The sequence below is a fragment of the Xanthomonas sp. AC360 genome, from assembly GCF_979258225.1.
Window position 1 is genome coordinate 801,841 of record NZ_OZ409846.1, and the last position, 55,118, is coordinate 856,958.

The window sequence follows — 55,118 nt, forward strand, 5'->3', positions numbered from 1 at the left end:
CGGCAATCACGCGCGCGGTCAGCGAACGCGCATTGACGAAGGCATCGGCATAGTTGCGCAGCACCGGATGCGGCACGATCACGTCGTTCTCGGCTTCGACCAGCAATACATCGCCGGTATACGCAGCGCAGGCCGCCAGCGCGATGTTGTCGTCGGGTGTCAGGGCACGTTGGCGGTATGCGGTCAGATCCGGATCGGCATTGAGGCTGACCTTGGGCTGGTCCCAATGCGCGTCCTTGTACAGCGCGGGCGAGCGCAATGCCAGCCACTCCACCGGGCGCTCGCGCGTCAGCAGCGCCGACAGGTAGCCGCCATAGCTCAAACCGACCACGGCGATCGACTGTTGATCCACATACGGAAGCCCCGCCAGCTGATCGTAGGCAGCGATGATGTCCTGCAGGTTCTGCGCGCGGGTCACGGTCTGCCGCATCGAGGCATGGCCTTCGTGACCGCGTAGATCGAAGGTCAGGCAGATGCAGCCCAGGCCCACCGCCTCGCGCGCGCGCACCAGGCTGTGATGCTGGCTACCGCCCCAGCCATGGACGAACAGCACCGCCGGAATGCCGGTGGGCGTGAGCAAGGTGCCGCTGAGCGCGTCGTGATCGACCGCAATGTCGATGCTGGAAAGTTTGGCTTCCATCAGTCGGTTGAGACCCTTCGGTATTTGTAGCGCGGACCGGCGCCGGGCTGGGTTGCACGGTAATACACCTGCGCATCGGCCGGTGGTTCGCCCTCGTAGAGTTCGTGCGTGGATGCGTGCACCCAGTGCAGGCCGGCCTGCTGCTGGAAACAGGCGATCGCCGCCAACTCGGCCGGCGTCGCACCACCAATCCGCCAGGATTGCTCCAGCACGCCGCACACAGGCATGGCATGCGCATCTTCGCCACTGACCACATCGTAATTGCGCCGCGAAATGTGCAGGCCGGCAATGGCATTCGTGATGCAGCGATCGTAGCGGCATGCCTGTTCCACAACGCGCCGCTGCAACGGCGGCAATGCAGTGGCCAGCAGCGCTTCCAGCGAGCCGCGATGCACGTGCAGCGACGATCCACCGTAGACCTCATCGCCTTGCGCATTGCGCACGCTGCATTGCGTGCCGTAATACGCGATCTGGATTCCGGCCACGCACAGCTCGCCCACGCTATGCGTCAGCGGCTGCAGGATATTGCGCTCGAGCACAGCACCATGGGTGCGCAGGTAATCCGCTGGCAGACTGTCCAGCGCCTGCACCAATTCGGCGGTATCGGCAATCCGCCATTGCCCATTGCCACCCACGCCGGTGGGCAGTTTCAGCCGCACCCCGCCGTCGGCCAGCAACAGGTCCAGCGCATGCAGCGCATCGTCCCGAGAAAACACCGTATAGCCAGGCAAGGTGGCCGGCACCAGCGCGATCGCCAGCGCCTGATTCCAGCCATCGATTCGCGTTGCCGTCTCACTGATCAGTGGATGGCCGATGACCTTGGTGGCGATAAACGCGTGCGGCACAATGCCACCCAGCAAGCCGCCGGCATCGTGAATTCCCAATGCGTGGGCCTGTTCGGTGGTCAAGGTGTCGTCGGGCACGTGCAAGATGCGGTGCCCGATACCCTCATCGATCATCGCAACATCGGCCAGACCGCCATCGTGTGCGCCCAACAGGCGTGCAATTTCTCTGCACACCCAGGCATGCGTGGCGCGCTCGTGTCCATCGGCAGACACCATGCGTGTGGTGTATCCACGCACCCACTCATATGACGGATCTGCCATCACATCCCCTCGCGGCAAGGCCGCATCCCGGCGCCAGCCTCGTTGCAGCCGAGGGGCGCAGTGCGATGTTGCAGGTACGCGTCTGCGCTTATTTCAAGGCCAGATAGAGCCCTACCACGATCAGCACCACCACGATCAAACTGATGGCCATTCGCCCACCGCGCAGTTCCAATAAGGCATGCCACCACACGCGCGCTTCTGGTGTACCACTGGCATGGCGCGGCTTCCCACGACTGCTTTCACTCTCCTGCATCCTGTCTGCTCTCTCCATTACGTCATCGCCTACCTTACGGATCAGACGTTACACAGGTGTGGAGCGGTTCAGAATCTTCCGTAAAATGCGGCACCGCACGCCTGTTTTTGTACCAAAAGCGGCGCATTGAAAGCGCCAATACGGTAGCGACTGACACAGTGCGCATCGCTGCGCTGCCGCCCATCGATTGCGCGTGGCCGATCAGCACGCAACGCTGGCGTCTTGGCAAGCGGCATACATCGCACCGATGCCTGTGCATGCAACGCGTGTAGAGAGGCGAAAACAAGCTGACCAATTAAGCGTCGCCCGCTGAAATCGCAGGCAATGGTTGCGTTCGATGATCATTCGTTGACATACCCGCAGTTACTCTGCACGTCAAGTTTGTTTAATCCCGGAACGCCACAAGTCATGAGCAGAGACCCATCCGTCATCGATGTACAAGCCGAAATCGCGCATTGGCAGGCGCGGCACGCCCAAGGAAATCTGGGCGCAGGCAAGTTCAGCGAATTGTCACCGGTGGTGAAAATGGCCTGCGATATCTATCTGCAGGCACCGCGTTCAAGCGATCAGGAACGTCTGCGTTTGTTTCGCGACCGTCTTGAGCATCACTTCATTTCATCCAGTACGCAGTCCAACTACGAACAGCTGGCAACCGACTGCTGGCAGCGCCTGGGCGCGCGCAACAGTTGAGCACACACGTAATACGCAAGACCCGTTATTCATTGGAGATCGTCATGAAAACCCCGTATCAAGTGCAGCAGGAGCTGGAACGATTGGAGCGGTTGGTACCGCACATCATCAGCGACCAAGGCGACCGCGCGGAGGAAATCCTTGGCTTCCATGTGGCCAGCCTGCTGGGCAGCGCGCCTATCAGCGAACACGCCATGATTCGCGAGCGCACGACGCGGATGGCGCGGCAATGCCGCACCGCGCAGGACGCAATCCGCACACCTATCAGACCCCTGGGCATGACACCGCTCGCCCAGCCGCAGTGGGCCTGAGCAACGCACTACCGGAGCCGCGCAGCGGCTCCTTTACATTTCACCGTCGGCACTGCCGACTCAGCCCGAGACATTCATGAAATCCACTTTTGTTGCTGCATCGTTGCTGGCCATGCTGACCCTTACCGCCTGCGATCGCCCCGGTGGCGATACCTCGCGCACTGCACCAGCAGTGTCGCCGGAACCCACCGCCGCGCCGGTGAGCGGGAGCGGGGCCACCGAACTGGCCAAGGGCGATGGCGGCGCGCTGGGCGTGCTGGCTGCGATCGATGAGAACGAGATTGCGCTGGCCAAGCAGGCCATCGAGCAAGATTTGGGCGGCGCCACCGGCGAATTCGCCCGGCAGATGTTGCACGACCACGAAGCCAACCTCGAGAAAACCAAGGCGCTGGGCGCCAAGGACAGCCCGCGTGCGGACGCGCTGCACGCCAAGGGCAAAGCCGCCGTAGAGGCATTGTCCAAGACGCTGACCCTGCCGGACGGCAAGGATGCGTATCGCAACGCCTTCATGCGCACTATGGTCATCGACCATGGCGACACCATCAAGATCATCGATTCCGAACTGCTGCCCGCCGCAGAGAGCGCACCGGTCAAGCAGCACCTGGAAGAGACCCGTCGTGTCGTGTCGGCGCACTTCGAACGTGCCCACGCGGTATCGTCGTCGAGGTAAGCGCACCACGCGACCTGACGCTTCATCGAACGCAAGCGGCGGAAGGGACGATCACGGAACGGCGGCAGATCGACAGCGAAGATGATTTCCGTCTGTTCCACCAAGCGCAGAGCTTCGCCAAGGCCGAAGAAGTTGCGGCCATCGGCAGGCTCGACCCAGAGCCTAATCTGGTTCGCGGGCCTCGTCCGCAAGTAACGGAGAAGATTTCTCTGGAAAAGGCACGCGATGCGTGGCTGGCGAGCATCAAGCCGCGCACGTTGCCCAAGACTTACACGATCAAAGCGGCCGCAGTGGAGTCGCTCGTTGCGTTTCTCTTGACCCACCCCCTGAAAACTGAGCCACAGTAAAGTAGAGACTTCGGCAGCATGGGCCCCCGTAGCAACGAGGATTCAAGCGATGAAGAAGTCACGATTTACTGAAGAGCAGATGGCCTACGCGCTCAAGCAGGCCGAGCTGGGGATGGCGGTCGGGGAGATCTGCCGGAAGATGGGCATAGCCGAGGCCACGTTCTACGTGTGGCGCAAGAAATACGGTGGGCTGGGCCCGTCCGAGCTCAAGCGCCTGCGGCTGCTGGAAGAGGAGAATCGCAAGCTCAAGCAACTGGTGGCCGACCTGAGCCTGGACAAGGCGATGCTGCAGGAGGTGGTCACAAAAAAGCTCTGAGGCCTGCCCAGCGACGTTCCTGGGTAGGCCAGCTGCGTGAGCGTTTTGGGGTCAGCCTGCGCCGCGCGTTGCAAATGATGTCGATGTCCCAGTCCAGCTACTCCTACAAGGCCAAGGCGCGGGACTGCAGCGCGGTGCGCATGCGAATGCGGGAGATCGCCTTGAGCCGTGTTCATTACGGGTGCGAGCGGGTTTTCGTAATGCTGCGCCGGGAAGGCTGGCGGGACAACCACAAGCGCATCCATCGCATTTACAAGGAGGAAGGCCTGTCTTTAAGGCATTGTCGGCCTCGTCGCAGTCGCAGTGCACGCCGACGGCAACCGATCAAAGTGGCCACTGCGCCCAATACCCTGTGGGGCATGGACTTCGTCAGTGATGCGCTGTTCGATGGCCGTCGCTTCCGGTTGTTGCCGGTACTGGATCACTTCACGCATGAGTGCCTGGCCATCGTCGTAGACCAGTCCTTGCGGGCCGACGATGTGGCCGAGGCAGTGACACGGTTGGCCGCTCAACGCGGCAAGCCGGAGGCGATCAAGGTGGATAACGGCAGCGAGTTTGCCGGCAAGGTGATGGACCGCTGGGCGTATGAAAACGGCGTGGAGCTGGAATTCTCCCGCAGAGGGACACCGACCGACAACGCGCTGGTGGAACGCTTCAACGGGCGCCTGCGGCAGGAGTGCCTGAATGAGCACTGGTTCTTGTCACTGGCCGACGCGCGGAGCAAAATCGAAGCGTGGCGGCGCTTCTATAACGAGGAGCGACCCCACAGTGCACTGGCATGGAAAATCCCTGAGGAATTCGCCCGAAATTGCGGGTCCCAAGCGAATTCCCAGGCGCCGTAGAAGGTCGAATTCTCTACTTTCGAATGGCAAGGTAATCGGGGGTGGGTCAAATCAACCCCGGACTCTAAAGCCGATCGCTACTCAGGGCGGGGGGACGTCGCAGGGGATCTAAGCAGTATGCGAGCAGTCATCGACGTGTTCAACTGCTAGTCGGTTATTGGTTCGAACATTTTTAGGAAGAACTGGAATGGAAGCGACGATGAAGAAGAAGCGCGTTGGGATATGGAATCGATTGGCGATTGTTGGGGCGTTTATCGCTATTTTCGTGTGGCCTGTCTGTCTCAGCTTCAAGCACGATTCGGAGCTGAGCGGCTATCGCTTCTCCGAGCTGCAAGCTTGCAGAAGCCAAGGTCTAGGATGGGACGATAACGAACATACCAAGGCCTGCTTGCAGAAGCAGCGGGTTCGAGCAGACGAAGATGCGTCCTACATTTTTAGCAAATGGCTACCGGAGTTGATGCTCATCTATGCCATCGCATACGGGGTCGTCTACCTGTTGATATTTGTTGTCATGAAGGTGTCGAAGTGGGTTCTGGCTGGACGGCATAAAAGCGAGCCAGAGGCATAGAACGCTCATGTTCGACAAGATCATCGATGAAGTAATGGACGGGAAGTTCCAGCTGATTGCGAAGGGGACTCTGACGCAACGAGCGGTGTCAGACCCCATCGTGTTCACTGGCACCGCCGTGATCGACCAAGGCGATGACAGCAATCTCCGCTTGCAGTTCATCTGTGAAGGGCTCACTGGCCCGTTCGATCCCAAGGCCGGGCTACCCGAGCCAGAGCAAGGGAAGACGATTGAAGAGAGCTTCTACTTTGACTTGTCGGCCGTCGACAAGGAGGGGAACCAGTGGACTGCTCAGCATCTATGGCTTGACTTAGATCGTCCATACGCTTTGCCTGGCTTATCAGCGGTGCCGTCCGGGTTCGACACGCTAGCCGGACGCATCCATGAGCTGGCGTTGAGGGTGCCAACAGAGAACTCTAAGCCAGAGCGTCATCACGTCGAGTGGATTGTTCCTGGAACATTTCAGTTCCCGTTGCGAGGCTTTCCGAAGCCTTGGACGCATGAGGCGACAGGCTTCGCATGGTCTGTGAACGGCATCGATCCTCGCTTCACCCGAGTTCAGTTTCTCGGCGCAGCTACGGATTTCCCTAAGCAAAGCCGAGACTTCCTTCGTGGGTTGTCTATGCTGTGCTCTCAGCACCTTATGCCAAAGTGCGTCACTGACATTGATGCGAACGCTTGGACGCTCAAAATCCGCAGCATGAAGCGGCAGTTCGAGAGCGATCCTCTGCTGTGGATTCATCCAAATTACAAAGAGGGTTGGGAGTCGTTCTTGGAGAAATGGCTGCAGGCCGAGAAGAGTGTCAATGCCAGTCATCATGAAAGGGAAGATCGTTCAGTCCAGGACGTGATCTATCAATACTGGTATCGAGTTCATCGGGGTCACAGTGTGGATTTCGAGAATGGCGCGCACGTGCTTTCAAGCACTATTGAAGGCATGGTTAAGAAATATTTCGACGGTGCCGAGCCGAATACAGAGTCTGACAAAGCTAAGAGCTTGCGGGCAACCATCGAGCATCTGCAAGGCCAGGATAAGATCATGCACGGCCCTGCCTTGTCTCTTTTGACCAGCAAGCTCGACATGACTCGCCGCAAGGATGAGAGCTTTGACGGAAAGTTCGACGCTCTCATCGGCCGTAGCATTGCGACCGAGGAGATGAAGTCAGCATGGGATGCGGTGCGGAATGACGCAGCGCATGGTGACCACCTCATCAAAAGCCCTGATGACATCGACGGCTTGGTCAATCACTTCTATCCAAGCTTTGAGCTCTTTAAGCGCTTGGTCATGGTGACCATTGGCTACCACGGCCCAGCGACCGACCTATCTGCGCCAGGGTGGCCCACGTTGCCGGTCCCTGGTGAAAAGCAAGAACAAGACTGACTCAGATGTCCCTTCAACAGAGACTTTTTTGTTGCCCGAAATTCGCCAAGAGCTTGTCAAAAGTCTTGAATCCCCACCAACACTTCTCAGCTCTATTAGAACAAAACTGTCATCGCTCCTTAGATATTCCGCTAGCCGACGTTGCGTTGCAGTCTAGATAGCCCGTACGCTCCGAAGATACTCACTAGGACACGCTCCGGCCTGGGTTCTATAGGAAGATCAATGACTTAGGCGCGAGCACGTTTAGTCCCACCCTTGCACCCTGCAACGCGCCGGCCTGTCCGGCGCGTTTGCGTTTGGCGATAGCAGTGCGTCGAGCGCATTGCTGCATCACCGTGCTCGACACGCCAACCGCGACTGCAGGCGCCCGCATCGACGCCACCGTCCCGATCCAGCTACATCAAGATATCGTCCACAGCATCGGCAAGACTCCCAGCGCTCCGCGTGCCAGCTTCACTTCGCTTCGGTCGGCCCTAGCCTATGGTGCCGCATCGACTCGGCCCAGGAACCTCCCATGCGCTTGCTCATCACCGGCGGCACCGGCTTCATCGGCCAGGCCTTGTGTCCCGCGCTGCTGCACGCCGGCCATCAGGTCAGCGTGCTGACGCGCGACACCCGTCGCGCCAGCCGTACCCTGCCCGGCGTGACCGCTGTCGACACACTGGACGGGGTGCAGTCCGAGGCCGTCATCAACCTGGCCGGCGAACCGCTGGCCGCCGGCCGCTGGACCGATGCGCGCAAGCAACGCTTTCGCGATTCGCGGCTGGGCATCACCCGCCAACTGCACGACTGGATGGCGCAGCAGGCACCCGAGCAGCGGCCGTCAGTGCTGATCTCCGGTTCGGCGGTGGGCTATTACGGCGAGCGCGGCGACACGGTATTGACCGAAGCAGATGCCGCGGGCGACGACTTTTCGGCGGTGCTGTGCCGCGACTGGGAAGCGGAAGCCGCCCGCATCGGCACGCTCGGCCCTCGCGTGAGCTGGGTGCGTACCGGCATCGTGCTGGACCGCGATGGCGGTGCGCTGGCACGCATGCTGCCGGCGTTTCAGCTGGGCGGCGGCGGGCCGTTTGGCAATGGCCGGCACTGGATGAGCTGGATCCACCGTGCCGACATGGTGGCGCTGCTGGTCTGGCTGCTGCAGCACGGCCAGCCTGGCGCCTACAACGCCACCGCGCCCAACCCGGCCAGCAATGCCGAGTTCGCGCGCACCCTGGCCAAGGTGCTGCACCGCCCGGCGCTGCTGGCGCTGCCGGCCGGGCTGCTGCGGCTGGGCTTCGGCGAAATGGCCGACCTGCTGCTGATCAGCCAGCGCGTGCTGCCGCAGCGCGCGCTCGACGCCGGATTCCGCTTCCAGTACCCGCAACTGGAGCCGGCGCTGCGCGCGATCCTGCAGCGCTGAGCTAACCGCCGGCCCAAGCGCCCCCGGGCGTGCCGGCCGCCCATCGGGTACGCAACCGCGCCAGATGGGGCATGCACTAATATTTCCCTAACGCGCATCTTCGACAGTGCTGCGGATCTCGGATTGCCCGATACCCGGCGGACCCTATATGCACCTGCTCCTTGTCGAAGACGACACCATGTTGGCCAATGCCATCTGCGACGGCGTACGCCAGCAGAGCTGGACCATCGACCATGTCGGCAGTGCCAACGCGGCCAAGACCGCACTGGTGGATCACCGCTACACCGCGGTGCTGCTGGATATCGGCCTGCCCGGCGAATCCGGGCTGACGGTGATTCGCTTCATGCGCAGCCACTACGATGCCACCCCCGTGATTGCCTTGACCGCGCGCGGCCAGCTCACCGACCGCATCCGCGGGCTGGATGCCGGCGCCGACGATTACCTGGTCAAGCCCTTCCAGTTCGACGAGCTGATGGCGCGGCTGCGCGCGATCACCCGCCGCAGCCAGGGCCGCGTAGTGCCGGTGCTCAACCAGGGCGATGTCTGCGTGGATCCGAGCAGCCGCAAGGTCACCCGCGCCGGCACCTGGGTGGCGTTGAGCGCGCATGAATATCGCTTGCTGCTGGCATTGATGGAACGTGCCGGGCGCGTGGTCACCAAGGATCAGCTGGAAGAAGGCGTGTATGGCGGCCCGTCGGAAGGCGGCAGCAACATGATTGCGGTGTATGTGCATCAGTTGCGGCGCAAACTGGGCGACCAGCTGATTTCCACCGTCTACGGCCAGGGCTATATGGTCGGCAAGGCGCCCGAATGAAATCCTTGCAGGCGCGCATGCTGGCGGCGTTGGCGGCCATCGTTCTGCTGAGCTGGTCGACGTCGCTATGGATTCTGATTGCGCTGGTCACCCAGGGTCATCACAGCGTGGTCGAGCAGGAACTCAATCTGCTCGGCGACCGCTTGGTCAGCACCTTGCCCGATGCGCTGCAGCACCACTTCGACACACCCGCAACGGCATCCAACGACGCGGACATCGACGCCCCGCTCGGCAATGCGTCCTCGCGCATAAGCTTCAAGCAGACCCTGATTGCGATGGTGCTCAACACCCTGCAGCTGGGCATTCTTGGCCTGCTGGTGTGGTGGGCGGTGCGTACCTCGCTGCGACCGTTACGCAGCATTTCGTGCGCCATCGCACAGCGCACCGGGCTTGAAACCGAACCGGTGCCGCTGGATCAGGTACCCGATGAAATCCGCCCACTGATCGCTTCCTTCAACACCCTGTTGGCACGTGTCGAAAAAGCGGTGCAGGCCGAGCGCGACTTCGTAGCCGATGCCGCACACGAGTTGCGCACGCCACTGTCGGCGCTGCACGCCTATGCAGAAGTCGCCCTGCGTGCGCCCACACTGGAGGCCAAGGACGCCGCGCTGCGTCAGCTGCTGGAGACCGCGCGCCGCAGCAACCGCCTGGCCGAGCAGTTGCTGGATCTGGCACGACTGGATGCCGGCATCAGTTCGGCTGCCTATCACCAGGTGGAGATGGGCGAATTGATTTCGCATGTGCTGGACGAATTCAGCGTGCAGGCCGACGCGCGCCAGATCAATCTGCATGTGGAGGCATCGCCGTGTCTGGTGCGTTGCGATGTGGATGCGGTGGGCATCCTGATCCGCAATCTGGTCGACAACGCCATCCGCTACGGGCGCAGCCGCGGCACGGTGGAAGTCAGTTGCGGCTACTGCCTGCGTGCCGATGTGCTGCACCCGTTCGTGCAGGTGAGCGACGACGGCCCGGGTGTGCCGGAGTCCGCACATGCGTCCATTTTTGAGCGTTTTTATCGTGTACCGGGCAGCGAAGTGCAGGGCAGCGGGATCGGGCTGTCGTTGGTGGCAGGCATTGCGCGCCTGCATGGCGCGACGATCGAGACCTGCGAGGGCAACGAAGGACGCGGCCTGTGTGTCCGTACGGTGTTTGCCGGCGATGGCGCGCCAGCTGCCAAGAGCAGCTGAAACAACGTAGCAGGCGGCCATCGCGCGAGTGTGGACGGCGTATCGAAAGCGGGATGGACGCTTGGTCCTTGCCGATTCCGTGCGCGAGATGATCGGGATCGAGCCAGCCAAACAACACTGTCGAAGGCAGCACACAACGCCATCGCCGGTTGTAGATCACCGCGCCCATCTGGTGGGCGCGCACTGGTTTTGGTGATCCCGCCAATAGACCAGGCGCGATGTTAGCGGCGTTCTGCTCGCTTCCAATAAGTTTCTAAACCTGCCTACCTAGAGTGCACTCACCGCACGCATCCAGGATGCATGGTGATGATTCGCTCGACCCGCTCCACCCCACGCCCTCCAACCGTGCTGTCGCAATTGGCCATGCAAACCGCGGCCAATGACAGCGTGATCGCGTCTACCACTGCGTTGGTCCCGGCGACGGAATTTCGCTGCGGCCGCACCGGCACGCGCAACCGCGACATCTGGTGCGCGTTGCCGGATATCCGCAGCGCGCGCCAGATACGCCGTCTGCAACGTCGAGCCACACGCAGCGTGTTGTTCACTTCCGCGGGTGCGGCCTTTGCGCTGGCGCTGCTGCGTTGTCTGCTGCATTGAGCATGCGCGCACGTGCTCCTGCCCCATCGTTTAAATTCCTTACAGGCCGTTTTCATGTCCGTTCGTTCCTTCGCCCGTTGCTGCACGCTTGCCGTTGTCGGCATCACCCTGGTCGGCTGCGCCAGCACGCGTCCCATGCCATATAGCCAATTGCCTTCGTCCAGCTATCTACGCCCGCACGACGGCAGCCGCGGCGACCGTATGCCGTATGCGTATCACAGCGACGTGGAGTGGACGCACTACCGCGCAGCCATCGTCGAGCCGGTTGCCGTTTACCGCGGACCGGATGCGCAGTTCGACAACGTGCCAGAGCAGGACAAGCGCATGTTGGCCGACGTCATGCAGCAGGAATTCGGCAACGCCATCGCGCGGCGCTGGCGCCCGACGACGACGGCCGATCGCGACACCTTGCGCGTCCGCATCACCCTGACCGGCGCCAAGCCCAGCAAGCGCGTACTGGGTACCATCATGAAGGTGGATCTGGGCGGCGGTTCGTACAACGCGGTGCAGGCCGCACGCGGCAAGGAGGGCGCGTTCTCCGGCTCGGTCAGCTATGCGGTGGAGATTTTCGATGCGCAAAGCGAGCGCCTGCTCGCCGCGTATGTCGAGAAGCAATATCCCAGCGCAATGAACATCAAGGCCAGCCTGGGCGCGTATGACGCGGCGAAGGCCGGTATTCGCAAGGGCGCCGAGCAGTTGGTTGACGGGATCGAGTAGGTGCGAGACGAAGCCTACGCACGTCCCTTCTCCCACCGGGAGAAGGTGCCCCGAAGGGGCGGATGAGGGTGCGTGCGCAGCCTCGTGTAGTTGGAGCAACACGCAGCCGGAGCAACGCAAGCTGCAGTCGAAACATCTGGAGCGCTTCGCTGCGTCCCCTCACCCCAACCCCTCTCCCGCAGGAGAGGGGCTCAAGCGCACTTCCCTTCTCCCACCGGGAGAAGGTGCCCCGAAGGGGTGGATGAGGGTACGTGCGCAGCCTCGTGCAGTTGGATGCAACACGCAGTTAGAGCAACACGCAGTTGAAGCAATGCAAGCTGCAGCCGAAACACCTGGAGCGCTTCGCTGCGTACCCTCACCCCAACCCCTTAGTTCTTGGGGATCTGCCAGATTAGGTGTCGAGAGCCGGCGTGGTCGACCGATAACCCATGGGTCTGAGCGACCGCGGGAGAGCGAGGTCGCCCCGCCGGAATCTCCTTGCAAACGCCCGAACAGTTGCTCGAGTAGGCGCTCGTAATGCTAAGGCTGGGCCGCACAGGAGAACTCTCGACCCTTCGAGCATAGCGGAGTTGTCCATGAGCGAGAGTGTCGGAATCGATGTCAGCAAGCGGTGGCTGGATGTGCAGGTGCACGGCCAACGCGACGGGCGGCGGTTTGCCAACAGCGTGTCGGGCCTGCAGCAGATGTGCACCTGGCTGGGGCCGGCGCACCTGCATCAAGTGGTGGTGGAGGCGACCGGCGGCTATGAGCAGCTGGCGTTGGAGAGCTTGTATGCGGCTGGGATGCCGGTGGCGCGTGTCAATTCTCGGCAGGCACGGGACTTTGCCAAGGCCACCGGTCAGCTGGCAAAGACGGATCGACTGGATGCACGCGTGCTGGCGCAGATGGCCGCGCTGTTGCCGCTGACGCGCTACCAGCCGGTAGAAGGCTGGCGCGCGCAGCTGCGCGCCTACCAGCAGCGCCGCACGCAGGTGGTGGCGATGGTGCAGCAGGAACGGCAGCGCCAGTCCCACCTGACCGACGCTTGGCTGTGCAGCCAGGCGCAGAGCAGCCTGCGGCACTTGCAGCAGCAGCTTGCCGAGCTGGACAAGCGTATTGCGCAGCAAGTGGGCGCGCGCGCCGAGCTGGCGGTGCTGAGCCAGGTCAAAGGCGTCGGCCCGGTGCTGTTGGCGAGCCTGGCGGCGCAGCTACCGGAACTGGGCAAACTCACCGGCAAGGCGATCGCCAAGCTGGTCGGGGTGGCGCCGCTTGCCCGAGATAGTGGCACGATGCGCGGCGCCCGCTGCATCTGGGGCGGGCGGGCTTGCGTGCGCCAGGTGCTGTACATGGCGACCCTGACGGCAGTGCGTTTCAACGAATCACTGCGCGCGTTTTACCAGCGGCTACGCGCGCAAGGCAAAGCGAGCAAGGTGGCGCTGGTGGCGGCCATGCGCAAACTGCTGGTGATCCTCAACGCAAAGCTACGAGATCAATTAGCGGCTGGCGCCGCCAGTTGATCAAGACAGTTGCTCTCCCGCAGGAGAGGGGCTCAAGCGCACTTCCCTTTTCCCACAGGGAGAAGGTGACCCGCAGGGGCGGATGAGGGTACGTGCGCAGCATCGTGCAGCTGGAGCAACACGCAGCTGGAGCAACGCAAACGCATGAAAAAGGCCGACGCTGTACGGCAGCGCCGGCCTCTCTCGATACGTCTCAACGTCACTTACATCTCAACCTGCAGCGCACATCCGCGCTTCCAGCACGAGCGGCGCCACGCAATGCCGCCCTCAGTCGTTAGCGCGTGACGCGCTTGACGGCCTTCTTGCCGACGGCCTTGCGGGCGGCGGTGGTCTTGGCCACTGCGCGCGTTGCCGGCGTTTTGGTGACCTTGGCCGCCTTCTTCAATGCAGTCTTGGTCACGGCCTTCTTCAACGGGGCCTTTTTCACTGCGGCTTGCTTGGTTGCGGCCGGCTTGGCGAGCGGCGCTTTCTTGGCGATGCCTTTGGCGACCGACTTCTTCAGCGACGCCGATTTGGCCGCGGCCTTCTTCGCGGCCGTGCGCGCGCTCACCGTTGCCACGGCGGTCTTGCGTGCCGCGCTCTTTGCGGCGGTCTTGGCGCTCAGCGCCGCCGCCTCGGCCTTGGCGTTGGCCTTGGCGGTTTCGAGCTTCTGCTTGGTGTTGGCCTTGGTATCGGAGATCTTTTTCTTGGCCGCGGCGCTGGTGCTGCTCAACTTCTGCTTGGCGGCATCTTTGGTCGATGTCAGCTTTTGCTTTGCCGCATCTTTGGTGGAGAGCAGCTTCTGCTTGGCCGCATCCTTGGTCGCCGTCAGCTTGTCTTTTGCAGCGTCCTTGGTCGCGGTCAAGGAGCGCTTGGTTTTGGCCACGCTGCGCTTGACCGCACTCGCCGCCTCACCAGCCTTGCTGACCACGTTCTTTTCGGCCTTGACCACCGCCTTGCGGGCCTTGGCGACGCGCGTCTTGACCTCCGCCACTGCCACCCCAGCCGCTTCCTGCACGTTGGTCACCGCCTCGCTGGTGGTGCTGGCGATGGTGTCGGTCAGCTCAGTTGCGGTGCTCTTGACGCTGTCGACGGCGTCGGACAGGGTTGCGGTTACACCATTGCCGTTGCTCATAGACCCTCCTTAAGGGCATCAGTTCGATAAATGCGGGCGATGCGCGATGGCATGCGTATGCTGAACAGGCATCGGAACAAGCGGACGCTACGCCCGGCTCGACGGGCTGTCAACGCAGTGGCGACAAGGCATGCGCAGCGCTTTCACCGGCAGTTAAATTGCTGGCTGGCACTCTCGTTCAGCTTGATTTACGTAGCCAGACACCTTATTCCCTTTCCACCGCGTAACCCGGAATCCGTTTCATGCGACCGCTTCCCACCTTGCTGACGCTTTCCCTGGCCGCCGCCTTCGGCGGTTTTGCCGCCACCGGTATCAACGCGTGGCTGGACAACCGCGCCGACGCCGCGCCGGCCGGCGCTACCAACTTCACCCTGCCGGCCGCTGCTGCGCTACCGGCCGCGGTTGCCGGGCAACCGGTGCCTTCGCTGGCACCGATGCTGCAACAGGCGATGCCGGCGGTGGTCAGCGTCAACACCAAGCAGGTGGTGCGCGTGCGCAACCCCTTCTTCAACGACCCGATCCTGCGCCGGTTGTTCCCGCAGGTTCCGCAGGACCGCATCAACGAATCGCTGGGCTCCGGCGTGATCATCGATGCGCAAAAAGGGTATGTGCTGACCAACCATCACGTCATCGAAAATGCCGACGACGTGCAGGTGACGCTCGGCGACGGGCGCACGGTCAAGGCCGACTTCATCGGCTCCGATGCCGACACCGACATCGCGCTGATCCGCATCAAGGCCGACAACCTCACCGACATCAAGCTGGCCGACAGCAATCAGCTGCGCGTGGGCGATTTTGTGGTCGCGATCGGCAACCCGTTCGGCTTCACCCAGACCGTCACCTCCGGCATCGTGTCGGCTGTGGGACGTAGCGGTATTCGCGGGCTCGGCTATCAGAACTTCATCCAGACCGATGCCTCGATCAATCCCGGTAATTCCGGCGGTGCGCTGGTCAATCTGCAAGGCCAGTTGGTCGGCATCAACACCGCCAGCTTCAATCCGCAGGGCAGCATGGCCGGCAATATTGGCCTGGGTCTGGCGATCCCCTCCAACCTCGCGCGCAACGTGGTCGAGCAACTGGTGACCAAGGGCGTGGTGGTGCGCGGCACGCTCGGCCTGGAAACCCAGAACCTCACCCAGCAGATGCTGCAGGGCCTGGGCGTGGATTCGCTGCGTGGTGCGCTGGTGACACGCGTGTTGCCAGGCGCTGCGGCGGCCGCAGCCGGCGTGCAGCCGGGCGACGTGGTCGTGGCTGCCAACGATCAACGCGTGGACAGCGCCGAGGCGCTGCACAACTACGAAGGTCTGCAGGCGGTTGGCAGTGCGGTGACGTTGGACATCCGTCGCGACGGCAAGCCGCTCAAGCTCAAGGCCACCTTGAAGGAGCAGGACCGCGCAGTCACCGGCGACATGCTGGACCCACGGTTGAGCGGCGCCACCTTTGTGGACCTGCCCGAGTCGCTGCGTCAGTCCGGCATTACCGGGGTCATGGTCAGCGAGGTCAAACGTGGCGGGCGCGCCGCGGCCAACGGCCTGGTTTCCGGCGATGTGATCGTGGCCAGCAGTGTGGGCGAGTTTGCGGATCTGGCCAGCTGGCGTGCCAATTTCCAGCGCAAACCGCAGCAACTGGTGGTGCGCATCCTGCGTGGCAACGCGCAGTACGACGCGCTCATGCGTTGACGCACTGTGCACTGCACGCGACTCCCACTAACGCCTCCTACACCCCCCCGATGCTATTGCTACTGCACGACCGCACGTGAGTGGCGGCTGCCATCAATGACCGAAGGAGATATCGCATGAGCCCCACCAATACCGATCAGCTGAAGGAAAACCTGAGCGACGCCGGCACCCACCTGAAGTCGGCCGCCAGCGCCGCCGGTGAAGCCGTCAAGGGCGCCACCAGCGCTGCGGGCGACGAGCTCAAGCTCGGCCGTGCCAACGTCAAGGCCGAGTTGTCCGACACCGCGCTGTCCGGCATGGCGGCTGCGGAATTTGGCGGCGCCGCTGCCAAGGAGCAGATGGACGTGCTGGTTGCCAAGGGCAACGACCTGCTCGACAGCGCCACCGACCTGATCCGCGAGCGTCCGCTGGCCGCATTCGGCGTTGCGTTTGCCGCTGGCTGGGTCATCGCCAAGCTTGCGCGTAGCAACGATAACTAAGTCGTGGTCGATCAGGCTTCTACAGCTGCCGGTTCCGGCGCGCCAGACGCGCGTCCGGAGACGCCGGGACTGGACGAAAGCGTACGCGCGGTCGGCGCTGCCGGCCGCGCAACGCTGGGCTCGGCCCACGAGACCAGTCGCGCCTTGCGCCGGCTGGTCTCGGCCGACCTGAAACTGGCACGCAGTGCATTCGGGCGTGGCCTAGCATGGGCATGTGTGGCCGTTGTGTTCGGCGCGTCGTCATGGTTGTTGCTGGCCGGCGCCATCATCGCCTTGCTGCAGCGCGCCGGGTTGTCGTGGTTTCAGGCGATGTTCTTTACGGCGTTGGCGAGTTTGCTGGTGACCGGAATCGCGGCATGGCGGGTGTTCTTCTACTTCGATCACACCGGCATGAATGCAACGCGGCGTCAGTTGGTCAAGCTAGGCATCTTCGACGATTCCAGCGATGACGATACGGCCGCAGCGCCTGCCAGTGGAGGCAAGTCATGAAGTTCGGCACCTTGTGTCAGCGCGTGGAACGCGCCGAAGTTTTAGTGGAAGGGCGCGCGCAGGAAACGCGCACGCACTGGGGCGAACTGCGCCAGACCTGGCGTGCGGGCTGGTCGCCGGCACGCATCATGATGATCGGCTTCGGGCTGGGCTTTGTGACCGGTCGCAACGAACCGCAGGCCGCGCTGGGCAGCATCGCCGGCAAGCTGGGCGGCATTCCCAAGATTCTGCAGATGGTCAGCACGATCTCTGCCTTGTTCACGGCCCACCGCGCCCAGGAAGCCTCCGAACAGGCCGAACGTGCCGCCGACAATGCCGAAGAAGTGGCGGCCGAACCGACCGTCACCGTGGTACAGGTGCCCCCCGAGCGCGCCGCCTGATTTTTGAGGTTGTCTGCGGCGCTCAGGCGCCGTCACCGCGCATGGTCGAGACCGGCAGTCGCCTGCGAGGGGACTGACACCGCACGCACAGGTCCTGTGCGCGCCGTTGACGCGTTGTGCCGATAATGGCCCATCGCTGGCAGCACGCCAGTCTGCTGCCAGGGCGCGCATGTCTATCTCCGTTGAGTCTTTGGATGCTGCCATTCCGGCAGATCCGCTTCCGCCGCCTCCGGCACCGCGTCCGCGCGCACCGGCTTCGTTGGTGGTGCTGGCAACACTTGCCGTCGGTTACACCTTATGGGCGGCGCAGACGATCATCCTGCCGGTGATGCTGGCGGCATTCTTCGCACTGATCGGCAACCCCATCCTGCGCGGACTGCGCAAGCTGTATATCCCACGCTTTCTCGGCGCCTTGCTGGTGCTCTGCCTGGGCCTGGCCGGCACCGTCACGCTGGCGGCGCAATTGGCTGGGCCTGCCGCCGAATGGGTGCAACAGGCACCGCGCCAGATGCGCCAGATCGCACGCGATGTGCGCGATTTCACCAAGCCGGTGATGCAGGCCAACCAGGCTGCGGAAAACTTTGCACGCGCCGCCGGTGGCGAAGGCCAGCGCGGTGTGCAGATCGTGCGCACGCAGATGGACGACCCGTATAAGGCGCTGGTGCGCACACCCAAGCTGGCCGCCTCGGTGCTGGCCGTGGTGCTGCTGACGTTCTTTTTCATGGTCTATGGCGAAAGCCTGCAACGGCACGCGATTGCGTTGTTGCCCAATCGACAGCAACAGCGCTTTACCACCGAGATCATGCTGGACATCGAGCGCGAGGTCTCGCGGTATGTGCTCACCATCAGCGTGATCAATACGCTGGTCGGGCTGGTTTTTGCAGGCATTTTGTACGTACTGCAGATTCCGCTGCCCGAGGCCCTGCTCTGGGGCACGGTGGTGGCGCTGCTGAATTTCGCGCCTTACGTCGGCCCGCTGATCGGCGTCATGCTGATGCTGTTGATGGGCTTTGTGGAATTCCGCACCCCCTTGTCGGCGATGCTGCCGGCGATCCTGTATCTGGCGCTGCATACCATCGAAGGCCAGGTGGTCACCCCGATCGTGCTGGGCCGGCGCATGGCGATCTCGCCGCTGATGCTGATCCTGGCGCTGATGCTGTTCGGCTGGCTGTGGGGCATGGTGGGCCTGCTGCTCGCGGTGCCGCTGCTGGTGTGCATCAAGATGGTGTTGAGCCGGGTGGAAGGGATGCAGCGCTGGGCACGGCTGCTTGAGTAGCCGGGAATCGAGAATCGGGAGTGGGGAATGGGTAGAGCGCAGCTCCTGCCCTTGCCATTCCCCATTCCCCATTCCCCACTCCCGATTCCCCAATCCCGACGCAAGACCGTAAAATCTTGCGATGAGCTTCCAGATCAGCGCCATCACTCTCGACCTCGACGACACGTTGTGGCCCTTCGCACCGATCGGTGCGCGCATCGATCAAGTGCTGTACGACTGGATGCGCGAGCACAGCCCGGTCACCGCCGAGCGGTTTCCGGTGGAGGCGATGCGCGAGCTGCGTGAGCGCAGCTTTGCCGACAACCCGCAGCTGCATCACGACCTCAGTGCGCTGCGTAGGTTGACGCTGGAAATGGCCTTGCGCGAGAGCGGCGGCGATCTGGCGCTGGTGGAACCGGCCTACGAAGTGTTCTACGCCGCGCGCAACCAGGTGGAATGCTATCCGGATGCGCTGGACGCACTGGCACGCATCGCCGCGCATGTGCCGGTGGCCGCGCTCAGCAACGGCAATGCCGATCTGCAGCGCATCGGCCTGATGCACCACTTCGCGTTTCAGCTGGGCTCGCGTGAACACGGCAGCGCCAAGCCGGAGGCCAGCATCTTTCTGGCTGCATGCGCGCGTCTGGACGTGCCGCCCGCACAGGTGTTGCATGTAGGCGACCACGTGCGAATGGACGTGCTGGGCGCGCTGGATGCCGGCTTGCGTGCATGCTGGATCAATCGCGACGGCGCAGAGTGGTCGCATCCGACCCAGCAGCCAGACCTGGAGTTCGACAGCATGACTGGGCTGGCCGACTGGCTGGACGCGCAGCAACCGCACCCGGGCGCCGCGCGCGACGGCATCTGCATTCCCGCCTGAGTTCAACCCGACGGCGCACACCGCCATTGAAGGATGTCCATGTCGCACCTCACCGGTTTTACCGATCCCGCCGCCGCCGCGTTGCCGCTGTATGTGCTCGACCGCGAGGGCTTTGCGCGCTGGTGCGCCGAGCAGCCCACGCGAGTGTTGTCCTGGGCACAGGCGCAGCGTTTCGATGCCGCACCGGGTAGCGTGTTGTTGTTGCCCGGCGAGCAAGGGCTGGCCGGCGCGATCGTGGGTGTCGGCGACCGCGCCGATGCGTATGCCTACGCGCACGCACCGATGGCGCTGCCGCCGGCCAGCCGCTGGACGCTGGCCAACAGCCTGAGCGATGCCGAACTGGCACTGCTGCACCTGGGGTGGGGGCTGGGCGCCTATCGCTTTACGCGGTATCGCAAGGTGCCGCGTGCGCCGGCCGAGTTGGCGGCCACGCCTTCGGCAGCCACGCACGCACTGATCGCGGCGTGCCTGCAGGTGCGCGACTGGGTCAATACGCCGACCGAAGACATGGGCCCGCAGCAGCTGGAAGATGCCACGCGCGCAGTGGCGCAGGCGCATGGCGCGCAGGTCGAGGCGATCGTGGGCGATGCGTTGCTGGCGCAGAACTTCCCCACCATCCATGCGGTCGGCCGCGCCTCGCATCGCGCGCCACGGCTGATCCAGCTGCAATGGGGCGATGCCACGCACCCACATCTGGTGCTGGTCGGCAAAGGCGTGTGCTTCGACACCGGTGGGCTGGATCTCAAGCCTGCCGATGGCATGCGCAATATGAAAAAGGACATGGGCGGCGCGGCGCATGCGCTGGCGCTGGCCGGGCTGGTCATGGCGCAGCAGTTGCCGGTGCGGCTGACGCTGCTGATCGCCGCGGTGGAAAACGCGGTCGGCCCGGATGCGTTCCGCCCGGGCGAGGTCATCACCACGCGCGCCGGGGTCACGGTGGAAGTGGACAACACCGATGCCGAAGGCCGCCTGGTGCTGTGCGATGCGCTCAGTTATGCCACCGAACAACGTCCGGACCTAATCCTGGATTTCGCCACCCTCACCGGTGCCGCGCGCATCGCGCTGGGCCCGGATCTGCCGGCCTTGTTCGCCAACAACGATGCGCTGGCGCAGGCCTGGATCAGCGCCGGCGAGCAGACCCGCGACCCGGTCTGGCGCATGCCGCTGTGGCGCCCGTACCTGCGCTATCTCAACAGCCACGTGGCCGACATGGCCAACGCCGGCTCGCGCATGGCCGGTGCGGTCACCGCCGCGCTGTATCTGGAGCGCTTCGTGGCCCCGGGGCAGCAGTGGGCGCACCTGGACGTCTACGCCTGGAACGACAGCGACCGCCCCGGCCGCCCCGCCGGTGGCGAAGCCCTGGCGCTGCGCTCGGCGTTTGCGATGCTGCAGGGGCGTTACGGCGGCTAGGAGCCGTCGATAGAGCCTGGCGCTTACCGCCAGGCGCGGCGTACCGGAAGTCGGAAGTCGGAAGTCGCAAGTCGCAAGTGATGTAGCGCGCTACCTGCGGTTGCTGCACGCCCGACTGCGCGGCACCGGCCATGGACCGCTCCAGCACCAAGCGCGGTGCAGAACCGTTGCTCGACTGGCTGGCAGCGACACCGCCATGCAGTGCCGGCATCGCCGCTGCGCATGGGCGATTAGAGGATTGCCGCCAGCCGGTGCGGCAACGAGATATCACGCGCCGGAGGCAGCCCATTGCGGATGATGTTGTGCAGACGTGCTCGGCCGCAGCGATGAGGCTTGGCCATGCAACCGTCGACACGCCGTCCATCGCATCACATCGGAGCCAGCCATGACGTTGCCACCTCCCTCGCCCCAGCGCACGCGCAGCCCCGTGCTGCCGTTGCTGGGCATTGCCGCGATTGCCGGTGGCATCGCCATCGCGTTTGCCTGGACCGCCGGCTGGATCGGTGGCGACCGGCTCACCGCTGCGCGCATGACCGACACCATCGAATCCAGCGGGCCGCCGCATCCGGGCTTTCGCCGCGCGCATAGCAAGGGCGTGTGCGTGAGCGGGCAGTTCCAGTCCAGCGGCAAGGCGGCCTGGGTGTCGTCGGCGCGCATCTTCAGCCAGGCCAGCACGCCGGTGCTGGGGCGCATGTCGATCGGCGGTGGCGACCCGCACGGTGCCGATGGAGCGGCGCGCGTGCGCAGCATGGCGCTGCTGTTGCGCAGCGACGACGGGCAGGAATGGCGCACCGCCATGAACAGCTTTCCGTTCTTCGTGGTGGCCACGCCTGCCGGCTTCCAGGCCTTGAATGTGGCCTCCAAGCCGGACCCGGCCACCGGCAAACCGGACCCGGAAAAACTGTCTGCCTTCGGCAAGCAGTATCCGGAGGCCGCCAAGTTTCAGGCCTGGACCAAGACCGCGCCGTGGTCGGATAGCTGGGCCAATACCCAATACAACGGCGTCAACGCATTCCGCGCGATCGCCAGCGATGGTCGCGAGCGCTATATCCGTTGGTCGATGCGCCCGCATACGCCGTTCAAGGAATTGAGCGCCGAACAGCGCAAACAGGCCGATGGCGATTTTTTAGCCACCGACCTGGACGCGCGCCTGGCGCAGGGATCGCTGCGCTGGGATCTGGTACTGACCGTGGCCGAGCCGGGCGACCCGGTGGATGACCCCTCGCAACCCTGGCCGGCCAGTCGCAAACAGATCGTGGCCGGCACCCTGTCGCTGGAGCATGCGCAGCCGCAAGCCACCGGCCCCTGCCGCGACCTGAATTACGACCCGTTGATTCTGCCCAAGGGTCTTGCTGCCTCCAACGACCCGATTCTGGCCGCACGCTCGTCGGTGTATTCGCAGTCGTTCAACCGCCGCGAGCATGAGATCGCCAACGGCAAGGGCAGCGACGCTACCGGCCAGGGAGCCCATCAATGAGCCGCCACACCCACTTCAATTTGCCCGCGCGCGTGCTGCACTGGCTGATGGCCGCGATGATCCTGACCATGTTGTTTGTCGGCGTGGGCATGGTGGCCTCGGTGACGCAGCGGCCGTGGTTGATCGACCTGCATCGCCCGCTGGGCATCGCGATCCTGATCCTGGCGGTGCTGCGCTTGATCAACCGTCTGCGCCACCGGCCACCGGCCTTGCCCGCGGATTTGCCTACCTGGCAGAAGGCCGCCGCCATCGCCTCGCATTGGCTGTTGTATGCGTTGATGCTGGGCATGCCGCTGATCGGCTGGGCGATGCTGTCGGCCGGCGGGTACCCGATCGTGCTGTGGCCCGGCGCGAATTTGCCGGCGATCGTCCCGCACGACCCAGCGCTGTACGCGTGGTTACGGAGTGCGCATGGCTGGTTGGCGTACCTGCTGTTCGCCACCGTCGTTGGTCATCTGAGCGCGGCGCTGTTCCATGCATGGGTACGCCGCGATGGCGTGTTTTCCAGCATGGCGCGCGGGGAGCGCTCTGCGCGTTGATGGGTTTGGTTGGGTGTTGGCAGACCTCTTGCAGGGAGTGATTTGACTGCGCGGACGTACCCTCACCCCGACCCCTCTCCCGCCGGGAGAGGGGCTTGATCTCCCTTCTCCCGCCGAGAGAGGCTGCCCCGCAGGGGCGCATGAAGGTACGGACGAAGCTTCTGGTCCCCGCCATTTGCAGTGATTTTGCCCCTACTCTCACTCCTCTCCCGCAGGAAGAGGAGTGAGTGCTTAACGCTGGCGTTTTGTTTTGGCCGCTGGCTCTGAGGCTTGGATGCCCTTGCCGGTCGCCGCCCAATAAATGCCGCCGTACAGATGCTCCAGATAGCGCGGGTCGTTGTAGGCCTCGGCCAGATGGCCTAAGGCGGTGGCGAAGACGCGGCCGCCTTCGAAGTGGTGATACCACGCCACCGGGTGCTGTTTGCCCATGCCCTTGGCGACCTGGCCCGGCCAGATCAGCGTGGGGTCGTAGCTGGTTTCATCCACCGTGAGTAGCGTGACCAGATCGTCGCTGTAGGGCGGGTCGTATTCGTACCACTCGTCGCTCCACACCCAGCGCTTGGGCAGGCCCGCAGTGGCGGGGAAATTGGCGTCCACCACATCCACCATCGCGGTTTGCATGTACGGGTGGGTGCGGAACGAGCGGCCGATCAGATGGTCGTACCACTCCCACTCGCCGCGCTTGATCGCAAACGCCTTGTGCACCGCGACCACACCGCCGCCATTGCGCACGTATTTTTGGAAGTTGGCGCGCTGGGCAGGATCCAGCTCCGTGGCCGGGGTGTTGAGCAGCACGATGGCGGCGTATTGCGAGAGGTCGCCATCGAAGGCCTTGGCATTCCACGCCCACACCAGCTCGACATACTGCTTGCGTGCCATCGCTTCGAACTGCGGCTTGGCCACCGGGATGTAATCGTGGTGATACTGGTTGGGAATGGCCGCCACCAGAATCTTGAATTGCTCGGCCGATGCGTTGAATGCGCAGATCAGCAGCAAACCCAACAGCCACACAGATTTCATGCATTTACTCGCGATGATGACGATCGCCCGGCAGTGTACCTGCGCGGCGACGGCATGCCTTCGCACGCAGTTGAAATAGCTGTTGATCTCTCCGCAGCGCATGACCGATGCAAACCGTCGCGTATCGAAGCGATTGCAAAGCACGCACGACGTGCAACGTCGCAGTGCGCTTGCTTACAAGATGCCGCACGCGTGCGCACGCCATACATGGCTGCAGTAAAAACACCAACCGTTCGCATGAGCTCTGACGATTGAACGCCCTGGCCGTGTCCGCTTTGCGATCAGCAGCGTTCGATTGGCGCAAGCTGAAACGCGTCAGTAGCGATCACACACCGCACCGCCTGCAGGCACTTAGAGCGGCTAACAAAACGTAGCGAGCAGTCGTCAGGCGGGTGTGGACGGCGCGGAGGAACCGGAGTGTACGGGTGGTACATGAGGATTCCGAGCACCGGCCGCGCCCGCCTGGCGGCTGCACAGTAGTTTTGTTAGCTGCTCTTACAACCAGCCTTTCTGCCGCGCCAGTCGATACGCTTCGATGCGATTGGCCACGCCCAACTTGCCGATGCATTCGGACAGGTAATTGCGCACGGTGCCGTGCGAGAGCTGCAACTGTTGCGCGATCTCGCTGGCCGAGCGGCCTTCGCCGGCCAGCCGCAGCACAGTGCGTTCGCGCTCGCTCAACGGATCGGCTTCCACCCAGGCATCCATCGCCAGTTGCGGGTCGATCACCCGGCCGCCGCAATGCACCTGTCGCAGCGCGCTGACCAATTGTTCGGCCGGCGCATCCTTGAGCAGATACCCCGCCACGCCGGCATCCAGCGCGCGCCGCAAAAAGCCCGGGCGCGCAAACGTGGTGACGATCATTACCCGCACCGGCAGCGCCTGGCGCTGGATGCGTTGCGCCAGTTCCAGGCCGCTCAACCCGGGCATCTCGATATCGGTAACCAGCACATCCGGCTGCAGCCGCTGCAGCTCGCGCCAGGCGGCTTCGCCATCGCCGGCGCTGCCAACCACCTCGATGTCGTCTTCCAGTCCCAGCAGGGCCACCAAGGCGCCGCGCAGCAGTGCCTGGTCTTCCGCCAACAACACCCGGATCATCGCTCGCGCTCGCATCTGTGCAACGGCTGGGCACCATAGCAGTGCTGACGCACCGCGTGCCACGGCAGCGCTGTGGCAACCAGGGGCGCGCTCAGCGCGATTGCGGCATCAGCGGCACCGGCAATGGCGGACTCGCCGGCTCCAGCATGGGCTGCGGCAACGGCATGTTGGCGCGCAAGCGCATGCCGCGTGGCAACGCCTCTACCTCCAACGTACCGCCCAGGCTCTGCAAGCGTGCGCGCATGCCGTCCAGGCCGTTACCCGGCACGATCACCCCGCCGCGGCCGTCGTCGGTGATTTCCAGCAGCGCCTGTTGCCCGTGTGCACGCAGGCTCACCCGCACCCGCCGTGCCTGCGCGTGACGTTGCACGTTGGTGGCCGCCTCGCGCACCACCAGCGCCAACGCGGTTTCGTGTTCGGGCGGCAGCGGCAGCGCCTCCAACGTGTGCTCCAGCGCGATGCCGTCCATGTCCAGCAACACCTTGGCCGATGCCAGCTCGGCCACCAGCCCGGCGGCGCGGATGCCGGTGACCGCGCGCCGCACCTGCGCCAGTGCGTCGCGCGAGATCTGCGCCACCGCATCGATCTCGCTCCGTGCGGCCTGCGGGTCGCGCTCGATCAGGCGTGCGGCCAGATCGGATTTGAGCGCCACCAGCGACAAGGTATGGCCCAGCAAGTCGTGCAGATCGCGGCCGATGCGTTCGCGTTCGGCGGTGGCGGCCAGGCGGCGGACTTCGTCTTGCGATAACCGCAGCAGCGCGTCCTTGCGCTCGTTGATGCTGTACACCGCGCCGACCGCTGCCATGCCCAGCACCGACACCGGCAACCACACCAGCGACTGCCAGCCCAGCCCAAGCCAACGCGCCCAGCCCAGGTACAGCGCGTTCATCAGCAACAGCATGGCGAAGTGCCGCCACAACGCGTACCGCGTGGACGGGCGCAGACTCAGGCAGGCAAATACGAAGTAGCTGATACCCGAGGCGTATATCGGCAGCAGCGCGGCACTGAGCACGCCCATCGCCCAGGCATAGCGGTACAGGGTGCCGCGCGGTGCCAGCAACATGCGTGCGTACAACAACAGGAAGACCGGATACGACAACAGCGTGCACAGCCACCACGTGCTGTCGTACCCGCGCGAAGAAAACACCGGCACCACAAACACCCAGGCCGACCACAGCAGATGCACGGCATCCATCCAGGGCGATTGGCCCTGCGCCAGGCGCGCGGCCACTTGCGAATTGGCGGCCGGACGAAGCCAGGCCGGGAGACTCAGGTGCATCGGGATGGATCCGTAGGAGTGAGCGGATTCTGCCACTGCCGGGTTCGCCTGGGCGCGCCACGTGGCAGGTCGCTGCGGACGAACGGTCTCATGCATGGGGGTCACCGCCGCTGGTGGATGGCGTGCGATGTGATGATGCAGCAGCAGGGACGTCGACGTCGGACTGGCGGAGACAGCGCATGGGGATTTCGGCACTCGGGCGGTGGCGCAAGCGTGGTCGCTTGCAGCCGATGCGCACAGTCGCGCCTGTCATGGCGTGCAGGTGACACCTGTCACTGGTCGATACGGCGGCCTTGGTCGCATGCTGCGCAGCACCTTGCAGTTGCGCCGGACCGGCTTACCGTTGGTCGCCTCGCTGCAGTTGGTGACTTCCGGCAGCTTGCGGCGAGCCCTGCAGGCAGTCACATTCTGCGCAGCCTTCTGTCCTGGTTATCGATGAACACATCCGCCGATCTGCTCAAGCAACTCCGCATCGACCGCCAGCGTCCTGCCACGCCGCCGCCCGTGCGCCGCACCGGCTGGATCATCGCCGCCATCGTCATTGTCATTGTGCTGGCTGCGGCCGCGTGGTGGTTCACCCGCACACCGGTGATCAAGGTGCAGACCGCGCCGGTAGTGGCGATCAGCGCCGGCAGTAGCAGCGCCTCGGTGCTGGATGCTTCGGGTTACGTGGTGGCGCGGCGTATGGCTACGGTGTCGGCGCAGGTCACCGGCAAGGTACGCGAAGTGATGATCGAAGAAGGCATGCGCGTCGAACAGGGCCAGGTGATGGCCACGCTGGACCCGTTGGATGCCGATGCGCAGCGCACGCTGTCTGCATCGCAGGTGTCGGCCGCGCGCAGCCAGGTCGACAACATACAGGCGCAACTGGCCGTGGCAAACACCGATGCCACGCGCCTGCAATCGCTGGTGGGTGCACAACTGGTATCGCGCTCGCAGTACGAACAAGCCACCGCGCAACGCGACGCATTGCGCGCTCAGTTGCAGAACGCACAGCGCAACGTGCAGGTGGCCTCCGATCAACTGGCCATTGCCGGCATCCGCTCGGACTTCAACGTGGTGCGCGCACCGTTTGCCGGTGTGGTCACCGCCAAGGCGGCGCAGCCAGGCGAAATCGTCTCGCCACTGTCTGCCGGTGGTGGCTTCACCCGTACCGGCATCGGCACCATCGTCGATATGGAATCGCTGGAAATCGAAGTGGAAGTCGGCGAGTCCTACATCGGCCGGGTGCAGCCGCAGATGCCGGTGGAAGCGGTACTCAACGCCTACCCGGAATGGAAGATTCCCGGCGAAGTGATCGCCATCATCCCCACCGCCGACCGCGGCAAGGCGACGGTGAAGGTGCGCGTGGCGCTCAAGGTCAAGGACCCGCGCATCGTGCCGGAAATGGGCGTGCGGGTGAGTTTTCTGGAACAGGCCAAGCCGCAGGAAGCGGCCAAGCCGCAAGGCGTGCGCGTGCCGGCAGCGGCGTTGGTGGAACGCGACACGCGCACCGTGGCCTTCGTGGTCGGCGAGCGCAATGCGGTCAGCGAGCGCGCTGTCACCACCGGCATGACGATGGGTGAGGATCGCCAGGTGGTCTCGGGGTTGAGTGCCGGCGACAGCGTAGTGGTGAATCCGCCAGCGACCTTGAAGGATGGTGACACCGTGGCCGAAGCGGATACCGACGCTGCGCAATAACGGCTGGCCCGGCACTCACAACGCCGTTCCGCGGTATCGCTTGTAGTGCGCGGCATCGGTGTTGCCAGCATCACGCTGCATCGGGATGGGCTTGTTGCAATGAAACATCGTCGTTAGAGAGCGGAAGGCGATCCAGCCCATCCGCTTACAGCAGGTGTTATGTGCTGTTTGAGGGGGCCTCAAACGGCATCAAACATGGGGAGTCGCGCGAGTGCGGCACACGGCGATCCGGCTGGCTCGCCTCGCGCATACCGCACAGCACCACGCTGTTGCTTGATCGCTTGATCGCTTCACCGTCGTCGTGCATCGCATCGCCGCTCACGCAGTCGCAGTCGCTGTGCCGCATCGCTTCCTTATCCCATTGCATCGCCAGGAGTCGCCATGACCGCTCTCGTCAGCTTGCGCAACATCACCAAGACCTATCAACGCGGCCCGGAGCAGGTGCAGGTGCTGCACGGCATCGATCTGGAAATTGCCGCAGGCGATTTCGTCGCGTTGATGGGCCCGTCCGGCTCGGGCAAGACCACCTTGCTCAATCTGATCGGCGGGCTGGACAGCCCCAGCGGTGGCGAGATCGAAATCGAGGGCGAGCGCATCGACCGCATGAGCGGTGGGCAGCTCGCTACCTGGCGCAGTCACCACGTCGGCTTCGTGTTTCAGTTCTACAACCTGATGCCGATGCTCACTGCGCAAAAGAATGTGGAATTACCGCTGCTGCTGACCTCGCTCAACGCCGCGCAGCGCAAGCGCAATGCGGAGATCGCCTTGACCCTGGTGGGCCTGCAGGAGCGACGCAGCCACAAGCCCAGCGAATTGTCCGGCGGCCAGCAGCAGCGCGTGGCGATTGCGCGCGCCATCGTGTCCGACCCCACGTTTCTTATCTGCGACGAACCCACCGGCGATCTTGACCGCCACAACGCCGAAGAAATCCTGCGCCTGCTGCAGGAACTCAATCGCGAACACGGCAAGACCATCGTGATGGTCACCCACGACCCCAAGGCCGCCGAGTACGCCACGCACACCATCCATCTGGACAAGGGCGAGCTGGCCGACGCGCCACTCGCGCTCTAAAGGAGCGCTGCCATGAAGTATTTCTCGCTGGTGTGGGCGCAATTGTTTCGCAGCAAGACACGGACTTTGCTGACGCTGTTGTCGGTGGTGGCTGCGTTTTTATTGTTCGGCATGCTGGATTCGGTGCGTGTGGCGTTTACCTCCGGCGGCAGCGTCAGTGGGGTGAATCGTCTGGTGGTGGCCTCGCGCTTGTCGATCACCCAATCGCTGCCGATCCGCCTGGAAGCGCAGGTGCGCAGCGTGCCGGGCGTGCGCGATGTGACCTCGGCCATGTGGTTCGGCGGCATCTATCGCGACCCGAAGAATTTCTTTCCCAACTTTTCAGTGGCGCCGAACTTTTTCGACGTCTACAGCGAATACGCGTTACCCAAGGACCAACTCAAGGCCTTCCAGACCACGCGCACAGGCGCGGTGGTCGGCGAAACCCTGGCCAAGCAATTCGGCTGGAAGATCGGCGACACCATCCCGCTGCAAGCCACCATCTTTCCGCGTGGCGGCAGTAACGATTGGCCGTTGCAACTGGTCGGCATCTATCGGATGAAGGATCGCACCGTGGCGGCCAATCAGGAACGCCAGTTGATGATGAACTGGAAATACTTCGACGAATCCAACGACTACATCAAGAATCAAGTGAGCTGGTTGACGGTGACCCTGAGCAACCCCGACCAGGCATCGCGCGTGGCGCAGGCCATCGATGCGCTGTCGGCCAACTCCGATCACGAAACCAAGTCGCAAACCGAATCGGCGTTTCAGCAGGCCTTCGTCAAGCAGTTCGCCGATATCGGGCTGATCGTCACCTCGATCATGGCCGCGGTGTTTTTCACCCTGTTGCTGCTCACCGGCAACACCATGGCGCAGGCGGTGCGCGAGCGCATTCCGGAGTTGGCCACGCTCAAGACGCTGGGCTTTCAGGACCGCACGGTGCTGAGCCTGGTGATGATCGAATCGGTGTTGTTGATCGGCCTGGGCGGGCTGATCGGCATGGGCCTGGCAGCGTTGGTCATCCCGGCGGTATCCGCGCGCAGCGGCGGGCTGATGCCGACCCAGACCGTGCCGTTGCAGACCTGGCTGGTGGCGTTCGGCCTGATGGCTGGCATCGGCATCGTGGTGGGTGTGCTGCCGGCGTTACGCGCGCAGCGCTTGAAGATCGTCGATGCCCTCGCCGGCCGCTGACAGGAGCATGCACATGCAACACAAATGGAAAGATCGTGGCGTCACCTTGTTGTCCGTCGTGCTGCTGGCAGTCGGCCTGGGGCTGTGGATCGCGCTGCCGTGGATGTGGTTGCTGCCGATCGCGCTGCTGCTGGCGGTGTGGTTGGTGGTCACGCGCAGCGGCCGCCTGTCGCTGGCCGCCGCGCGCATCGGCATCGCCAGCCTGCCGCAACGCTGGGGCTCCACCTCGGTGATCGTGGTCGGCATTGCCGGCGTGGTCGGCGTGCTGGTGGCGATGCTGGCGATGGGCCAGGGTTTCCAGGCCACGCTCAACAGCACCGGCGACGACACCACCGCCATTGTCTTGCGTGGCGGCTCGCAGGCGGAGACCAACTCGGTGATCACCCGCGATCTGGTGCCGCTGATCGGCAGCCTGCCGGGGATCGCCACCGATGCCAACGGGCGCCCGATGGTGTCGCCGGAGTTGTCGCAAGTGGTCAACATCGCTTCGCGCTCCGATGGCACCGACGTCAATGCGCAATTGCGTGGCGTGGGCGAGCAGGCCTGGGGCGTGCATGACAAGGTCAAGATCGTGCAGGGCCGCCGCTTCACCACCGGCCTGCGCGAAATGGTGGTCGGCAAAGGTGCGTTGAATCAGTTCCGCGGCCTGGAGCTGGGCAAGACGCTCACCCTGGGCAGCCAGCAATGGACGGTGGTGGGCGTGTTCGCCTCCGGCGATGCGCACGATTCGGAGATGTGGACCGATGCGCAGACGCTGGCCACCACCTACAACCGCCGCGCGTACCAGTCGATCACCGTGCGCACCGCTGGCAAGGCCGGCTTCGATCAGTTCAAGACGGCCATGGCGGCCGACCCGCGGCTCAAGCTGGATGTGGAAACCACCCGCGCGTATTACGGCAAGCAAGGCGGCGGGTTGAACCGCCTGATCAGCATCCTGGGCACGGTGATCGGCGCGATCATGGCGGTGGGCGCGGTGTTCGGTGCGCTCAACACCATGTATGCGGCGGTGGCCAGCGCGTGCGCGTGAGATCGCCACGATGCGGGCGATCGGGTTTCGCGGCACGCCGGTGATCATGGCGCTGATGCTGGAAACCATGCTGCTGGCGCTGCTGGGCGGGCTGCTCGGCGGGTTGATCGCCTGGGCGGTGTTCAACGGCTACACCGTCTCCACACTGGGCAACAACTTCAGCCAGGTGGTGTTCCAGTTCAAGGTGTCGCCGGAACTGCTGTGGAGCGGGTTGAAGTGGGCGCTGGGCATTGGACTGGTCGGCGGGCTGTTCCCGGCATTGCGCGCGGCGCGCTTGCCGATCACCACCGCATTGCGCGAGGTGTAGGCACTCCGTTGGAGTGCCGGGATTTGGGAGTGGGGAGTGGGGATTGGTCACGGCGAAGGCGCGATGCCGGTGGCGGCGGCATCGTGGCGTCTCCGGTTTCAGGCGGTTGTTAAACCGCCTGGGGCTGGGCGTCGGGATTTGAAGTCGCCGCCTCCATCGCCGCAGCGCTGCCTGCAGTAACTGAATGCATTGCAGGCTGTCATCGTTTTGTCACCGCAGTGCGGTAGATGCGCGAGCCGGGCAGGCCGTAGCCTGCTCGGCCGTTTGATCCAACGATGTGCCGCTATGACGCGCCTGTTTCTGCTGGCCTGCGCCTGCCTGTGGCTGGCCGGCTGTTCTTCGTCCTCCACCTCGCTCAGCGAGCGCCTGGTCGCGCCCGGTGGTGTGTCGCCGTTGCTGGACGAAGAACGCATCGCCGCAACCATCGCCACGGTGCCCAACCGCAGCGGCCATGTGGTCACGCGCGATACGGTGCCGATCTTCTGGCGTGCGATCGATCCGGGCCAATACGCCATGCACTACCGCTACCTGGGTCAGCGCAACGACCCGGCACATGCGCTGGATGTGGACTTCAGCTTCAGCGTGCCCCGCGTGCCGCCACCGACGCCACGCGGCACCGTGGTGTTGCTGCACGGCTGGATGATGGATGGCGATTCGCTGCTGCCGTGGTCGCTGGAATTGGCACAGGCCGGCTATCGGGTGATCACCATCGATCTGCGCAACCACGGCCATTCCGGCGGTGGGCCGTCGGGCTACGGCACGCGCGAGTCCGACGACGTGATCGAGGTCATCAACGCACTGCAGCCGCGCGGCGAAATCCACGGGCCGCTGTATCTGTTCGGCATTTCCTATGGCGCGGCCACCGCGCTGTTCACCGCCGACAAACTCGGCCCGCGCGTGGCCGGCGTGGTGGCGATGGAATCCTTCGCCAATGCCGGGCGCGGCATCCGCGACATGGTGCCGCACCTGCTCACCAGCCAGCCCAGCGGCTGGCGCGGGCACGCGGTGGCGGCGTACGCACGCTGGCGCTATGCCGACCAGAATCTCGATGCGGTGATCGCCGCCGCCGACAGCCAGCTCAAGCTGGATCTGGACCATGTCGATGTGGCGCAGGCGCTGGCCGACACGCGCAGCTGCGTGTTGCTGCTGCATGGCGATGCCGATCAGCACATTCCGGTGGCGCATGGCCGCGCCCTGGCGCTTGCCAGCACGCGCGCGCATTACGTCGAGTTGCGCGGCGAAAATCATCTGAGCCTGCCGCTGCGGCTGGACCTGCTGGGCGCACCGATCGACCACTGGCTGGCGCAGGTTCAACAGAGCCCCGGCCACTGCCCCGCTCCACAGGCACTGCCGGCCTCCACGCTGGCGGTTGCGTTGCCGGTGCCGGTGCCGAGTAGCTGATCGAGCACTCGCTGCGTCCTTCGCACAGGACGCAGCCGGCGGCACGCGCTCAGCGCACCGCCACCGGCTGCCGCGCGCGCAGCACGCTGTCGCCGACAAACAGCAGCAAGCCAACCCAGATCGCAGCGAATCCGATCGCACGCCCCTGATCGAACGGCTCATGGAAGAACCACACGCCCAGCAACAGCTGCAGGCTCGGCCCGATGTACTGCAGGATGCCCACCAGCGACAGCGGGATCCGCCGCACGCCATAGGCAAACCCGATCAGCGGCACCGCCGTGACCACGCCGCCGAAGATCAGCAGCAGATCGGTGCGCAACTCCCAGCCGCTCAGGAACGCGCCGCCGTGGCCCTGCTCGCCCCATCCCGCCAGCAGCAGCGCCGGCACGAACAGATACACGCTTTCCACGCCCAGGCCGGCGACCGCATCCACCGCCACCAGCTTGCGTAGCAGCCCATACATACCGAACGACACCGCCAGCCCCAGCGCAATCCACGGCGGCGCACCGGCATCGATGGTCAACCACAGCACACCGATTGCGGCGCAAACCACCGCCAGCCACTGGATGCCGCGCAGGCGCTCTTTCAGCACCAGCACGCCCAGCAACACGCTCAGCAATGGGTTGATGAAGTAGCCCAGGCTGGCTTCGATCACATGCCCGGCGTTGATCGCCCAGATATACAGGCCCCAATTGAACGCGATCGCCACGCTGCTGCCAGCCAGCATCCATAACGCGCGCGGCTGCGCGGCAATCGTGCGCCACCAACGCAGGCCCGAGGTCGCCACCAGCCACGCCACCACCAGCACCGTGCTCCACACGATACGGTGCGCAATGATCTGCACCGATGGCACCGCCTTGAGCAGATGCCAATACAGCGGCACCAGACCCCAGATCACGAAGGCCGAGGCGGTGATCAACAGACCGCGCCGCGCGTCCTCCGCCGGCACCGGCACGGGCGTGCTCATCGCCGTGCCCTGGCCAGGGTGACCACCAGCACGCCACCCAGAATCACCGCCATCGCGCCGATATCGTGCGCGGTGAATTGCTCATGCCCCAGCCACGCCCCCAGTGCCACCGCAATCACCGGATTGACGTAGGCATAGCTGCCGGCCAGCGCCGGGCGGACGTGATGCAGCAGCCACACGTACGCAGTGAACGCCACGATCGAGCCGAACACGCACAGGTACGCCACCGCCAATAGTCCCTGCGACGTCGGCCAGGCCTGCGGGCGCTCGCCGATCAGCAGGCCGGTGCTCACCAGCAGCACACCGCCGCACAGCATCTGCCCGGCGGCGGTCATGAAGGGCGATGGCAGATCGCGTCCACGCGACCACACCGAGCCGAATGCCCAGCCGATCGGCGCGATCAGCAACAACACCAATCCCCCCGGCGTTGCGGTGAGACTGCTGCCGGCGTTGAGCCACACCACGCCCAGAAATCCGATCACGATGCCCAGCCATTCGCCGCCGCTGGCATGCTGCCCGCGCAACGCGCCGAACAACGCCATCCACAGCGGCACCGACGCCACCGACGTGGCCGCCAAGCCCGAAGACACGCTGCGCTCTGCCAGCACCACCATGCCGTTACCCAGCAGCAACAAGGCCGCGCCCATCAGGGCTACGTTCTTCCATTGCGCACGCGTCGGTGCCGCCACGCCACGCCAACGCAGCACGCTGTAGAGCACGCTGCCGGCAATGATGAAGCGCGCGCCGGACACCATCGTCAGCGGCTGCGCGCCGCCTTCCAGTGCAAACCGGATCGCCAGATAGGTCGAGCCCCAGACCACATAGACCAGCAGCAACGCGAGAGCGACCAACCCGCTGCGCGCAGGCGCGGCAGCGTCGTGAGAGGAAGACATCGGAACAGGGCCAAGTGCAGCGGAAGCGGTCATTCTAGAGCACCTGCCCAGGCCCAAAAACGGCTGACGACCGCTGGCAGGCAGGCATCAGGCGCGTGGACGGCGTGCACCAACACCACTGCACGCGTGGCATGTTGCTGATACGCCACGGCTGCGTCTGCCTGGCCGCAACCTAAGAACGGCTGCATGCGGGTATGGACGGCGCACAGGAACTGGCGCCTATCTGACACATGCCGATGCCGAGCACCAGCCGCGCGTGTCTGCTGGTCGCGCAGTCGCGGCGCGGGGGCGCTCCAAGGCGTTACATGCATGCCCTTCGCCGCCTTGCGCGCTATGGTGCAACTCACCCCTCATTGCGGAGCGCAGATGCTACGTCGCCTTCCCTGGCTGGCCATGGCCGCCCTGACCGTTCTCTCCACCACCGCAGCGGCACGCACACTCGAGCCGTGGGAACTCAGCGGACGCAAATTGATCGAGGCGGGGCTGGATGGCTCGCTGGCGCCAGAGATCAACGCACCCAACCAGCCCGAACTCAAGGTCATGGTCTCGGCCAGCCGCGCCGGCGCCTACGTGCTCGGCGTGCGCCAGCACCAGCTATCGCACGCAATGGTGCATGCCGGCGGGCAAGGCCGGCCCGCCGGATCTGCTGCCGATCATCGCCGATATCACCGCGCTACCCGATGCGCGCCTGGACGAAGCGGCTCCCGGCCTGATCATCGAAGCGCTGCGCAAGCGCTATCCCTGTGGCAAAGCCAAAAAATAAAACTACAGCCGACGCTCCGCGCTTTAGAGCGGCTAACAAAACGTAGCGAGCAGTCGTCAGGTGGGTGTGGACGGCGCGGAGGAACCGGAGTGTACGGGTGGTACATGAGGATTCCGAGCACCGGCCGCGCCGGCCTGGCGGCTGCACAGTAGTTTTGTTAGCTGCTCTTAGCGGTTGGATGCGCTGCGCACGGCCATCGCCAGCGATGCAACGCCCGGCCCGGTCACACCGCAGCGGGCGTTTGACCCGTCAGGCCTTACTTGCGCGCGGCATCGCTCTTGGCGCGGATGGCCTTGAACTCCGAGCCATCCTGCCAACTCGGCCACTGCCGGCCATTGACCAGCGCTACGCCTACGTCGTAGACCAGCGTGGTATCGGCGGCATGTCCGGTGGCATCCCATTGCGGAGTCCAGCGGTCGCAGGGCTGGTGATAGCAGTCGGCGAAGTATGTATCGCGCAATGCCTTGCCCGCCTTGACGCCGCCGTTGAGCATGTCCAGACCCGGGCCTGCGGTGATCGCCGGCACGCCCATGCGCGCGAAGGCGAAATGATCGGCGCGGTAAAAGAAGCCCGCTTCCAGATTCGGGTCCGGCGAATACGTGCGATCGCGCGCTTTGGCGGCCTGTTCCAGATCGCCTTCCAGCGACACGCGGCCACGGCCCCACGAGGCGATATCGCGCGTCGGGCCGTCGGGGCTGAACATCTCCATGTTGAGCACCGCCACGGTCTTGTCCAACGGCGCCAGCGGATGCGCCGCGTAATAGTTGGCGCCCAGCAAGCCCTTTTCTTCGGCGGTCAATGCAATGAAGTACAGCGTGCGCTGCGGCTTGGGGCCGGCGGCAAACACGCGCGCCAGTTCCAGCACGCTGGCCACGCCGGTGGCGTTGTCCACTGCACCGCGTCGCACCGTATCGCCGCTGGCATCGGCCTTGCCGATCCCGAATGCATCCCAGTGCGCGGAGAAAATCACCGTCTCGTCCGGATGTTGGGTGCCGGTGAGCTTGGCCACCACGTTATGCGTGACCACGCGTTCGCGCTTGAGCTTGAAGTCCACCGACAACGTGGCATCGCCCAGCGCCATCGGTGCGAAGTCGCGCTGCTGCGCACGCTGCTTGGCCTGTTCGAAATCCAGCCCGGCCTGCGTGAACAACGACGCTGCCAAGCTGCGCTGCATCCAGCCACGCACCGGCACGTGCTGCGCACGCGCATCGGCATCGCTGCGTTCGATATCGAACAGCGGCGACAGGCCCGAGCTCTGCACCGTGGCCCAGCCATACGCGGCCGGCGCGGTTTCGTGCACGATCAACACACCGGCGGCGCCGCGGCGCGCGGCTTCTTCGTACTTGTAGGTCCAGCGGCCGTAGTAGGTGACCGCCTTGCCGTCGAACGCGCCTGGCTGTGCGGTGTCGAAGTCGGCATCGTTGATCAGCACCACCGCGATCTTGCCGCGCAGGTCCACGCCTTTGTAATCGTCCCACTGCCGCTCCGGCGCGCTGATGCCGTAGCCGACGAATACCAGCGGCGCATTCTTCAACGCCACCTTGTCGATCGGCCGCAGGCTCTGCAAGGTCACATCGGTGCCGTTGACCAAGGTCTGCGTTTTGCCGCCCACACGCAGCGTGGCGCTGACCGGGCCCTCCACCTGCGCGCGCACCAGCGGCACAGCCTGTGTCCAACCGCCCTGCTCGCCACCCGGCTGCACGCCGGCAGCCTTGAACTGTTCGACCAGGTAATCGACGGTGCGCTGCTCGCCCGCGCTCGCCGGCGCACGGCCTTCGAATTCATCCGATGCCAGCACGCGCACGTGCCGCGACAACGCCTCCGCATCGATGCCGCCACCGGGCAGATCGTTGGCGGCCTGCGCCACACCTCCCACAAACAGGCAGGCGGACAACAACAGGATGCGCATCGGGTTCACGGCGTGGCCTTGCAACAGATAGATGACACATAGTTTACAAGCGTGGGCCAACACCGGAGCGCAACAACACGAGAATGCATTCAATCGCATGGACTGCATGCCTAACTAAGAGCGACTACCAACACGTCGCGAGCAGTCGTCAGGTGGGTGTGGACGGCGCGGAGGAACCGGGGTGTACGCGTGGTACATGCCGCACTGAGCACCGGCTGCGCCCGCCTGGCGGTGAGCACAGTCCTCCGACTTACTTTCTCAAGGCGTAGGTCAGCGTGAGAGCTAATCGAATTGTTGACGGCATGCACGCGGCAATTGATGCAGCGTTCTAGAGATTTTTTTTGCCGCTTCAGGCGAGCTAACTGGTCCGCGTTGGGCGATCCAGCCAACACCCCAGGCCCTGCGCGTTGAGTTCGATATCGGTGGCCAGCAGCTGCGCCACCGCCGCGTCGTCCAGGCGGCAGCCGTGCAGGCGGGCGCGCTCCAGATACAGTTCGGTCAACCCCGCCACCATGCAGCAATGGCGGTCCGTATGCTGTGCGCAGCTCAGTGCGATGGCGGTCATCGCATGGATCTGCTCGATCAGCGCCTGCGCCAATGGCTCCGGCGAAGTGACCCGCCCGTAATGGGTCAGATACATCGCCTCCGGCGCGGTCTCCATCAGCCGCGCGATCGACTGCAGCATCGCCTCCGGCTCGAATTGCACCGGCGAAGAGGTCGGCAGGATGAAAGCGCCCTGCGCGCTATCGAGCTGGCGATACGACAGCCCGAAGGTGTCGCCGGTGAACCAGCTGCGACTGCGCGCATCCCACACGCATAGATGATGGCGCGCGTGTCCCGGTGTATCGATCGTGCACAGCGCGCGTTCGCCCAGCAGCACCGCTTGGCCATCGACCGCTTGCACCACGCGCTCGGCCGGCACCGGCACGATCTCGCCGTAACTGCGTGCCATTTCCGCCTCGCCATACACCGCGGTAGCACCGGCAATCAGCCGTGCCGGGTCGATCAGATGCGGCGCACCGCGCGGATGCACCAGTACGCGCGCATTGGGCAGATGCTGCAACAAGGCACCGGCACCGCCGGCGTGATCCAGGTGCACATGGGTCAGGATCAACCACTCCACCTGCGCAGGCGTCAGCCCGGCGGCTTGCACTGCCGCCAGCATGTGCGGCACCGACAGGGAGGTCCCGCAATCGACAAACGCCCCGCGTTGCCCCTCGACAATCAGATACGCCGCGTCGAACTGCACGCCGCCAAAGCCGGTATCGATGGTGTGGATGCTGGGATCGTCCAATGCGGTCATTCCTATTCCGTGGCGATAAGAGCAACTGACAAGACGACTGTGCGGCCGTTGTTCGGTGCGGCATGTACCACGCGTACGCTCCGATCACTGCGCGGCGTCCACACCCACCTGACAACCGCTCGCTACGTCTCGCTAGCTGCTTTAAAAGAAGACTGCCGCAGTGTAGGCGCAGGCAGTGCGTGCGCGGTGTGCCGGTGGTTTCAGGCAACGATGCATTAGCACGATGGCTTCAAGCACTACGCAAGCATCTTGTTGAATCTCGGCCTTGCACCTGCGATGCAATCCCCCACGCGCGCAAGGCGGTTGCCGCAGCTTGCGCACCCGCATCGATCACGCGTCGCGCAGCACCCGCATCGCCGCAAGGATCGCATCGGCTTGGACCTGTGCATGCACGCCCGGCAGCTGCAGATCGCTGGCCTGCTCGGCCTGTTTCAGCCGTGCGATCAACTGGCCTGCATCGCGCGGCGAGGCAAAGCCGTCGCTCTGCAGCAGCAGTGCACCGGCACTATCGGTTAGCTTGAAATAGAACTGGCCATCGTTCTCGCGGTACTGCTTGAACACCGGCAAGGCGATTTTTTCACCCGCCTGCGCGGCCGCAGGACCCGCCTGATCGGATAGATCGCGCAGACCCACCGCAGTGCGCAGCTCGGCCAGCAGCGGCGTGGCGTAGCGCGCACGCAGGCGTGCACCGCCGGCGCGCAGAATCGCTTCGATCTTTGCCGGATCGGCCATCAGCGTCTCGTAACGCGTGCGCAGCGGTGCGATCTCCTGATCGATCCGCTCGAATAACTGCTGTTTGGCGTCGCCCCAGCCGATGCCATCGGCAAATGCCTGCGCAAAAGCGGCCGTTTCCTGCGGCGTGGCAAACGCCTGATACAGCTGGAACAACGCCGAGCCCTGCGTGTCCTTGGCTTCGCCCGGCGCACGCGAATCGGTCAGGATCGAGAACACCAGCTTGCGCAGTTCCTCGCGCGGGGCGAACAACGGAATCGTATTGCCGTAGCTCTTGCTCATCTTGCGGCCGTCCAGGCCCGGCAAGGTGGACACCTGCTCGTCGATCACCGCATCGGGCAAGGTAAAAAAGTCGCGTCCATACACATGATTGAAGCGCTGCGCAAAATCGCGCGCCATTTCGATGTGCTGGATCTGATCGCGCCCCACCGGCACCTTGTGCGCGTTGAAGATCAAAATGTCCGCCGCCATCAGCACCGGGTACATGAACAACCCGGCGCTCACGCCGGCATCGTCGTCCTCACCGTCGGCGCGATTCTTGTCCACCGCCGCCTTGTAGGCATGCGCGCGATTGAGGATGCCCTTGCCGGCGACACAGGTGAGCAACCACATCAACTCGGTGGTCTCGGGCACATCCGATTGGCGATAGAACCAGACCTTGTCCGGATCCAGGCCGCAGGCCAGCCAGCTGGCGGCGATTTCCAGCGTGGAGCGCTGCGTGCGCGCCGGGTCCTGCGCCTTGATCAGACTGTGCAGGTCGGCCAGGAAATAGAAGCTCTCCGCATCGTCGCCGGCGCTGGCCTGGATGGCCGGACGGATCGCGCCGACATAGTTGCCAAGGTGCGGGGTGCCGGAGGTGGTGATGCCGGTGAGAACGCGAGTGGTCATCTGCGTAATGCCAGGGAGTCAGCGCGCAAGTTTAACGGTTCCGCGTGCTGCTCATCGCCTCATCCCCGGCTGCGCGCCTGCCAGACGCAGAACGGGCCGCACACGGCGGCCCGAGAGAATGCAGCGTCGCCCGCCATCGAGGGAGCGACGCGGGGTGCAGATCAGGTGTCGTCGCGCACGGACTTTTCGAACGCGCGCACTTCAGTCTGGGCGCGATCGCGATCCCAGCCATAGCGTTCCTGCAGCTTGCCCTGCAGGTATTCGGCGTTACCTTCGGCAACCTTGAAATCGTCGTCGGTCAGATCGCCCCACTTCGCCTGCATCTTGCCTTTGAGCTGGGTCCACTTGCCGGAAATGATGTCAGTATTCATTGCGTTGACTCCGCTTGATGCGGCCGCGATTGACCGTGCTGGCAGGTTGCCGAGCGATGCGTTTGTTGCGCATCAAGAGGTGTCAACCCGGCAATCACGGCACTGAACGGGCCACCAAATGCGCTGACGTGTAGCTGCGCGTGCGCGCGCAGCACTGCAGCCGCACGATCCGCGTGCGCTGAAGCGCAGGCAATTCGGCACAAAAAAACGGGCCTTGCGGCCCGTTTTTTTTGCATGCGGCGTCAGATTACTTACGCGCTGCGTCTTCCACTTTCTCGCCAGCGCCCTGCACGTCCTTACCGGCACCTGCGACGGTGTTGCAACCCGACAACATCGCGACCGAGAACATCGACAGCACCAGCAGCACAATTGCACGCTTCATAACAGACTCCTTCGTGGGTAAAGCGGCGCGTTGCCGCAGATCAATCAAATCAAACAAACGCCACCCAGCGGTGACGGATCAGCACTTACCGTCGCTGCATTTCTCGGCGGTCTTTTCGACCTTGCCGCCCGCGCCCTGCATATCTTTGCCGGCGCCGGCCATGGTGTTGCAGCCAGTCATCACGCCGGCCGAGAACAGGCCCAGCACCATCAGTGTCAGCAGTCGCTTCATTGCTCTTCCTCGGTCTGCGCCCGGTGCCAACGCACCTCGCTTGGCGCCAAATCTGACTGCGCGGACGTGGATTTGATGTGAACGAGGGCCAGCCTCGTTCAGCGCTGGATCAATCTCGCATCAGCGTCGACTTGCCGAACAGGCTTTCGACCAGATCCACCGCCAGTTCGGCGGTGGCATTGCGGTTGTCCAGCACCGGATTGAGCTCGACGATATCCAGCGACCCCATGCGCCCGGTGTCGGCAATCATCTCCATCACCAGCTGCGCCTCGCGGTAGTTGGGGCCACCCGGCACCGTGGTGCCCACGCCCGGCGCGATGCTGGGGTCGAGAAAGTCCACATCGAAGCTCACATGCAGGTGGGTATCGGCGCTCATGCCCTGCAGCGCGGCTTCCATGGTGCGCTTCATCCCGGCTTCGTCGATGTAACGCATGTCGTAGACGTCGATGCGGTGCTGCTTGATCAGGCGCTTCTCCTCCGGGTCCACCGAGCGGATGCCGATCTGCCGTACCTGCTCGGGGAGCAGCGCCGGCGCGCTGCCGCCCAGATGCGTCAGCGCCTGCGGGCCCAACCCGCACAGGCAGGCCACCGGCATGCCATGCACGTTGCCCGATGGGGTCACTTCGCTGGTGTTGAAGTCCGAATGCGCATCCAGCCATAGCACCCGCAACGGGCGCCCCTGTTCGCGGCAGTACCTGGCCACTGCGGTGATCGAACCGATGCCCAGGCAGTGGTCGCCGCCCAGCATGATCGGCATGCGTCCGGCCTGCAGCTCGGCGTAGCTGGCATCCATCAGCGCCTGGTTCCAGGCGACGACTTCGTCCAGATGCCGGTAACCGGCCTGCGGCAGCTGCCACGGATTGCGCGGGCCATCCAGATTGCCCAGATCGCGCACCTCCACGCCACGGCCGACCAGGGCCTCCTGCAACCCGGCGATGCGCAGCGCCTCCGGCCCCATCCGTGCGCCGCGGTGGCCGGCACCGATATCGGTGGGAACGCCAATCAGGGAAACCGGCACGTACTGCGTTGCCATGTATTGCTCCAGCATCGATAAAGCCGTGCAGTCTAGTGGCGCGCCCGCGCAGTGACGCGCGGCAGCGCAGCACGGCATGCCGTTTGCATCTGTCTGCGAGCAGAACGAACGGGTTTAGATCTGCCTTGTCGCGCCGCTACAGTGACGTGCCACGACACTTTGTGGCCCGCTGGACTTTGCAGATTCTGCTTGTCTGACCGCCCAGTTAAGCGCCTGAGGCTGGTGTGACTGTGCACTAATACCTCGGTGGTATGGTGCGCCGGCCAGCGCAGGACACGCATCACGTACGCGCTCGGGCCATCAGCAACAGGGGAGTTTCATGCCGCATAACGCCGTCAACCAGGTCGTCAAGGCTGCCGTGGGCGAAGTCGCGCGGGCGTCGCATCAGTACGACCTGCACCGGATCGGGCGCGAATTCGCGCAGACCATCGAACGCGAGCCGGGGATTCGGCTGTTGATGCTGTCCACCGCCGATGGCCGCGCCATTACCGAACAATCCAGCCTGGATGTGGACGGGCGCCGCTTGGCCGCGATGGCCAATTCGTTCCTGACCCTGGGCGAGACGCTGGCACGCGAGTCGAGCCTGAGCGAGGCCGATTACGCGACCATCAGCACGCGTGGCGGGCAACTGGTGCTGATCCGCATCCGCGCCGACAAGCCGCTGACGCTGACCGCCGTGGGCGGCTCCGATATCAATGCCGCCGCGCTGCTGTTCAATGCGCGCGACTGCGCCGGGCGCCTGGCCACAGCCCTGGCGCAAGCGGCCGGCTGATGCCGTTGGCACTGTTCGTGCTTGCATGAGCGCACCGATTTTTCTCACCGTTTGGAAGGGGACCACCGATGTCAAAACTCAATCTGGAACAATTGCATTCGCTCGCCGGTTTCGTCGGCGCCGCGCTGGTCGACAGCGATAGCGGCATGGCCCTGGGCATGACCGGCGGCACCGAGCTCAACCTGGAACTGGCCGCGGCCGGCAATACCGAAGTAGTGCGTGCCAAGCGCCGTATCGCCGAGCAGCTCGGCCTGCAAGACACCATCGAAGACATCCTGATCACGCTGTCGCGCCAGTACCACCTGCTGCGTCCGCTCGAGAGCAACGGCACGCTGTTTCTGTATGTCGTGCTGGACCGCGCCAAGGCCAATCTGGCGATGGCCCGCCACGAGCTCAAGGCGTTCGAAAAGACCCTGGATTTCAGTTGATGCCTGTCCGGCGGCGCACCCGCGTCGCCGACCCTGCCTGCCGGTGCGTACCGGCAGGTGTTGTCGTTCTTCTGCGCCAAAACGGCGCCATCTCATGACCACACCCATTCACGCCATGCGGGTCGCCACGGCCGGCCTGGATCTGCTGCACACCACGCGCCTGAAACTGGCGTGCTCGCTGCTGCTCGCCGAGCGTATCGACGTGCAGTTGGGCGAATGGCCGCAGCATGCGGCCGACGTGGTGGTGCTGGGCCTGGAAACGGCCGACGGCCTGGCCGCATGGCAGGCATTGCAAGGCCAGCCGGTGCGCGTCCTGGTCGTCTCGCGCACGCCTGTCGCTGGCGCCTGGCTCAAGCACGGCGCCACCGTGCGCGAACTCAACGAGCAGATGCGTCTGCTGTTGTCTTCGCCACATACCGCCCAGGTGGCCGAACCGGCGCTGCTGTTGCGCCATTGCCGCGGCGAACTCGGCGCAAGCCCGGTGCTGCTGCGCACTGCGCACCTGCTGGTGCGCGTGGACCCCTCCAGTCGCTGCCTGCACCTGCCAGCTGGCCTGTCGCTATCGGAGCTCGTTGCCGCATTGGATCGCCCCGGTTGGCAGCGCGTGACCGGCGATGCCGATGCCGCACTGACGCAGCGCCTCTCCTTCGAAGCGCTGTATTTCGCCCTGCCCGAGCACCTGCGCCCCGCGCTGCCGGCGGTGGAAGCCAGCCGTGCGTTGCAGCTACGGCAGTGGCCGGAGCTGAGTGCCGACACCAGTTCGCCTGCGCAGCTGCTCGCCATTGCCCACCTGCATGCGCGCCCCTGGCGCCCGCAGGCGCTGGCCAATGCTTGCAAGCTGCCGCTGCAGACGGTGGAATGCCTGTTCGCCGCCGCACTTGCCAGCGGCCTTGCCCAGACTGCGGAGATCCCCGTGCCTTCAACGCCGCGTCGTCCGGACAGCAGTAACTCCCGGTTCTTCTCCTGGGTCGCACGTCGGTTTGGCCTCTCTCTTTCTCAGGCGCAGTCATGAGTCTTCCAGCCAACAAACTGGTGTTCGTTGGCGGCATGGGCGCCGGCAAGACCACCGCGGTGCGCGCCATCTCCGACGTGGAGCCGGTCAGCACCGAAATGCCGCTAAGCCAGGATGCCTACGGCGACAAGACCTACACCACGGTCGCGCTGGACTACAGCTCCATCGAGCTGGAAGACGGCGAATTGCTGCACGTCTACGGCGTGCCCGGCCAGAAATATCTGGATTTCATGTGGCCGCTGGTCTGCGACGGCGCGCTCGGCGTGATCGTGCTGAGCAATGCGCGCGACCCGCAGATGCTGGAGGCGACCCTGGCATTGCTGCGTGAGTTTTCGCAGATCGCACCTGACGCCAGCCTGGCAGTGGGCATCACCATGACCGACGAGGTCGAAGACTTTCTGCTGCCGCCATTTCGCGATGCGCTGGTGGCCGAAGGCTTCCGCATTCCGGTCATGCGCGTGGATGCGCGCTCGGCCACCCAGATCACCTTTTTGGTGAAATCGCTGCTGTCCTATCGCTATACCTCGGCGAGCTGATCGCCCGGGCGCGGTACGTGTACGGCGGCGGGCAAAACGCCAAGAAAATAAACAAGGAATCCGGTCACGACGGGCCTAAAAGGGCGTCACGCGGGGGATGCCGCCTCTAGGGTGGCGGCGACGCGTCCTTCTTCCTTGAAGCCAGAAACGCGACTCAGTCGTACTACAAATGAGCGCTGTGTCTGACTTATTCAGTATGCCCAGCGGACAGAAGCGGTGACATCAGGACATTCCTGACATCGCGCAAGACATACCCGTGATACTGAATCGGCAATAGCGGCAGCGTAAGGGAACGCGGCGACCGGGGAACCTGTGAACAAACCGCGGTATCACGCGTAAACCGCACTGTGGGCGCAGACGCAGTGATCGCCGCTGCACACAGCCAAAGACTGACGTCTTGCGGCGATTGCCGCGCGTGGCGGCGCGCGGGAGAGCTGTCCAGACCCTCGCTGATACGTCCGCTCGGCATCGGATGCACCATCGATCTATTCGACGGCTGGTTGTGTTCGAATGCTTGGTGCTTGTGCATGGCAGATGGCGGGACGCGAATGCACTGCCCAACTTGCCCAGCAAGCGTGGCGCGATGACGTGCCAGCGCGGCGCCGCCATCGTCGCCGTCCTGCGCAACCTGCTCATGTGGGATGAAGGTCGTCTGGGATGAAGATCGTCGCCTGCGTGCACGCCATGCCATTGCGTGACCCAGCGCCCCGCAGCAATGCAGGGCGCACGCCCTGCAAGATCGCCAGCGACGGATCCATTGCCACGATCGGATAAAGTAGCGCGATGACAATCGAACTGAAGCCCGGTGGCTTGCTGATCGCGATCGAAGGTATCGACGGCGCCGGCAAGACCACCCTCGCCCGCAGCCTGACCAACGCACTGGAAGCGGCCGGCGCCCGCGTCGTGCTGAGCAAGGAGCCGACCAATGGCCCCTGGGGCACCCAGCTGCGTCAGTCCGCCGCCACCGGCCGCCTGAGCGCGGACGAAGAAGCCGAGCTGCTGATCCGCGACCGCCACGAACATGTGGACACCCTCATCGCCCCCGCATTGGCGCGCGGCGACATCGTGATCCTGGACCGCTACTTTCCGTCGATGGTCGCCTACCAGGGCGCCGCCGGCCTGCCGCTGGACGATCTGCTGGAACGCAATGCCTTCGCACCGCGCCCGGACGTGCTGCTGCTGCTCGACCTGCCGCCACCCACCGGTCTGGCCCGCATCCGCGCCCGCGGCGACGCACCCAACCACTTCGAAACCCAGGACAACCTGGAACGCTGCCGTGCCATCTTCGCCGCGCTGCAATTGCCGGGTAAACACGTCGTGGACGCCAGCGCCGATGCAGACAGCGTGTTGCGGCACACCCATGCCATTGTCGTGGCAGCCCTGGCCGAACGCTTGAGCGGCGACGCCGCACAGTCCGACGCCGGCAAGGCCATGCTGGAACTGCTCTCGGCTGGTCGCCCGGCCTGACCTGCAAAGCGTCCTACCGCGCCCGCGCAGCCAGCAACACCGCTGCGCGATGTCGGTTTTCGAGCTGCGAGCTACACGTGACTTACCCGCACACGGGAGCTCGGCCCGCTTGCCGAGGAGCGCGGTTGCGCTGAAGGCACGGCCAGCCAGGTGTCCCGACGAAGCCGCTGCCGCATCAGACGCGTCGCGCCATCACGTCCCGATGGCGGAGATGGCGGCGGGCCACCGCTCTTTGCGCAGTCGCATGCAGGCGGTCGCTATCGCTCGGCAACCCGATACCGCCGCCGAAATTCCGACGGCGTGCAACTCACTTCCCGCCTGAAAAACTTGTTGAAGTTGGTCGCTTCGTCGAAGCCCAGTTCCTCGGCGATTGCGGCAACCGGCAGGGATGTGTGCACCAGCAGGCGCTTGGCTTCCAGATTGATCCGTGCGGCAATGAAGGTCTTTGCGGTGGTGCCCATCGCCGCTTGCACTGCGCGCGCCAGGCTTTTTTCCGTGCACCCAAGTCGATCGGCGTAGTCGGCAACCTGATGCCACTGGGCAAAATAGTCTTCGACAAGCTGCTGGAACCGGTGGAAGCGGCGCAGCGCCGCAGACACCGCAACATCGCGCACGTGGGTACGGCCATGCAGAATGCTGAGCCGCGTCAGCAACGCATGCAGCTGATGACGCAACAGGGCGTGCACGTCTTCTTGCGGCGCCTCCATCTGCGTGTCCTGGCGCATCTGCACGATCACATCGGTCAGCCGCTTCAAGTCATCGCGACCGAGGTGCACATGATCCGGCAGTTTGCCCAGATCGAAGGCGAGCTTCAGATCGCCCGGCGTTGTTGCTGCCGGCAGCACGAACTCCTGGCGGAAAATCACGTTCCAACCATCCCAGTCGTCTTTGATGCCATAGCTGTGCGCCTGGCCGGGCCGCACGATCACTAGCGAACCTGGCTCGCAGGCGATCGCCTTGAAGTCGATCAGCTGGGTGCACACGCCCTGGGTCACGCACAACAAGGTGTGGAATCCGTAACGGTGCGTCGCCTGCACTTCTTCCGGGGTTGCACGGGTTCGTAGATCGGCAACCGTGAAGACTTCTAGGTCGAGACCATAGGGGCCCTGCGGGTGATAGGCCAGCGGCAGGATCTGCGACCTCGCCTGCGCCTTCGCAAAACGGGTGCGCCCGGGACTGGTCATCTGCCCACACCAGTTGAAAGATGTCCGGAAATGATCATTAGCCGTCCACTTTGGACCGCTCGCGTCGGCGAATCAAGTCCAATAATCACTCCCACAGCACGCCCCCCACTTTCCTGAGAAGACAGACGATGCAAGCCGATATCGAACAGATCACCCAGGCCATTCTGGCCGTGGACAACGGCATCAACGAACGCTGGAACAAGGGCGACGTCGATGGCGCACTGGAGGTCTACAGCGACGACGTGTCGTATTTCGATCCCCTGACCGCGCTGCGTCTGGACGGTCATGCGGCAGTGGAGGCCTACTTTCGCAAAGTGTTCGAGGGCAAGCTCAAGATCCTGCGCAACGACTACATCCAGCCGGTGGTAATGGTCAGCGATAACCGCGACATGGCTGTGTTGCACTACAACCTGCAGAACATCCTCGGCGACGGCCAGGGCGGTGAGAAGCCGGGTACTCCCTGGAATTCGACACAGGTCTTCCGCTACATCGAAGGACGCTGGCGCGTCGTGCACGTCAATTGGTCGATCACGTTACATCCCGGCGCCCAGCAAAGCCTGATGTCCTGACCTATCGCCGCTGACCGCACCGCGCTTTACTCCCACTAAAGATCGGCCAACCAGGCACACACGCCTGCAGGCCTTGCACGCTGACATTTCAACCAACCAAGGAAACCACCATGAACAACATCGACATTGCCAAGTCCTACATCACCTCGGTCCAGACCGGCGACCACGCAACGCTGGGCAGCCTCATTTCGCCCGACGTGATCTGGCACCAGCCCGGCAACCATCAGTTCTCCGGCACCCACCGCGGCATGGCAGTCGTCGGGCCGATGCTGGGCAAGATGATGGAGGTCTCCAACGGCACCTTCGCCATCAGCCGTGCCGATGACTACATGGCCAGTGGCGACTGGGTGGCCATCACGCTGGAATTTTCCGGCCAGGCCAATGGCGTGACGCTCAAGCAGGCCGGCGTGGATCTGCTGCGCATCGAAGACGGCAAGATCGTCGAAGTCCGGTTGTTCTCGGCCGATCAAGTTCAGGAAGACGCATTCTGGGGAAGCTGATCGCCAAGCCCGGCAGCGGGCGGGCCTTTCCGGGATACAGCGGAAAGGCCTTCATGGTGCCGGCACCCGGATTCGAACTGGGGACCTACCGCTTACAAGGCGGTTGCTCTACCAACTGAGCTATGCCGGCAAAGGCAGGCGCGTTGCGCGCCGGTGCGCATTCTAGCGCAGCGCGGAGCAATCTAGCGATCGTTGCCGCGTTGCGCTTGCGGCGCTCTGCAACGCAGCGGCCGTCGCCGTACTGCGTGTATCGACCCACCAGCGCGATTGGCCGCTGCCGCTGGGCACCAACTGCGCGGGAAAGCCCGCGCTCACCAGACTGGCCTGACGCCGCTCGGCGCGCTCGCGGCTCTGGTACTGCCCCAGCGCAACGGTGTTGTCTTCGCCCTGGGCAATCACGTAATAGTCGCCGATGCCGGCGGCAGCAATGCGTTTGACCAGGGCCTGCGCCGTGGCGCGGTCGCCCACGTTGGGCAACATTACCCGGAACGTGCTGATCCCGGCATCGGCGTCCTCGCGCACGCTGGCGCGGCTGGCCTGGCCGCGAACGCGCGCCAGCGCAGCATCGGCATCGCTGCGTGCCGCATACGGCCCGACGCTGACACAGCGCTCCGGGGCGGCCGGCGGCGCCGGCACTGCTGCAGGCTTTGCGGCAGCGGTGGCTTCATCAACCGATATGGAAGCGGCCTTCGCTGCCGCTGCAGGCTCGGCCGGACGGGATGCTGTCTCGACCACCGCTGGCACTGGCTTCGGCACAGGCGTCGTCGCTGCAGTCGGCGCAGGGGCCGGCGCATTGGATGCAACCGTTGCACCCGCATCCGGCGTTGCAGCGGTTGTCACTTCGGGACGCGGCACCGCTGCTGTCGCCTTGGTCGGCAACATCGGCAGCACATCCAATCGGGCAACACCGGGCGGTTGCGGTGGTGCGGCCGGCGGCGCCGGCGGTGGCTGCAACGCCCACCACAGTGCCACCCCGGCATTGAGGATGATCAGGACAACGATGAGGGCGCGTACGTACATGCGCCGATTTTAGAGCGTGTCATGGGGCTTGGGGTGAGTGCGAAGCGTCCGGTGCCGCGACGGGACAAGGCGCGCAACGCAGTCTCGGCGCCCCCGATGGTCGTTTCCGTGCGTTGGCCCTCGGCAGCGCGTGCACCAGGCAGCCCTGCCTGGGCCCCACACACCGGTGTGCCGAGCACACCGCTGCCGAATGTCGGAGCCAGCCAAGCCGGCACCACAGCGTATCCGCTCCACACCGCCGGCGGCCAATGCCTCTCGTCCAATCCGCACAAGACGCTCTACGGCGAGGACGAATGCATCGCCCAGGTCGCCAGTCCATCCAGCACCAAGGCCGCGCGAAAGCTGGCATCGGGCAACAACGGCAGCAGCGGTGGCGCGCCGCCGCCGTGCACCAGCAGCCGCACCGGCAAGCCCAGGCTGCGCTGCGCGTGGTGCAGGCTGCGCTCGATCAGCGCCACCGCCGCGCCGTCGCAGCCGGAGGTCAAGGCATCGTCGGTGTCGTTGGCCAGCTCGACATACTCTCCACCGCTGGCCGGCAACTGCACCGCACGCGCATGCAGCGCTTCGCGCATGGTGGTGGGCGAGGCGGCGATCCGCCCGCCGTGGTGCTGCCCATCAGCACCGAGTACATCGATGGTCAGCGCAGTGCCCACCCCGGCCACCAGCACCGGTGCGTCGCCACGCGCACCCAGCAAGGCCAGAAAACGATCCACCCCAAAGCGGCTCGGGTCGGCATAGGCGATGCGGATGCCAGCGCATTCGGCTGCGGTCCGCACGATGCGGACCTGCTCGAAACGCTCCTGCAGGCAAGCGATCATCCGCTGCGTCAATGCGGGCGCCGCCACGCTGGCCACGTGCGCAATGCGCCCGGACGGCAACGCCGATAACGCCGTCGCATCCATCGCCTCGGCACCGTGCGCCCACGCCTGCACGTCGCCGGCACGGTTGCCGTGCAGCGGGGCGTACTTGAAGCGCGAATTTCCCAGGTCGAACAACCACTCGCTCATGCAGGTCTCACGCTGACTTCTCCGGAGTGGAACAGGCGCACCGTTTCGCCCAGTTGCACGCGCAATGCACCATCGGCGGCCAGGCCAAGCGCCACACCACGATGCAGGGTGCCGCTTTCTTCAACCTGCACGGTGCGCCCGCTCAGCACATCCAGCGCCGCGTAGCGCGCTAGAAACGGCGCCAACCCCTGCGCTTCGAACAGATCCAGTGCCGGCAGCAGGCTGGACAGCACCGCTGCCGCCACGCTGTCGCGCGACACCGCGCGCCCGGCCAGGGTGTCCAGATCCACCCATGGTTGATCGATCCCCGCGGCGGCGGCCGGCGGCATGTGCACGTTCAAGCCCAGCCCGATCACCGCACGCGCATTGCCGGCCATTTCGCCGCCGCCTTCGATTAGCAGACCGCCCAGTTTGCGCTCGCGCGCCAGCAGGTCGTTGGGCCACTTCAGACCGACATCGGCAAACCCGCACCCGCGCAGGGCTTCGGCCACGGCCACCCCGACCGCCAGGCTCAGCCCGGCCAGCTGGCCCAGCCCGCCGCTGAAACGGCGCGATGCCGACAGATAGATATGTGCGGCCAGCGGCGAGGTCCACTGACGGCCGCGGCGACCGCGCCCGCCGGTTTGACGCTCGGCCAGCAACACAGACACGCCGTGCTCCGGTGCCGGGCGCGCCAGCAGCGTGGTGTTGGTGGATTCCAGTGCCCAGGCCACCTCAAGCGCGGCCAGGCCCGCCACCGCGTCGGTTGCCATGGCCGCACGGATCCGCGCGGCATCCAGCAGGTCCAGCGGCGCGGCCAGACGGTAGCCATCGCCTGCCCGTCCGTCGATATCGACACCGGCAGCGCGCAAATTCTGGATGCGCTTCCACACGGCGGCACGGGTCAACCCGGCATCGCGCGCCAACGCATCGCCGGACAGCCGGCCGCTCGCAAGTTTGGCCAGCAACGCGCGGTCATCCACGGCAACGGTTCCCAAATCGATCCGCGAAAGTATGCGCCAAGCCTTCGCGGCCGCCCAGCGCGGCTTGCGTGAGGGAGTGAAAACCGCGTTATGATCGGCGACTCACGCCGCTTGCCCTGGATGTGGACGATGCGCCGACTCACTGTTTGCCTGCTGTTCTTGTTGGCTCCGCTTGCCGCACTGGCATCGGACCAGTTGGTCGACGGCGATCATGAGAGCTGCGTCAGCACCAACTCGGCCGCACGCGGCAGAACCCCAAATGGCGACGCGGCAGCACCGGCGCGCGCGCCGCAACACAAGCCTGCACCGGCAACCGGCGGTGGTGGCAGCGATGGCGACAGCTTGTTCCCCCGCATGCGCATGATGCCGCGCTGGCACAGTTTTCTGCCGGGCATGTTCCGCTGATCCAGTGGTTGACGCGCTGGCTGCGCCGGCCGCCGCTTGAGATTCCTGATGCGCTTTGGCAGCCGGTGTGTGACCGCTGCGCCTGGGTTGCTGCGCTCGATGCGCAACGCCGGCAACGTCTACGTGCGCTGACCGCGCAGTTCCTGGACCAAAAAACCATTTCGCCGGTCGATGGATTACAGCTGCAGCCGCACGACCACGTGTTGCTGGCTGCCACCTGCTGCCTGCCGCTGCTGGAAATCGGCGCAGCGGGATGGCGCGGCTGGTCGCAATTGATCGTGTACCCGGACGCCTTCCGCGTGCAGCGCACCCAGATGGATGCGGCCGGCGTAATGCATGCCTGGGACGACACCTTGATCGGCGAGGCCTGGGAACAAGGTCCGTTGATCGTCAGCTGGGCAGATGTGCAAGCCGATCTGGACGACCCACAGGCCGGCTGCAACGTGATCGTGCACGAGATGGCGCACAAGCTCGATGCACTGGACGGTGCGCTCGACGGCACGCCACCATTGCCGCGCGATCGGCAACGCCGCTGGGCGCGCGATTTTCAGCACGCCTTCGCTGCGTTCTGCCAACGCGTGGATGCCGGCCAGGACACCGAGATCGACCCGTACGCAGCCGAGGCTCCGGAAGAATTTTTCGCGGTGGTCAGCGAATATCACTTCTCGGCGCCGCAGGTGCTGCAGCGGGTGATGCCGGAGGTCGCCGCGCATCTGGTCAGCGTGTACGGGCCGTCGCCGTTCGCGTCGCAGACGGCACGTTGATGGCGCTGCGCGATCATTGCGTCATGGTTTGAATGCATGCGCGACGCGGCTTGCATCGCGTCGGCCGCATGAATCTGATCGCATTTGGGCGTGTGCGCACGGTTAAGCGTCGGCGCCACGATGCGGTGAGTGCTTGCCTCTCACCGTCGTCGCCACGTGCACATGGCAATGCAGGAAGATGCAGCGCGCGGATGGGTAGGTGCAGATACCGCGCACTACGCTGAGTGGCCCGACACCAACACAACAGGCCGCTTACACCAATCCAAGATCACGCGGTGTCGCGCCTGGAAACACGCGCTCCAGCTGCGTCGGCGACAAACCCCACAAGCGCTGCAACACGCCACCAAATAAACTGCGGTAATTGCTGAGCACCGGGTAATCGCGATTTTGCAGCAGATGCGCTTGGTCCACCGCAACCTGCTCGCCGACGATGCGACCGCCGCGCACGCCGCCGCCCAGCACCCAGTACGTGGTGCCATGCCCGTGATCGGTCCCCTTGCTGCCGTTCTCGCGGAAGGTGCGGCCGAATTCGGAAATCACCACCACCACGGTGTCGTCCCAGGCCGGGCCCAACGCATCGGCATAAGCGGCCAGCCCTTCGCCGAGATTGCGCAAGTTGTTGGCCAGCCCGCCTGCCACGCTGCCCTGATTGGCATGCGTGTCCCAACCGCCAACATCCACAAATCCCAGCCGATACCGCTCGCGCATCAAGCTCGCCATGCGCCGGGTTTCATCGGCAAACGTACGTGCGCTGGCGGCGCCACGGCCGGCCTGCTCCATCTCCTCGCGCAACTGCGCGGTAACCTGCTGGCGCAACGCGAGTCCTTCGCGCGCCGCCGCCGCCAATGGCGTGGCGTCGTACATCTGCGACAGGATCTGCGACTGACGCGCATCCAACCCGCCCTTGCCGATGCCCCGCAGCGAGACGTTGGGCAGATCGCCGCTGCCTTGGAAGGTCAGCGGCAACGAATCGGTGAAGGCAATCGCCGGCACGCCACTGAGAACACCCGACAGCCGCGCCATGAACCCGGAACGATAGTCGCGGTGCTTACCGGCTTGCCCGGATTCGATATCGTCCTGGGTTTCGAAGTGGCTGCGCGACACATCATCGGTGCCGGCAAACGGTACGAACGCCAGTTGATTGCGTTGCCACAACGGCAGCAAGGCATCGCGCATCACCGGGTTGAGACCCCATTGCGCGTCCAGCGCAATGGCGCTGTCGGGATTGGCCGGATCCGGCCGCGCAATCGCCAGCGTGGGCCGCGACTGGTAATAAAAATCGCTGCCATGCGGCACCAATAGATTGTTGCTGTCGTAGCCGCCGCGCAAGAACACCACCAGCAGGCGCGCACTGTCGCGCGGGGCGGCAAACAGGCGACCAGCCCAAGGCAGACTCGCGGCGGCGGCAGAAGCAAGCAGAAATTGACGTCGTTGCATGGTGTACTCCCACGGCGATGCCTGCATCGCACTCGGTGATCAGCGTCGGTGAATCAGTGATATGAATCAGCGGTAGTTAAAGTCCGGCGACGCCAACAGAAACCCGTTCCATTCCGCCGGCGAGCGCGCCTGCTCCAGCGCCTGCTGCGTGCCTGTCGCCAGCGACGGCGCAATCCAGCGATAGGACGCGCGCGTGTCGATGCGCGTCAGCGGCGGAATCGGCGTGTCGTTGTCGCCATCGCGCCGGAACAATTGCTTGGGCCCGCTGCCCAGCGCGCGCGCCACCTCGAACCTGCGCGCCAGTTGCCCGGAGCTGGTCCAGGCCTGCGATTGCAGCGACCACCCGTCCGGGGTGATGCGCCCGAACAGCGGCTCGCCAAGTTGCTGTACCCAACTGGCCATCGGGCCGGCATTGATCACGCGCTGGTCTTCATAGGCCAGCCGCATCGCCGAGACCACAAAGCGATTGGGGTCCTTGAACTTGCGCG

The 55,118-nt window shown here is 64.6% G+C and carries 56 protein-coding genes, 1 tRNA gene, 4 other RNA genes and 2 pseudogenes (2 of these 63 only partly in view); 37 read left to right on the forward strand and 26 right to left on the reverse strand.

Annotated features, from left to right (window positions below; genetic code table 11):
• The 3 genes from ACZZ0O_RS03535 to ACZZ0O_RS03545 form a co-directional block, all read right to left on the reverse strand.
• A protein-coding gene (locus ACZZ0O_RS03535) for an alpha/beta hydrolase family protein (RefSeq protein ID WP_055847320.1) crosses the window boundary here: on the reverse strand, positions 1-640 show its 5' portion. It extends 224 nt beyond the left edge of the window; only the first 640 of its 864 coding nucleotides appear in the window; the start codon lies at positions 638-640; the stop codon falls past the left edge of the window.
• Complete coding sequence (locus tag ACZZ0O_RS03540; RefSeq protein WP_463592241.1) at positions 640-1,746, reverse strand: DUF3182 family protein; 1,107 nt, start codon at positions 1,744-1,746, stop codon at positions 640-642. Before ACZZ0O_RS03540 ends, ACZZ0O_RS03535 begins: the two co-directional genes overlap by 1 nt.
• A gap of 88 nt (positions 1,747-1,834) precedes the next feature.
• Positions 1,835-1,999, reverse strand: a complete 165-nt coding sequence (locus ACZZ0O_RS03545; RefSeq protein ID WP_164497025.1) for a hypothetical protein — start codon at positions 1,997-1,999, stop codon at positions 1,835-1,837.
• 408 nt (positions 2,000-2,407) lie between these two features.
• Between ACZZ0O_RS03545 and ACZZ0O_RS03550 the strand changes: the two genes are divergently transcribed.
• The 12 genes from ACZZ0O_RS03550 to ACZZ0O_RS03605 all read left to right on the forward strand — a co-directional run bounded on the left by ACZZ0O_RS03550 (position 2,408) and on the right by ACZZ0O_RS03605 (position 13,337).
• On the forward strand, positions 2,408-2,689 hold the full coding sequence (locus tag ACZZ0O_RS03550) for a hypothetical protein (protein WP_003486531.1): 282 nt from the start codon (positions 2,408-2,410) through the stop codon (positions 2,687-2,689).
• A 44-nt stretch (positions 2,690-2,733) separates the two neighbouring features.
• Complete coding sequence (locus ACZZ0O_RS03555; RefSeq protein WP_055847314.1) at positions 2,734-3,000, forward strand: hypothetical protein; 267 nt, start codon at positions 2,734-2,736, stop codon at positions 2,998-3,000.
• Between the two features lie 76 nt (positions 3,001-3,076).
• Positions 3,077-3,670, forward strand: a complete 594-nt coding sequence (locus tag ACZZ0O_RS03560; protein WP_463592242.1) for a DUF4142 domain-containing protein — start codon at positions 3,077-3,079, stop codon at positions 3,668-3,670.
• Between the two features lie 396 nt (positions 3,671-4,066).
• Positions 4,067-5,175 (forward strand): IS3 family transposase gene (locus ACZZ0O_RS03565; protein ID WP_463592243.1). Its coding sequence is split into 2 segments (ribosomal slippage): positions 4,067-4,319 and positions 4,319-5,175, totalling 1,110 coding nucleotides; the frame shifts between segments, so codons are not numbered across the junction.
• Between the two features lie 199 nt (positions 5,176-5,374).
• Entirely contained in the window at positions 5,375-5,743 is a 369-nt protein-coding gene (locus tag ACZZ0O_RS03570) for a hypothetical protein (protein WP_463592244.1), read from the forward strand.
• A gap of 7 nt (positions 5,744-5,750) precedes the next feature.
• A complete protein-coding gene (locus ACZZ0O_RS03575; RefSeq protein WP_463592245.1) occupies positions 5,751-7,124 on the forward strand; it encodes a hypothetical protein in 1,374 nt (457 codons plus the stop codon).
• A gap of 514 nt (positions 7,125-7,638) precedes the next feature.
• Positions 7,639-8,526 carry a TIGR01777 family oxidoreductase gene (locus tag ACZZ0O_RS03580; RefSeq protein WP_463592246.1) on the forward strand — a complete coding sequence of 296 codons (888 nt, stop codon included), beginning with the start codon at positions 7,639-7,641 and terminating at the stop codon, positions 8,524-8,526.
• Positions 8,527-8,674: 148 nt separating this feature from the next.
• On the forward strand, positions 8,675-9,340 hold the full coding sequence (locus ACZZ0O_RS03585; protein WP_055847304.1) for a response regulator transcription factor: 666 nt from the start codon (positions 8,675-8,677) through the stop codon (positions 9,338-9,340).
• The gene (locus tag ACZZ0O_RS03590) at positions 9,337-10,527 is read left to right on the forward strand and encodes an ATP-binding protein (RefSeq protein ID WP_463592247.1); all 1,191 of its coding nucleotides are present in this window, start codon (positions 9,337-9,339) and stop codon (positions 10,525-10,527) included. The genes ACZZ0O_RS03585 and ACZZ0O_RS03590 overlap by 4 nt, the downstream gene beginning before the upstream one ends.
• 306 nt (positions 10,528-10,833) lie before the next feature.
• Positions 10,834-11,124: a hypothetical protein gene (locus ACZZ0O_RS03595; RefSeq protein WP_463592248.1), complete on the forward strand. Its 291-nt coding sequence runs from the start codon at positions 10,834-10,836 to the stop codon at positions 11,122-11,124.
• A 54-nt stretch (positions 11,125-11,178) separates the two neighbouring features.
• Positions 11,179-11,841, forward strand: coding sequence for a DUF3313 domain-containing protein (locus ACZZ0O_RS03600; protein ID WP_463592249.1), 663 nt, complete (start codon positions 11,179-11,181; stop codon positions 11,839-11,841).
• 575 nt (positions 11,842-12,416) lie between these two features.
• Positions 12,417-13,337: an IS110 family RNA-guided transposase gene (locus tag ACZZ0O_RS03605; protein WP_463590158.1), complete on the forward strand. Its 921-nt coding sequence runs from the start codon at positions 12,417-12,419 to the stop codon at positions 13,335-13,337.
• Between the two features lie 274 nt (positions 13,338-13,611).
• Here the strand turns inward: ACZZ0O_RS03605 and ACZZ0O_RS03610 are convergent, their stop codons facing one another.
• Positions 13,612-14,451: a histidine biosynthesis protein HisIE gene (locus ACZZ0O_RS03610; protein ID WP_463592250.1), complete on the reverse strand. Its 840-nt coding sequence runs from the start codon at positions 14,449-14,451 to the stop codon at positions 13,612-13,614.
• Between the two features lie 242 nt (positions 14,452-14,693).
• Here ACZZ0O_RS03610 and ACZZ0O_RS03615 point away from each other — a divergent pair, with 242 nt between their 5' ends.
• The 9 genes from ACZZ0O_RS03615 (at position 14,694) to ACZZ0O_RS03655 (ending at position 23,039) form a co-directional block, all read left to right on the forward strand.
• Positions 14,694-16,130 (forward strand): Do family serine endopeptidase, encoded by a 1,437-nt coding sequence (locus tag ACZZ0O_RS03615; protein ID WP_055847292.1) that lies wholly within the window; start codon positions 14,694-14,696, stop codon positions 16,128-16,130.
• Positions 16,131-16,246: 116 nt separating this feature from the next.
• On the forward strand, positions 16,247-16,609 hold the full coding sequence (locus ACZZ0O_RS03620) for a hypothetical protein (protein ID WP_055847289.1): 363 nt from the start codon (positions 16,247-16,249) through the stop codon (positions 16,607-16,609).
• A 3-nt stretch (positions 16,610-16,612) separates the two neighbouring features.
• On the forward strand, positions 16,613-17,098 hold the full coding sequence (locus tag ACZZ0O_RS03625) for a phage holin family protein (RefSeq protein WP_311239107.1): 486 nt from the start codon (positions 16,613-16,615) through the stop codon (positions 17,096-17,098).
• On the forward strand, positions 17,095-17,478 hold the full coding sequence (locus ACZZ0O_RS03630) for a hypothetical protein (RefSeq protein ID WP_055847283.1): 384 nt from the start codon (positions 17,095-17,097) through the stop codon (positions 17,476-17,478). Before ACZZ0O_RS03625 ends, ACZZ0O_RS03630 begins: the two co-directional genes overlap by 4 nt.
• A 169-nt stretch (positions 17,479-17,647) precedes the next feature.
• Entirely contained in the window at positions 17,648-18,754 is a 1,107-nt protein-coding gene (locus ACZZ0O_RS03635) for an AI-2E family transporter (protein ID WP_055847280.1), read from the forward strand.
• A gap of 121 nt (positions 18,755-18,875) precedes the next feature.
• Entirely contained in the window at positions 18,876-19,613 is a 738-nt protein-coding gene (locus ACZZ0O_RS03640) for an HAD family hydrolase (protein WP_323523368.1), read from the forward strand.
• A gap of 39 nt (positions 19,614-19,652) precedes the next feature.
• A complete protein-coding gene (locus ACZZ0O_RS03645; RefSeq protein ID WP_463592251.1) occupies positions 19,653-21,023 on the forward strand; it encodes a leucyl aminopeptidase family protein in 1,371 nt (456 codons plus the stop codon).
• A 385-nt stretch (positions 21,024-21,408) separates the two neighbouring features.
• Entirely contained in the window at positions 21,409-22,500 is a 1,092-nt protein-coding gene (locus ACZZ0O_RS03650; protein ID WP_463592252.1) for a catalase family peroxidase, read from the forward strand.
• Positions 22,497-23,039: a cytochrome b gene (locus ACZZ0O_RS03655; RefSeq protein WP_115554825.1), complete on the forward strand. Its 543-nt coding sequence runs from the start codon at positions 22,497-22,499 to the stop codon at positions 23,037-23,039. The genes ACZZ0O_RS03650 and ACZZ0O_RS03655 overlap by 4 nt, the downstream gene beginning before the upstream one ends.
• Before the next feature lie 231 nt (positions 23,040-23,270).
• Here the strand turns inward: ACZZ0O_RS03655 and ACZZ0O_RS03660 are convergent, their stop codons facing one another.
• From ACZZ0O_RS03660 to ACZZ0O_RS03675, 4 genes are all read right to left on the reverse strand, one after another.
• Complete coding sequence (locus tag ACZZ0O_RS03660; protein ID WP_463592253.1) at positions 23,271-24,059, reverse strand: ThuA domain-containing protein; 789 nt, start codon at positions 24,057-24,059, stop codon at positions 23,271-23,273.
• Positions 24,060-24,417: 358 nt separating this feature from the next.
• Positions 24,418-24,493: non-coding RNA, sX9 sRNA (locus tag ACZZ0O_RS03665), on the reverse strand.
• Positions 24,494-24,554: 61 nt separating this feature from the next.
• Entirely contained in the window at positions 24,555-25,157 is a 603-nt protein-coding gene (locus ACZZ0O_RS03670) for a response regulator (protein ID WP_463592254.1), read from the reverse strand.
• A gap of 91 nt (positions 25,158-25,248) precedes the next feature.
• Entirely contained in the window at positions 25,249-26,436 is a 1,188-nt protein-coding gene (locus tag ACZZ0O_RS03675) for a sensor histidine kinase (protein WP_463592255.1), read from the reverse strand.
• 435 nt (positions 26,437-26,871) lie between these two features.
• Here ACZZ0O_RS03675 and ACZZ0O_RS03680 point away from each other — a divergent pair, with 435 nt between their 5' ends.
• The 5 genes and pseudogenes from ACZZ0O_RS03680 (at position 26,872) to ACZZ0O_RS03700 (ending at position 33,095) form a co-directional block, all read left to right on the forward strand.
• Positions 26,872-28,116, forward strand: a complete 1,245-nt coding sequence (locus ACZZ0O_RS03680; RefSeq protein WP_463592256.1) for an efflux RND transporter periplasmic adaptor subunit — start codon at positions 26,872-26,874, stop codon at positions 28,114-28,116.
• Positions 28,117-28,497: 381 nt separating this feature from the next.
• Positions 28,498-29,187: an ABC transporter ATP-binding protein gene (locus tag ACZZ0O_RS03685; protein ID WP_055847251.1), complete on the forward strand. Its 690-nt coding sequence runs from the start codon at positions 28,498-28,500 to the stop codon at positions 29,185-29,187.
• Positions 29,188-29,199: 12 nt separating this feature from the next.
• Positions 29,200-30,360, forward strand: coding sequence for an ABC transporter permease (locus ACZZ0O_RS03690; protein WP_463592257.1), 1,161 nt, complete (start codon positions 29,200-29,202; stop codon positions 30,358-30,360).
• Between the two features lie 7 nt (positions 30,361-30,367).
• Positions 30,368-31,694: pseudogene (locus tag ACZZ0O_RS03695) on the forward strand (ABC transporter permease).
• A gap of 285 nt (positions 31,695-31,979) precedes the next feature.
• On the forward strand, positions 31,980-33,095 hold the full coding sequence (locus ACZZ0O_RS03700; protein WP_463592259.1) for an alpha/beta fold hydrolase: 1,116 nt from the start codon (positions 31,980-31,982) through the stop codon (positions 33,093-33,095).
• 49 nt (positions 33,096-33,144) lie between these two features.
• On the opposite strand, the gene rarD is transcribed toward ACZZ0O_RS03700, so the two are convergent.
• Complete coding sequence (rarD, locus tag ACZZ0O_RS03705) at positions 33,145-34,062, reverse strand: EamA family transporter RarD (protein WP_463592260.1); 918 nt, start codon at positions 34,060-34,062, stop codon at positions 33,145-33,147.
• Positions 34,059-34,955 (reverse strand): drug/metabolite exporter YedA, encoded by an 897-nt coding sequence (gene yedA / locus ACZZ0O_RS03710; RefSeq protein WP_323518072.1) that lies wholly within the window; start codon positions 34,953-34,955, stop codon positions 34,059-34,061. The genes rarD and yedA overlap by 4 nt, the downstream gene beginning before the upstream one ends.
• A gap of 333 nt (positions 34,956-35,288) precedes the next feature.
• Here yedA and ACZZ0O_RS03715 point away from each other — a divergent pair.
• Positions 35,289-35,718 (forward strand): annotated as a pseudogene (locus ACZZ0O_RS03715) (Rap1a/Tai family immunity protein).
• Between the two features lie 30 nt (positions 35,719-35,748).
• On the opposite strand, the gene ACZZ0O_RS03720 reads toward ACZZ0O_RS03715, so the two are convergent.
• The 4 genes from ACZZ0O_RS03720 to ACZZ0O_RS03735 form a co-directional block, all read right to left on the reverse strand.
• Positions 35,749-35,824, reverse strand: a non-coding RNA gene (locus tag ACZZ0O_RS03720) — sX9 sRNA.
• A gap of 150 nt (positions 35,825-35,974) precedes the next feature.
• Positions 35,975-37,627, reverse strand: a complete 1,653-nt coding sequence (locus tag ACZZ0O_RS03725; RefSeq protein ID WP_463592539.1) for a M28 family metallopeptidase — start codon at positions 37,625-37,627, stop codon at positions 35,975-35,977.
• A gap of 122 nt (positions 37,628-37,749) precedes the next feature.
• Positions 37,750-37,825: non-coding RNA, sX9 sRNA (locus ACZZ0O_RS03730), on the reverse strand.
• Positions 37,826-37,985: 160 nt separating this feature from the next.
• On the reverse strand, positions 37,986-38,930 hold the full coding sequence (locus ACZZ0O_RS03735; RefSeq protein ID WP_463592261.1) for an MBL fold metallo-hydrolase: 945 nt from the start codon (positions 38,928-38,930) through the stop codon (positions 37,986-37,988).
• 62 nt (positions 38,931-38,992) lie between these two features.
• Here ACZZ0O_RS03735 and ACZZ0O_RS03740 point away from each other — a divergent pair.
• A non-coding RNA gene (locus ACZZ0O_RS03740) (sX9 sRNA) lies at positions 38,993-39,068 on the forward strand.
• 192 nt (positions 39,069-39,260) lie between these two features.
• On the opposite strand, the gene ACZZ0O_RS03745 is transcribed toward ACZZ0O_RS03740, so the two are convergent.
• The 5 genes from ACZZ0O_RS03745 to rocF form a co-directional block, all read right to left on the reverse strand.
• A complete protein-coding gene (locus ACZZ0O_RS03745; protein WP_463592262.1) occupies positions 39,261-40,550 on the reverse strand; it encodes a tryptophan--tRNA ligase in 1,290 nt (429 codons plus the stop codon).
• Positions 40,551-40,711: 161 nt separating this feature from the next.
• A complete protein-coding gene (locus ACZZ0O_RS03750) occupies positions 40,712-40,921 on the reverse strand; it encodes a CsbD family protein (protein ID WP_115514165.1) in 210 nt (69 codons plus the stop codon).
• 247 nt (positions 40,922-41,168) lie between these two features.
• Positions 41,169-41,303 carry an entericidin A/B family lipoprotein gene (locus tag ACZZ0O_RS03755; RefSeq protein WP_005989324.1) on the reverse strand — a complete coding sequence of 45 codons (135 nt, stop codon included), beginning with the start codon at positions 41,301-41,303 and terminating at the stop codon, positions 41,169-41,171.
• 78 nt (positions 41,304-41,381) lie between these two features.
• The gene (locus tag ACZZ0O_RS03760) at positions 41,382-41,534 is read right to left on the reverse strand and encodes an entericidin A/B family lipoprotein (protein ID WP_055847227.1); all 153 of its coding nucleotides are present in this window, start codon (positions 41,532-41,534) and stop codon (positions 41,382-41,384) included.
• 109 nt (positions 41,535-41,643) lie between these two features.
• Positions 41,644-42,567: an arginase gene (rocF, locus tag ACZZ0O_RS03765; RefSeq protein ID WP_055850197.1), complete on the reverse strand. Its 924-nt coding sequence runs from the start codon at positions 42,565-42,567 to the stop codon at positions 41,644-41,646.
• A 319-nt stretch (positions 42,568-42,886) separates the two neighbouring features.
• Between rocF and ACZZ0O_RS03770 the strand changes: the two genes are divergently transcribed.
• The 5 genes from ACZZ0O_RS03770 to tmk all read left to right on the forward strand — a co-directional run bounded on the left by ACZZ0O_RS03770 (position 42,887) and on the right by tmk (position 46,782).
• Complete coding sequence (locus tag ACZZ0O_RS03770) at positions 42,887-43,339, forward strand: roadblock/LC7 domain-containing protein (protein ID WP_055847225.1); 453 nt, start codon at positions 42,887-42,889, stop codon at positions 43,337-43,339.
• Positions 43,340-43,407: 68 nt separating this feature from the next.
• The gene (locus ACZZ0O_RS03775; protein ID WP_055847222.1) at positions 43,408-43,767 is read left to right on the forward strand and encodes a roadblock/LC7 domain-containing protein; all 360 of its coding nucleotides are present in this window, start codon (positions 43,408-43,410) and stop codon (positions 43,765-43,767) included.
• Between the two features lie 94 nt (positions 43,768-43,861).
• On the forward strand, positions 43,862-44,779 hold the full coding sequence (locus tag ACZZ0O_RS03780) for a hypothetical protein (protein WP_115563255.1): 918 nt from the start codon (positions 43,862-43,864) through the stop codon (positions 44,777-44,779).
• Positions 44,776-45,315: a GTP-binding protein gene (locus tag ACZZ0O_RS03785; protein WP_055847218.1), complete on the forward strand. Its 540-nt coding sequence runs from the start codon at positions 44,776-44,778 to the stop codon at positions 45,313-45,315. The genes ACZZ0O_RS03780 and ACZZ0O_RS03785 overlap by 4 nt, the downstream gene beginning before the upstream one ends.
• Before the next feature lie 783 nt (positions 45,316-46,098).
• Positions 46,099-46,782, forward strand: a complete 684-nt coding sequence (tmk, locus tag ACZZ0O_RS03790) for a dTMP kinase (RefSeq protein ID WP_463592263.1) — start codon at positions 46,099-46,101, stop codon at positions 46,780-46,782.
• A gap of 257 nt (positions 46,783-47,039) precedes the next feature.
• Here the strand turns inward: tmk and ACZZ0O_RS03795 are convergent, their stop codons facing one another.
• A complete protein-coding gene (locus ACZZ0O_RS03795) occupies positions 47,040-47,966 on the reverse strand; it encodes a helix-turn-helix domain-containing protein (RefSeq protein ID WP_115554838.1) in 927 nt (308 codons plus the stop codon).
• A 128-nt stretch (positions 47,967-48,094) separates the two neighbouring features.
• On the opposite strand from ACZZ0O_RS03795, the gene ACZZ0O_RS03800 reads away from it, so the two are divergent.
• Both ACZZ0O_RS03800 and ACZZ0O_RS03805 read left to right on the forward strand, forming a co-directional pair.
• The gene (locus ACZZ0O_RS03800; RefSeq protein WP_115514170.1) at positions 48,095-48,535 is read left to right on the forward strand and encodes a YybH family protein; all 441 of its coding nucleotides are present in this window, start codon (positions 48,095-48,097) and stop codon (positions 48,533-48,535) included.
• Between the two features lie 110 nt (positions 48,536-48,645).
• Positions 48,646-49,035, forward strand: coding sequence for a nuclear transport factor 2 family protein (locus ACZZ0O_RS03805; RefSeq protein WP_115514171.1), 390 nt, complete (start codon positions 48,646-48,648; stop codon positions 49,033-49,035).
• A gap of 54 nt (positions 49,036-49,089) precedes the next feature.
• Here ACZZ0O_RS03805 and ACZZ0O_RS03810 read toward each other — a convergent pair.
• From ACZZ0O_RS03810 to birA, 4 genes are all read right to left on the reverse strand, one after another.
• Positions 49,090-49,165: transfer RNA gene (locus ACZZ0O_RS03810), tRNA-Thr, on the reverse strand.
• A gap of 32 nt (positions 49,166-49,197) precedes the next feature.
• A complete protein-coding gene (locus ACZZ0O_RS03815) occupies positions 49,198-50,055 on the reverse strand; it encodes an SPOR domain-containing protein (protein ID WP_463592264.1) in 858 nt (285 codons plus the stop codon).
• Positions 50,056-50,333: 278 nt separating this feature from the next.
• On the reverse strand, positions 50,334-51,062 hold the full coding sequence (locus ACZZ0O_RS03820) for a type III pantothenate kinase (protein WP_463592265.1): 729 nt from the start codon (positions 51,060-51,062) through the stop codon (positions 50,334-50,336).
• Positions 51,059-52,039 carry a bifunctional biotin--[acetyl-CoA-carboxylase] ligase/biotin operon repressor BirA gene (gene birA, locus ACZZ0O_RS03825; RefSeq protein ID WP_463592266.1) on the reverse strand — a complete coding sequence of 327 codons (981 nt, stop codon included), beginning with the start codon at positions 52,037-52,039 and terminating at the stop codon, positions 51,059-51,061. The genes ACZZ0O_RS03820 and birA overlap by 4 nt, the downstream gene beginning before the upstream one ends.
• 75 nt (positions 52,040-52,114) lie before the next feature.
• On the opposite strand from birA, the gene ACZZ0O_RS03830 reads away from it, so the two are divergent.
• Entirely contained in the window at positions 52,115-52,429 is a 315-nt protein-coding gene (locus tag ACZZ0O_RS03830) for a hypothetical protein (protein ID WP_055847189.1), read from the forward strand.
• A gap of 8 nt (positions 52,430-52,437) precedes the next feature.
• Positions 52,438-53,193: a M90 family metallopeptidase gene (locus ACZZ0O_RS03835; RefSeq protein ID WP_463592267.1), complete on the forward strand. Its 756-nt coding sequence runs from the start codon at positions 52,438-52,440 to the stop codon at positions 53,191-53,193.
• 252 nt (positions 53,194-53,445) lie between these two features.
• On the opposite strand, the gene ACZZ0O_RS03840 is transcribed toward ACZZ0O_RS03835, so the two are convergent.
• Together ACZZ0O_RS03840 and ACZZ0O_RS03845 are read right to left on the reverse strand one after the other, a co-directional pair.
• Entirely contained in the window at positions 53,446-54,630 is a 1,185-nt protein-coding gene (locus ACZZ0O_RS03840; protein WP_463592268.1) for a DUF1501 domain-containing protein, read from the reverse strand.
• Positions 54,631-54,696: 66 nt separating this feature from the next.
• A protein-coding gene (locus ACZZ0O_RS03845) for a DUF1800 domain-containing protein (RefSeq protein ID WP_463592269.1) crosses the window boundary here: on the reverse strand, positions 54,697-55,118 show its end. 1,168 nt of this gene lie beyond the right edge of the window; the window shows 422 of its 1,590 coding nt (coding positions 1,169-1,590); the start codon falls outside the window, past its right edge; its stop codon occupies positions 54,697-54,699.

Coding starts and splice junctions, on each gene's coding strand:
- ACZZ0O_RS03800 (WP_115514170.1), top strand. CDS start 48,095: ATGCAAGCCGATATCGAACAGATCACCCAGGCCATTCTGGCCGTGGAC.
- ACZZ0O_RS03775 (WP_055847222.1), top strand. CDS start 43,408: ATGTCAAAACTCAATCTGGAACAATTGCATTCGCTCGCCGGTTTCGTC.
- ACZZ0O_RS03555 (WP_055847314.1), top strand. CDS start 2,734: ATGAAAACCCCGTATCAAGTGCAGCAGGAGCTGGAACGATTGGAGCGG.
- ACZZ0O_RS03550 (WP_003486531.1), top strand. CDS start 2,408: ATGAGCAGAGACCCATCCGTCATCGATGTACAAGCCGAAATCGCGCAT.
- ACZZ0O_RS03635 (WP_055847280.1), top strand. CDS start 17,648: ATGTCTATCTCCGTTGAGTCTTTGGATGCTGCCATTCCGGCAGATCCG.
- ACZZ0O_RS03640 (WP_323523368.1), top strand. CDS start 18,876: ATGAGCTTCCAGATCAGCGCCATCACTCTCGACCTCGACGACACGTTG.
- ACZZ0O_RS03735 (WP_463592261.1), bottom strand. CDS start 38,930: ATGACCGCATTGGACGATCCCAGCATCCACACCATCGATACCGGCTTT.
- ACZZ0O_RS03700 (WP_463592259.1), top strand. CDS start 31,980: ATGACGCGCCTGTTTCTGCTGGCCTGCGCCTGCCTGTGGCTGGCCGGC.
- ACZZ0O_RS03770 (WP_055847225.1), top strand. CDS start 42,887: ATGCCGCATAACGCCGTCAACCAGGTCGTCAAGGCTGCCGTGGGCGAA.
- ACZZ0O_RS03605 (WP_463590158.1), top strand. CDS start 12,417: ATGAGCGAGAGTGTCGGAATCGATGTCAGCAAGCGGTGGCTGGATGTG.
- ACZZ0O_RS03750 (WP_115514165.1), bottom strand. CDS start 40,921: ATGAATACTGACATCATTTCCGGCAAGTGGACCCAGCTCAAAGGCAAG.
- ACZZ0O_RS03560 (WP_463592242.1), top strand. CDS start 3,077: ATGAAATCCACTTTTGTTGCTGCATCGTTGCTGGCCATGCTGACCCTT.
- tmk (WP_463592263.1), top strand. CDS start 46,099: ATGACAATCGAACTGAAGCCCGGTGGCTTGCTGATCGCGATCGAAGGT.
- yedA (WP_323518072.1), bottom strand. CDS start 34,955: ATGTCTTCCTCTCACGACGCTGCCGCGCCTGCGCGCAGCGGGTTGGTC.
- ACZZ0O_RS03590 (WP_463592247.1), top strand. CDS start 9,337: ATGAAATCCTTGCAGGCGCGCATGCTGGCGGCGTTGGCGGCCATCGTT.
- ACZZ0O_RS03680 (WP_463592256.1), top strand. CDS start 26,872: ATGAACACATCCGCCGATCTGCTCAAGCAACTCCGCATCGACCGCCAG.
- ACZZ0O_RS03575 (WP_463592245.1), top strand. CDS start 5,751: ATGTTCGACAAGATCATCGATGAAGTAATGGACGGGAAGTTCCAGCTG.
- rocF (WP_055850197.1), bottom strand. CDS start 42,567: ATGGCAACGCAGTACGTGCCGGTTTCCCTGATTGGCGTTCCCACCGAT.
- ACZZ0O_RS03675 (WP_463592255.1), bottom strand. CDS start 26,436: ATGCACCTGAGTCTCCCGGCCTGGCTTCGTCCGGCCGCCAATTCGCAA.
- ACZZ0O_RS03820 (WP_463592265.1), bottom strand. CDS start 51,062: ATGAGCGAGTGGTTGTTCGACCTGGGAAATTCGCGCTTCAAGTACGCC.
- ACZZ0O_RS03655 (WP_115554825.1), top strand. CDS start 22,497: ATGAGCCGCCACACCCACTTCAATTTGCCCGCGCGCGTGCTGCACTGG.
- ACZZ0O_RS03650 (WP_463592252.1), top strand. CDS start 21,409: ATGACGTTGCCACCTCCCTCGCCCCAGCGCACGCGCAGCCCCGTGCTG.
- ACZZ0O_RS03610 (WP_463592250.1), bottom strand. CDS start 14,451: ATGAGCAACGGCAATGGTGTAACCGCAACCCTGTCCGACGCCGTCGAC.
- ACZZ0O_RS03585 (WP_055847304.1), top strand. CDS start 8,675: ATGCACCTGCTCCTTGTCGAAGACGACACCATGTTGGCCAATGCCATC.
- ACZZ0O_RS03830 (WP_055847189.1), top strand. CDS start 52,115: ATGATCGGCGACTCACGCCGCTTGCCCTGGATGTGGACGATGCGCCGA.
- ACZZ0O_RS03660 (WP_463592253.1), bottom strand. CDS start 24,059: ATGAAATCTGTGTGGCTGTTGGGTTTGCTGCTGATCTGCGCATTCAAC.
- ACZZ0O_RS03755 (WP_005989324.1), bottom strand. CDS start 41,303: ATGAAGCGTGCAATTGTGCTGCTGGTGCTGTCGATGTTCTCGGTCGCG.
- ACZZ0O_RS03725 (WP_463592539.1), bottom strand. CDS start 37,627: ATGCGCATCCTGTTGTTGTCCGCCTGCCTGTTTGTGGGAGGTGTGGCG.
- ACZZ0O_RS03615 (WP_055847292.1), top strand. CDS start 14,694: ATGCGACCGCTTCCCACCTTGCTGACGCTTTCCCTGGCCGCCGCCTTC.
- ACZZ0O_RS03690 (WP_463592257.1), top strand. CDS start 29,200: ATGAAGTATTTCTCGCTGGTGTGGGCGCAATTGTTTCGCAGCAAGACA.
- ACZZ0O_RS03545 (WP_164497025.1), bottom strand. CDS start 1,999: ATGCAGGAGAGTGAAAGCAGTCGTGGGAAGCCGCGCCATGCCAGTGGT.
- ACZZ0O_RS03570 (WP_463592244.1), top strand. CDS start 5,375: ATGAAGAAGAAGCGCGTTGGGATATGGAATCGATTGGCGATTGTTGGG.
- ACZZ0O_RS03760 (WP_055847227.1), bottom strand. CDS start 41,534: ATGAAGCGACTGCTGACACTGATGGTGCTGGGCCTGTTCTCGGCCGGC.
- ACZZ0O_RS03540 (WP_463592241.1), bottom strand. CDS start 1,746: ATGGCAGATCCGTCATATGAGTGGGTGCGTGGATACACCACACGCATG.
- ACZZ0O_RS03785 (WP_055847218.1), top strand. CDS start 44,776: ATGAGTCTTCCAGCCAACAAACTGGTGTTCGTTGGCGGCATGGGCGCC.
- ACZZ0O_RS03685 (WP_055847251.1), top strand. CDS start 28,498: ATGACCGCTCTCGTCAGCTTGCGCAACATCACCAAGACCTATCAACGC.
- ACZZ0O_RS03670 (WP_463592254.1), bottom strand. CDS start 25,157: ATGATCCGGGTGTTGTTGGCGGAAGACCAGGCACTGCTGCGCGGCGCC.
- ACZZ0O_RS03595 (WP_463592248.1), top strand. CDS start 10,834: ATGATTCGCTCGACCCGCTCCACCCCACGCCCTCCAACCGTGCTGTCG.
- ACZZ0O_RS03745 (WP_463592262.1), bottom strand. CDS start 40,550: ATGACCACTCGCGTTCTCACCGGCATCACCACCTCCGGCACCCCGCAC.
- ACZZ0O_RS03780 (WP_115563255.1), top strand. CDS start 43,862: ATGACCACACCCATTCACGCCATGCGGGTCGCCACGGCCGGCCTGGAT.
- ACZZ0O_RS03630 (WP_055847283.1), top strand. CDS start 17,095: ATGAAGTTCGGCACCTTGTGTCAGCGCGTGGAACGCGCCGAAGTTTTA.
- ACZZ0O_RS03805 (WP_115514171.1), top strand. CDS start 48,646: ATGAACAACATCGACATTGCCAAGTCCTACATCACCTCGGTCCAGACC.
- ACZZ0O_RS03795 (WP_115554838.1), bottom strand. CDS start 47,966: ATGACCAGTCCCGGGCGCACCCGTTTTGCGAAGGCGCAGGCGAGGTCG.
- ACZZ0O_RS03815 (WP_463592264.1), bottom strand. CDS start 50,055: ATGTACGTACGCGCCCTCATCGTTGTCCTGATCATCCTCAATGCCGGG.
- ACZZ0O_RS03645 (WP_463592251.1), top strand. CDS start 19,653: ATGTCGCACCTCACCGGTTTTACCGATCCCGCCGCCGCCGCGTTGCCG.
- ACZZ0O_RS03580 (WP_463592246.1), top strand. CDS start 7,639: ATGCGCTTGCTCATCACCGGCGGCACCGGCTTCATCGGCCAGGCCTTG.
- ACZZ0O_RS03620 (WP_055847289.1), top strand. CDS start 16,247: ATGAGCCCCACCAATACCGATCAGCTGAAGGAAAACCTGAGCGACGCC.
- rarD (WP_463592260.1), bottom strand. CDS start 34,062: ATGAGCACGCCCGTGCCGGTGCCGGCGGAGGACGCGCGGCGCGGTCTG.
- ACZZ0O_RS03840 (WP_463592268.1), bottom strand. CDS start 54,630: ATGCAACGACGTCAATTTCTGCTTGCTTCTGCCGCCGCCGCGAGTCTG.
- ACZZ0O_RS03600 (WP_463592249.1), top strand. CDS start 11,179: ATGTCCGTTCGTTCCTTCGCCCGTTGCTGCACGCTTGCCGTTGTCGGC.